The organism is Aeromonas enterica (assembly GCF_054052465.1).
In genome coordinates this window covers 56365-100548 of sequence record NZ_JBSTYL010000020.1, presented here as the reverse complement: position 1 = coordinate 100548, position 44184 = coordinate 56365, and the positions used below count along the sequence as shown (strand labels likewise).

Genomic DNA, 44184 nt, shown 5'->3' with positions numbered 1-44184 from the left:
GGTTTTTATGGGGGGTGGGCGGGGCCCCCCCCGGGGGGGGGGGGGCAAGCCGCGGTGGCATCAGCGGGTCTTGACCGCCTGCAACAGGACTGACACGCCCGGCCCGAACTGGCGGGTGCGAATGGCCTCGCGGATGTCGCTTTCGCCATAGCGGCTGGCCGGATAGACCAGCACGCAGGACGTATCGCCCGGTTTGAGAAAATGAGTCTCGCCAAAATGGGTATAACGGGTGGCCCCTATGCTGATGAGTGCATGGGACGGGTGTCCAGCCTGAGCCAGCAACCCCTGGATATGCTCCGCCGGGCCCTCATCCTGCTGATGGTTGAACTTGTCGATGGCCCAGTCCAGCAGCTGTTGATGAAAATAGCTGTAATCGACGGCGGTGCTGTCTACCCCGTAAGCATGCAGCTCGCCGTCGCGCTCCAGATAGCAGGCGATGCGATAGTCATCGAGCTCGCAGCCGGCTGCGAAATGGGAAAGTGGCAGCAGATTGGCCGCCAGCCCCTTGCTCTCTTCGCCCCAGTTTTTCTTCTCGCTGATCTTCTTGGCATTGGGACGACGGATGGAGCAGTCGTTGTAGGCCCCAAAGGCGCGGGGATGGATGGCCACCACCTGGGTGCCTGCGTATTCCAGCTCGCACCAGAGCGCGACTTCCGGCTCGATCTGCACCTTCTCGTCACCGCTGACCGCCGCTTCTGGCAGAAAGATGGCCTTCTCGCTCAGGGGGAAGACACCGAGCTGGCCCGGATGACCCGGAACATAGAAGGGGAACAGCGCCTTGGGCGCACTGGTGTCACGCACCACCACAGCCACGAAATCCGAGGCCTCTCCCGCCTGCTCCAGATGACCGGCGAAGTTGCCCGCCACCCCGAGTCCGATAAATTTGCTCTCTGCTGTCACTTGCATCTGATCACCTGCATCTTGCCAAAGCGGGGCAGCCGACCCACCAAACGGGATCCACTACCGCAAAAGTGGCAAGGATTAAACCACAGGGACTTGCCCTCGCCCAGCCCAGGCGCCCCATCCTGTGCGCCAGCCCGAACTTTTCGACATCCGCCGGCATGTCTCTGGGCAGAGGTTCACAGCCAGTTGACAGCCCCCTTGCTTCACGCAGACCAGGGTCATGGATCAAGCATGAAGGCACCCTGCTGATCAACTTGGGACGCAGGGAGACAGTTCGCTGGGAAAAGCGTGCGGCGAGAAACAGATCGTTTCCACACACTGTACGGCTGCCCCTTGGGCCTGCCGGTCAACTTTGCTAGGCTGGCCGCCATCCATTGTCACAGAGAAGATGAGCCTCCATGTCACAGCCACATTTCCAGGGCCGGTTTGAGGTCGAATTCAAGTACCGGCTGCCGGATCCTGCCGCCTTCGGCTCGGCCCTCAAGGCGCTGGATCCCGAGGTGATGCTGGAAGACAACCAGGAGCAGGACAGCTACTTCGACACGCCAGAACATAACCTGGCCGCAGAGGGCAAGAGCCTGGTGATCCGCACCATGCAGCCTGCCTGCATCCAACTCTGGATAGTGAAGGGACCCGAAGCCGATCGCTGCGAGGCCGTCAACATCACGGATGCCGACAAGGCGGCCAGCATGTTGCGCACTCTGGGCTACCGGCAGGTGCTGGCCATCAGCAAGCGGCGCAGCATTTACTTTGTCGGCCCCTTCCATGTCACCCGGGATCATCTCGAGGGGATCGGCGATTTTGCCGAGCTGGCCATCATGACTGACGACGAGGCCTTGTTGCCCAGCTATCGCCAGCAGTTGCAGGATTTAGCCACACGGCTCGGCCTCTCCTCAACGCAACTCGAAACCCGCTCCTATCGCACCCTGTGCGAGCAAAACCTCACCCTCAACTCAGAGAGAGTGCCCTCATGATCGACAAACTCGCCTGGCTGACTTTCAAGGATCGGCAACTGCTCTGCGCCCGCTCCCACGGCAAGGCCATCTACTACATTCCCGGCGGCAAACGCGAGGCGGGAGAGAGCGATGAAGCGGCGCTGGTGCGGGAAATCGAGGAGGAGCTAAGCGTGACCCTGCAAACCGACACTTTGCGCCTTGCCTGCGAATTCAGCGCTCAGGCCGATGGCAAGCCTGAAGGCGTGCAGGTCCGCTTGCGCTGTTACACCGGCGAGGCCAACGGTACGCCTGTCGCCTCGGCCGAGATCGCCGAGCTGCGCTGGCTGGACAGCCGCCATCTGGCCGAGATCTCCCCCGTCTCCCGCCTGCTGTTTGCCTGGCTGGCAGAGCAGCGTCTCATCCGCTGAGGCATAGCGCAGCGGTGCAAGCGTGATCCGGCGCAACCAACGGGGGCCTTCGGCTTGAAATCGGCGCCAGAAACGGCGAGGCTAACCCGTCATGCGGCAAAACACGGATTCCTTATCTCTGTTTGCCGCACAGCGGCGCAGCCCGCTGTTGTGACCACGTTTGACGAGGACTCTCGATGGACATAGTTGAGGTTGATACCACCCTGGGCATCAAGCCTGCGCTCATCACCCTGCTGCAAGACAGCGTGGCCAGCGGCGCCTCCGTGGGATTTTTGCCGCCGCTGACGGAAGAGCAGGGGCTAGGATACTGGCAAGGGATAGAGACGGAGCTGGCGGCAAGCAACCGTCGGCTCTGGGTCGCCTTCGAGCAGCATCAGCTGGTCGGCGCCCTGCAACTGGCACTCTGTACCAAGGCCAACGGCCGCCACCGGGCCGAGGTGGAGAAGCTGATGGTACACAGTCACGCCCGTGGCAAGGGGGTCGGCCGCGCCCTGATGGCGGCCATGGAGCAGGGGGCCAGTGACGCCGGGCGTACCCTGCTGGTGCTCGATACCCGGGTCGGCGACGTGGCATCCAGCCTCTATCGCCAGCTGGGCTATCAGGAGGCTGGCCAGATCCCGGACTTTGCCCGCAGTGCCGACGGCACCCTGACGGCGACCCTCTTCTTCTACAAGCAGCTCTAAGCTGCGCCTCGCAAAGATGACTTTGCGCCCTGCTCCCTGAGCGGGCGCATACTGGCCATCGGCACCTCGCCGCCTGCATCTCTTTGCCCCAAACAAACCATCCAACAGGCACTTTGATTAATTTAATCGAAGGGGTGAACCCACTCTCCCTTCACCTGATGAAGGACGAAGCGTATGGTGTGGCAGGAAGACCCGTTTGCATACTAATCGGGTGCCACTCACTGCCTTGAGGAATCCTGCATGCCTATCCTGCCTCGTACCGTCACCTCCCCCAAAAAGTTCATCATCGGCCACGACCTTCTTCCCCAACTCCATGATCATGTGAAAGATTTTGGCGATAACGCCCTGCTCGTCAGCGACGAGTTCATTCTGGAACGGGTGCGGGAAGAGGCACTGGCCGGCCTGCTGCAAGCGGGCCTGAAGGGGGGGGTCGAGAAGTTCAACTACGAGTGTACCGACATCGAGATCCACCGCCTCGTGAACCTCGCCGAACAGCAAGGCGCCAACGTGATCGTCGGGATCGGCGGTGGCAAGACTCTGGACGTGGCCAAGGCGGTCGCCTTCTACCTGCGCCGCCCCGTGGTGCTGTTCCCCACCATAGCCTCTACCGATGCCCCCTGTACCGCGCTGGCGGTCATTTACAATCAGGCGGGCGAGTTCGAGCGCTATCTGTTCCTGCCCCAGAACCCGGACGTGGTGATCGCCGACACCGCCATCATAGCCGCCGCCCCTGTCCGCTTCTTCGCCGCCGGCGTGGGGGATGCGCTGGCCACCTATTTCGAGGCCCGCGCCTGCTATCGGGCCGATGGCATCAATCTGGTGGGCAAGCGCCCCTCCCGCACCGGGCTTGGCCTGGCCCGGCTCTGCTATGAGCTGCTGGGGGAGAACATCGACATGGCGATGGACGCGGTGCGCCATCACGTCACCACACCGGCGCTGGAGCAGATCATCGAGGCCACCATCTACCTGAGCGGGGTCGGCGCAGAGGCCGGTGGTCTGGCGGCGGCCCATGCGGTCAACAACGGCATGTCGGTGGTGCCCGACCTGCACCGTGCCCAGCACGGAGAGAAGGTGGTCTTCGGGCTGCTGACCCAGCTGGTGCTGGAGCGCGCCCCCCAGGCCGAGCTCGACGAGGTGATGCGCATCATCCATGTCGCCGGTCTGCCCATGACGCTGCAGGAGATGGGGCTGACCCGCTTTGTCGAAAGCGAGTGGCGCAAGGTGGCAGCGCTTGCCTGCGATCCCCTCGACACCATGGGCAACATGCCCATGGCCGTGAACGAGCAGGATGTCTACGGCGCCATGATCGCGGCCAACGCCATGGCAGAGCGCTATCGGGCCCGCCACCCCCACCATTGATCAATGAATAAAACGCACCCTTGATCAGCAACGACAAGGCCAGCCGTGCGGCTGGCCTTGTCTATTGCGTCCCGAACTGCTGGAATGCCCCTTCCCCTCTCAGGACAAGGAGTCACCATGATATTGGAAGTCGCTCATTTGCAGGTCATCCCGGGTCAGGCAGCCGCCTTCGAGCAGGCCTTTGGCCAAGCCCAGGCCATCATCAGTGCCATGCCGGGTTATGCCGGGCACCAGTTGCAACACTCGCTGACCGATCCCCACCGCTATCTGCTGCTGGTCAACTGGCAGCGGCTCGAAGATCACACCCAGGGCTTTCGCGGCTCGATCCAGTACCAGCAGTGGAAGGCGCTGCTGCATCACTTCTACGACCCCTTCCCCACGGTGGAACACTATCAGGCGGTGGCGCAGTGCCAGGGGACCGGACCAAGACAGGGCGCCGGGATCGCATAGCGAACAGCCAAGGCCCGCGAGTCACGCATTCATCACCCGCAGGGCCTGGTATTGATATGGCCTGCAGGCTCTGAGGGGATCACCAGCTGGAACATTCTGATGATCACGCAGCCCTGTTCGCACAGGGAAGCCGCATCAGGCCAGCCGCTCGGCACGCGCGCTGATCACGGGCTCGGCAAATGCCGCCTGCGCCGTGATCAGCTGCAACTCGTAAGCCTGCACCTGCCAGGTGTGCAGCAGCACAGTGTCCACAGCCGCATTGGTGCGTTCAAACGCCGTCACGGCATCAAAGCCCGCCAGCAGATTGGCCAGCATCAGGGCACTGATGAGATCCCCCACCCCCACCGGCTGACGGGAAAATTCATAGAGCGGACGGGCGATCAGGTAATCCCCATCCCGGGTAGCCAGCAGCATCTCGAAGCGACCCGGCTCGCGAGCGGCGCGGCCCAGATGCTTGACCAGCACCATTTTCACTCCCCGATCCAGCAACTGATGCGCCGCAGCGCGCGTCTGGACCAGATCCGCCAGGTGCGTGTCACACAGGGTCTCCAGCTCCAGCAGATTGGGGGCCATGATGTCGGCTACCGGCAGCGCCTTCTCAGTCAGGAAGCGGGTCACGCCGGGGGCAACGATGCATCCCTTCTCCGGGTGGCCCATGACGGGATCGCAGAAATAGATGGCGTCGGGATTGGCCGCCTTGACCGCAGCTACCACGTTCAGGATCTCGTCCCCCTGCTCGGCCGAGCCCAAATAGCCGCTCAGCACGGCGTCGCACAGGCCCAGTACCTCTATATCCCCCAGCCCCTTGCACAGGGCGCTGATGTGACCGGCGGGCATCGCCATCCCCTGCCAACCTGCCGCGTACTGGGTGTGGTTGGAGAACTGCACCGTGTTGACGGGCCACACCTCCATGCCGAGACGGCGCATGGGAAACACGGCGGCACTGTTACCGGCACAGCCAAATACCACGTGGGACTGGATAGAGAGAATGCGTTTCATCGACATCACCGCAGAGAAGAGTCAGGGGAAAGGGGCAATATATCGGATGAAGATATTGAACTTCCACTTTTGTGCAGCACAAACCCGTATTTGGCCTTAAAAACTGCCGACATAAGGTCCATTTGCCAGACCGGCCTCTTTAGCCACCATCGCCCCTACTTTCCTGCCTTGCCAGTTGCTGATCAGATGAGGGATTGCGGATCATGCTTCATGAGGTGGTTTCAGCTTTCTTGTTTGATGGCATATGAGCGTAATAAATCAGCACATGGCGAGGCCGGTGCTGAAGGGGAAGAAAATGGAATCCCGGTGGGCAATCAGTCGATATCAGCGCCCGCCAGCAAGGCGTGGCGGGTGCAGAGCAAGAAGAGGGCAAGATCCACTGGAACCATCAGATCCGCCTTCTGCTCAAGGGCGCGCGAAGTGGTAGACCCAACCTTCATCCAGTGCCATGTCGGCAGGCGGCTGTACCAGGGTTGGCAGCAAGGAGACACCCCCTTTGGCGGCGTATTGCAATGCCATCAGGGCGCAGATGGCGGCATCGTAGCGATCGGTGCCCGCCGTCACATCGGCCGGCAGATGGGGTTGCAGCTCGGCCCTGACCGTAGACGCCTTGCCACCCACCTTGGCCAGAGCGGGATAGACCTCCAGCACGGCCCGTTCGGCCTCTGGCTGCACCCTGGGTACCAGTTGCAGATCCGCCAACCTGGGCAGCATGGCAAGCGCAAGGGTGGCGTTGTTGCCGAGCCGGTCGAAGGTGGCCGAGAGCGGCTTCTTGCCATATTGCTGGTGCAGCCAGCGCTCGCAGTCGCGATAGGCATAAGGGTTGTCTATCTCCCGCTGGGGCACGGCGCACTCGGTCACCCTCCCCGCCAGCAGCTCGCCAAGGGCGCGTGGAAACGCAAGCGGTGCATCGATGCCCAGCGCCAGGTGCGGACAAGCCAACACCTGCATCAGGTTAATCTCGTCTTGCAACGCCGGGCGCAGCAGGGCATCCAGATCCGGCGCCACTCGCGAACTCAACCGGAACAGGGGCGACACCCCAAACCAGTGCAGGCGCCGTTCCTGTGCCAGCCAACCCACCACGGCCACCGCCTGGGCGTTGCCCTGCCAGCCTCTCACATCCCACCCGATACCGATGGCGTCCATGTGTTCCATTGTCATGCCCGTGTCACCTCTGCGCGCTATCAATGCAGCACAGGGTAATGGCTGCATCCCCTAAAGCAAGGCCGGGAGCGTGCCTTAGAAGGATTTCTTGAAATTGATCAGCGGCAGTATGGGGAAAATGCCGTTCTCGGCGTAGTTGGCAAGGCCTATCTGCAACCCGTCCAGACGCTTGGTGGCATTGATGAAACCCAGCTGGAAAGTGGTGCGCTCGGCATAGTTGACGAAGCCCACGTTGGCCAGGGCATTGCCCTTGGCAATGTTGACGGCTCCCCAGTTCAGGCCCTGCACATTGTTGGTCAAGTTGACGAAACCAAGGTTGACCCCCTTGTCCTGTCCTTCGTGCCAATTCACAACGTTGATAGCCACCCCGTTGAACTGGTGACGCACTCGTCCGGCGCCAAGGAAAATGCCAAGTTGAAGACCACTGAACTGATCCACGTCGGAGAGCGCCAGGATGGGCAGATCGATTCCCTTCACCTGACCGGTGCGGCCATAGAGAAAGGAGGCTCTGGCGCCTTCGACTTGATGGGATGAGGGCAGATTGGCACCTGGCAGCGATACCTGGATGGGTGTACTGGCATGAGCGGCACCAGCCAAGGCAAGGGAACCACAGGCAAGCAGCAGGTAAACAGGTTTCATCGGGCTTTCCTTAACAATCAGCGAGGGGAGGCCAGCCTATCAGCACTCGCGTACAGGAACGAGGCCAGGCAGGCACTGCTGCGTCATCCCCCGTCTGAATTCACTCGCACAAACTGGACAGACCAGAATCAAAATTTAAGCAAAAATTAACATTTATATTATTTACATCAAGCCTCATTTGGTAACACAATGCTTAAACGTACGTTTGAACAGAGCAAACGACACGTAACGACTTAAGGATGTAGTCGAACGGATGTAACCGAAGACTGGGCCATCGGCCTTTTGCAATACCCTGCTGCCAACCACGGAGACACGCGATGAATATGGACGTAATCAAAACCTTTACCGAGCAGATGCAAGGCTTTGCTGCCCCCCTCACCCGCTATAACCAGCTGCTGGCCAGCAACATCGAACAGCTGACCCGGTTGCAGCTGGCCTCCGCCAATGCCTATGCCGAACTGGGATTAAGCCAGTTGCAGGCCGCCGGCAAGGTGCAGGATGCCCAGAGCCTGGCGGCCCTTGGCACAGTGCAGCTGGAAACCGCCAGCCAGCTCTCCCGCCAGATGCTGGATGACATCCAGAAGCTCAATGCGCTGGGTCTGCAGTTCAAGGAAGAGCTGGATACCCTGGCGGCCGACGGCATCAAAAAGAGCACGGGCAAGGCCTGATATTCCCCTGGCTGCCCGGTGCGGGCAGCCACATCTCCCCATGACCCGACATGACAGGCTCGCCCTGTCACGGGTGTGGGTGAAGGAGAGCACATGAGCCAACCATCTTATGGCCCGCTGTTCGAGGCCCTGGCCCACTACAATGACAAGCTGCTGGCCATGGCAAAGGCACAGACCGAGCACACGGCACAGGCGCTGCTGCAGACCAATCTGGACGATCTGGGCCAGGTGCTGGAGCAAGGCAGCCAGCAGCCCTGGCAACTGATCAACGCCCAGATGAACTGGTGGCAGGATCAGCTCAAGCTGATGCAGCACACCCTGCTCAAAAGCGCAGGTCAGGAGAGCGAGCCGGTGATCACGCCGGAGCGCAGCGATCGCCGCTTCAAGGACGACGCCTGGCGCGATCAGCCCCTTTATGACTACCTCAAACAATCTTATCTGCTGACCGCCAGGCACCTGCTGGCCTCGGTGGATGCGCTGGAAGGGGTACCCCAGAAGAGCCGGGAACGGCTGCGATTTTTCACCCGCCAATACCTCAACGCCATGGCGCCCAGCAATTTTCTGGCCACCAACCCCGAACTGCTCAGGCTCACCCTGGAATCCGACGGCCAGAATCTGGTGCGCGGACTGGCCCTGCTGGCCGAGGATCTGGAACGCAGCGCCGATCAGCTCAACATCCGCCTGACCGACGAGTCCGCCTTCGAACTGGGGCGGGATCTGGCGCTGACGCCGGGCAGAGTGGTGCAGCGCACCGAACTCTACGAGCTGATCCAGTACAGTCCAACCACGGAAACCGTGGCCAGGACGCCGGTGCTGATCGTGCCGCCCTTCATCAACAAGTACTACATCATGGACATGCGGCCCCAGAACTCCCTGGTGGCCTGGCTGGTCGCCCAGGGCCAGACGGTCTTCATGATTTCCTGGCGCAACCCGGGTGTGGAGCAGGCAGATATCGATCTCGACGACTACGTGGTCGATGGCGTCATCGCCGCGCTGGATGGCGTGGAGGCGGCCACCGGCGAGCGGGAAGTGCACGGCATCGGTTACTGCATCGGCGGTACCGCCCTCTCCTTGGCCATGGGCTGGCTGGCGGCACGGCGCCAGAAACAGCGGGTGCGCTCCGCCACCCTGTTCACCACACTGCTCGATTTCTCCCAGCCGGGGGAGCTTGGCATCTTCATCCACGAGCCCATCATAGCGGCGCTGGAGGCCCAGAATGAGGCCAAGGGCATCATGGATGGACGCCAGCTGGCGGTCTCCTTTAGCCTGCTGCGGGAAAACAGCCTCTACTGGAATTACTACATCGACAGCTACCTCAAGGGCCAGAGCCCGGTGGCGTTCGATCTGCTGCACTGGAACAGCGACAGCACCAATGTGGCGGGCAAGACCCACAACAGTCTGCTGCGCCGTCTCTATCTGGAGAACCAGCTGGTGAGGGGGGAGCTCAAGATCCGCCACACCCGCATCGATCTCGCCAAGGTGAAGACCCCTGTGCTGCTGGTCTCGGCCATGGACGATCACATCGCCCTCTGGCAGGGCACCTGGCTGGGCATGAAGCTGTTTGGCGGCGAGCAGCGCTTCATCCTGGCTGAATCGGGCCACATTGCCGGCATCATCAATCCGCCGGACGCCAACAAGTACGGCTTCTGGCAGAACGATGCCGAGGCCGCCAGCCCCGAGGCGTGGCTCGCCGGCGCAAGCCACACCCCAGGCTCATGGTGGCCGCAAATGGCGACCTTTATCCAGAGCCGGGAAGAGGATCCCGCCCCCATCCCTGCCCGCATCCCGAGCGAAGGGCTGGAAGCGGCGCCCGGCGGTTACGTCAAGGTGCGGCTCAACCCTGTCTTTGCCAAGACCCCGGAGAAGGAGCCCGCATGAGCACACTCACCTTTGAGATTGGGCAAAAGGCCAGCCTGACCAAGCGGTTCGGCGCGGCCGAGGTCGAGGCCTTCGCCGGCTTGTCGGAGGATTTCAATCCACTGCATCTGGACCCGGCCTTTGCCGCCACCACGCCATTCGAGCGGCCCATCGTGCACGGAATGTTGCTGGCCAGCCTCTTCTCGGGGCTGTTGGGCCAGCAGTTGCCTGGCAAGGGCACCGTCTACCTGGGGCAGAGCCTCTCCTTCAAGCAGCCGGTGTTCGTGGAGGATGAGGTGACGGCCGAGGTGGAGATCATCGCTCTGCGGGCCGACAAGCCCATCATCACCCTGGCCACCCGCATCGTAACTACGGCCGGGGCCTTCGCCGTGACAGGCGAGGCGGTGGTGAAGGTTGGCTAAACGCTGCTCACCGACCCCTTCTTCAGCCCGGCCCCGCCGGGCTGACTTTTATGGTGCAACCTCATGTTCCACCGCGATGACGGCTGCGGTTGCTGGCCTTGAGCCCTGCCTGCACGTCCAGAAAGAGGTCCAAACGCTCAGTTGCGACCACAATTGCCCGCAGACAGGCTCCCTTGCCCTTTCATTGACGGCCCGAACTGCCTAGAATAACCGCCCTGCTGTTTCAGCCATTCATCCATCTAGAGGATTTCCCATGGAGACGTTTCTGCTCGAAGGCCACCCCTTCGTTGCCTTGTGTGACCTTATCAAGCATCAGGGTTGGGCCGATTGTGGCGGCGCGGCCAAGGCGCTCGTCGCCGACGGGCTGGTGGAAGTGGACGGCCAGATTGAGACCCGCAAGCGCTGCAAGATAGTGGCCGAGCAAGTGGTCAACTTCAATGGCATGAAAGTCGTGGTGAAAGCGGGCGTGAGCCCCGAGATCCTCTGATCTCTGCTTGAATAAGGGCGCCGACGCGCCCTCTCGCATTCAGCTGGCCTTGATCGACAGGGTCAGCACGAAGCGCGCCATCGCCTCATCCCCGTTCAATGACGGACAGGTGGCCACCACCTGGATGGGGCGGTTGATGCGCTGACCGCTCGCCAGCGACTCGTCTATCATGGCGTCGATCTCCTCCCCGGCCGCGCAGTCAAACTGCACATCCCCCTCGGGCCGCTTCAGAAACTCGCCCTGTACATCCTTGAAGGCGAAGTGCACTTTCTTGCGCCTCGTCCGTCCCTTCTCCATCACCAGCAGACCGCCCACCAGATCGGCACCAGTCGCCAGTGCGCCAAAATACATGCTGCCCAGGTGGTTGCGGGTGCGCCAGCCAAGGGGGATGCGAATACGCAACGCCTTGGCGTTCATCTCTTCAATGACAGGGGCACAAAAGCCGATGACGGGAATATAACGCCAGGCAAATAGCCGCAGCGCCAGATTGGCTTTGAAACGTTGCAAGTCCATATGCGAACTGATCCGATGAGTTGATGTAAACAACATGTTGCCTGCATCTGTGTCATTCGACAAGCACAGGGATCACGGTTACGACCATTTGACCGGCACAAAAAAAAAGAGGGAACCGCACCGGTTCCCTCTTTTCGTCCATGTCACAGGTTCACAGCTGATGCTCCGATCAGGCCCGCTTCTCTTCCAGCCAGGCACCCTGGATCTGCATCTCGAACAGCTGGGCGTAGTGTCCTCCCTGCGCCATCAGCTCGCCATGGGTGCCCCGCTCGTTTACCTTGCCACGAGAGAGCAACAGGATCTCGTCGGCATCGACTATGGTCGAGAGCCGGTGGGCGATGGCGATGGTGGTGCGGCCACGGCGGGCCGCCGAGAGCGCCTGGGAGAGAGCAAGCTCGGTCTGGGAGTCCACGCTGGCGGTGGCCTCATCCAGAATGAGGATGCGCGGATCCCCTACCAGAGCGCGGGCAAAGGAGAGCAGCTGCCGCTGACCAGCGGAAAGGTTCTTGCCCCCCTCCTCCATCAAGGTGTTCAGGCCATCCGGCAGACTCAGCACGAAATCGGCCAGCTGTACCTCGGTCAGCGCCTGCCAGAGGCGCGCCTCGTCGATGCCGTCACGGCCGAGCCGCAGGTTTTCCGCCAAAGTCCCAACGAAGATAAAGGGATCCTGCTGCACCAGCCCGATACTGCGGCGCACCGCCGCCAGCGACAAGCTAGCCATGGGGTGATCATCGAAACGAATGGTGCCCTGATCCAGCGGGTAGAAGCCCATCAGCAGGCTGATGATGGTGGACTTGCCACTGCCGGTGTGGCCCACCAGCGCCAGCATCTGGCCGGGACTGGCGGCAAAGCTCACCTCGCGCAGCACCTGTTGCTCGCCATCGTAGGAGAAGCTCACCTTGTCAAAGCTGACTCGCCCCTGCAGGGACTGGGTCTCACCCTCCGTGCTCTCGCGGGGCTCGTCGAGCAGGGCAAATACCCGTTCCCCGGCCACCATGGCCTGTTGCAACTGGTTGAGCTGGTTGGTCATCTCGATCAGCGGCTCAATCATGCGCCCCAGATAGCTGATGAAGGCGTAGAGCACCCCCACCTGGATGGCGCCACCCGCACTCAGGCCCTCGCGGGCAAACAGGGCCAACAGGCCGATCAGCACCATCATGTAGAACAAGTCGATGAGGGGGCGCAGCAGAATGCCGTTGATCTTGAGGCTCTTGAGCCGCGCCGACCAGTGCTGCTGGTTCACCTCGGCAAAGGCATTGGCGAAGTGACGCTCCTGCACCATGGCCTGGATCACCGGCATCCCCTGCAGCGACTCGTTGAGACGGCTGTTGATCTCGGACAGCAGGCTGCGGGTCGCCCGCACCACGGGCACGCTCAGTTTCTGGTAGAGCCACATCACAGCCGCCACTGCCGGCAACAGGCAGGCGCACACCAGCATCAGCCGCACATCCAGCAGCGCCATGGAGATGAGGATGCCGCACAGCAGCACCACCTTTTGCACCAGCAGGCCTATCACCTGCACGTAGAGGTTCATGATCGCCTCGGTGTCGTTGGTGATGCGGGAGATGAGCGAGCCGGAGCGATGCTGGTCAAAGTAGCGGGCCGGCAGCCGGATGGCAGTGGCAAACACCTGTTCGCGCAAGGTCTGCACCACAGCCTGGGCAATGCGGTTGAAACGCAGGGACTGCAGGTAGAACCCCGCCGCCGAGAGCACCTGCAGGCTGAGATACCCGGCCGCGATGGCGGCGATGGCGGGCCACACCAGCTGGCGCGGTGCCAGGTAGTCATCGATGAACAGCTTGATGAGCAGGGGACCGGCCACTTCGGCACCGGTGGCCAGCAGCAGGCAGATCCCCGCCTGAATAAGCCAGCGGGGATAGCGGGCGCAATAAGCGAGCAGGCGTTTAATCGTTGGATTCACAGACTTGCCTCCAGTGCAGCGCTTTTGCTCCCTTCTCCCCGGGAGAAGGGTTGGGGATGAGAGGAACCACTCGTCTAATCATCATGCTCACAGGCCCTCCTCCACGTCTTGTTCCAGCCGCTGATAGCGAACCATGTCTGCATACCAGCCGTTGTGAGCCATCAGGGCGCCGTGACGACCCCGCTCGCTGACGCGCCCCTGCTCCAGCACCAGGATCTCGTCGGCCTGCTCCACCGCCGTCATGCGGTGGCTGACCAGGATAAGCGTCCGTCTATGGGTCTTGAGTGCCTGCAGTATTTGCTGCTCGGTATGGGCATCCACCGCCGACAGGGCGTCGTCCAGCACCAGGATCGGCCCCTCCAGCAGCAGGGCGCGGGCAATGGCGAGCCGCTGCTTCTGGCCGCCGGAGAGGGTCACCCCCTTCTCCCCCACGTCAGTCTCATAGCCCTTGGGGAAGCGGCTGATGTCGTCATGCACACAGGCGATGCGCGCCACCTGCTCTATCTCCTCCAAACTGGCGTCTGGCCGGCCTAGGGCTATGTTGGCAGCTATGGTGGTAGAGAACAAAAACGGCTCCTGGGGCACATAGGCAAACTGGCCACGCAACTCGCCAAGGGCCAGCTGCGCGATGGGCACGGCGCCCATGGTGAGCTCGCCGGCAGTGGGGTTGGCGAGGCGCATCAGCAACTTGAGCAAGGAGCTTTTGCCCGCTCCGGTGCGACCAACCACCCCCAGCATGCCGCCGCTGTGCAGGGTGAAATCGATATTGCGCAGCAGGGTGCGCTGCTCCAGCTGGTAGCTCACCCCCTTGGCCTGGAGCGGGAAGGCAGAGACACATACCGCCGGCTCAGTCGGCTCTTCGATGTCGCTGCGCTCGGCCAGCAGGCTCTCGATGCGCGAGTAGGCGGCGCTGCCCCGCTCTATGATGTTGAACAGCCAGGCGATGGCAAACATGGGCCAGATGAGCTGACCCAGATACATGGTGAAACTGGTGAGCTCTCCCAGAGTCAGCTCGTCACGCACTACCAGCACGCTACCACCGGCAACGGCGAGAAAGTAGGAGCAGCCGATACAGAGGTAGATGACGGGGTCAAACTTGGCATCGATGCGGGCCACCGCCATGTTGCACGCCCCAGCCTGCCGGGTCAGCTCGGCAAAGCCCTTGTCCTCCAGGGATTCAACCGCATAGGACTTGAGCACCCGCACGCCGGAGAGCGCCTCCTGGGTCTTGTTGTTGAGACGGGAGAAGGCCCCCTGCGCCGCCTTGAACTCCTTGTAAATCTGGGTGCCAAAGCGGTTCATGAAGAACGCCATCACCGGCAGGGGCAGCAGGGAGAGCAAGGTCAGCTGCCAGGAGTACTGGCTGCACATGATGGAGAGCACCAGCACCCCGACTATGATGGAGTCCACCAGGGTCAACACCCCTTCCCCGGCCGTCATCTCCACCGCCTGGATGTCGTTGGTGGCGTGAGCCATCAGATCGCCGGTGCGGTGACGCTGGTAAAAATCGGGGCTCATGCGGGTGAAGTGGCTGAACAGGCGATTGCGCAGCACATAGGCCAGTCGGTAAGAGGCGCCAAACAGCATGACCCGCCACACATAGCGCAGCAAATAGATGAGCAGACCCAGCACAAACAGCCCCGCCAGATAGCGTATCAAGGTGTCGTTGTCGAGAAAGCCCTTGGCGATGCCATCCACTACCCAGCCAACAACCTTGGGGGGGATCACGGTCAACAGGGCCACCATCATCAACAAGGAGATGGCGACCAGATAGCGCCGCCACTGCTCCTTGAAGAACCAGCCCAGCCTTGCGAATACACTCACGTAGATATCCTTTGTCGCGGCCAGCCAGAGGCTGCCGCCCGTCACGGGGAAACCCAATGCAATCGCCCCCAGAAGGGGGCGATACGAGAGGGCCATGATAGCCTGAAGTGGCTGGCTTGAGAATAATTGCTATTTATCCCGTTACAATAAGCGATCATCTCGCTGTGCAAAGGAGCTGTATGGTGTTTCCTGCTGCTCACCGGTCAACAAGAAGTGGGACACCTCCTCCCGGGTCAGGCTGAACACCTGCTGCAATTGCTCCAAATCCTGCTCGGTCAGCTCTTCCTGCTGACGCAACCGCCACTCCAGCTCACCGGCCATGATCTGCAGGCGGGAGGCGGAGATATTGGCAGAAACCCCCCTCAAGGTATGCAGCAGGCGACAGGCGATATCAGGCTGCTGACGACGCAGGGCGGAACGGATCTCCCACAAGTCGTCCTTGTGCTCGGACATGAACAGCTTGAACAGGATCTGCAGCGCCTCCTTGTCCTGTTCCAGCCGCCTGAGCGCATCCTCCAGATCCAGCACCCCCATCAGATCCGGCGGCTTCACCTCCAGCGGTACCCGGCATTCGCCGCTAGCGCTCTTCACCCACTGCAGCAAATTGTTGTAGAGATCCAGCTTGCTGACCGGTTTGGTGACATAGCCGTTCATACCGACCCCGAGACAACGTTCCCTGTCACCGGGCATGGCGCTGGCGGTGAGCGCTATGATGGGAACGTCGTGCTTGTCCACCATTTTGCGGATCTGGCGGGTCGCATCCAGGCCGTCGAGCACCGGCATCTGCAAGTCCATCAGGATCACGTCGAATGGCTGCTCGGAGACTCGCTCGACCGCCTCGCGACCGTTGCCGACCACTGTCACCACGGCATCCACCCGACGCAGGTATTCGATGATGAGCTGCTGATTGACCCGGTTGTCCTCTGCCAGCAAGACCCGGACACCTTGCAACAGATCACGAAAATGTTGCTGATCCCCCTGGGCTTCGGCCTGACGGATCTGTTGATCGTGTGAGCTGCCGTTGAGCAGCTCATCCACCTTGGCCAGCAGGGCATTTTCGGTCATCGGCTTGGGCAGGAAGTGAGTCAGCCCCATGCTCTCCATCCGGCCATACAATCCCTCCTTGGCCCAGGCACTGGTCATCAGGACAGGCAGACGGCGCCACTGGCTGTGCTGATACATCTCGAGCGCCAGATCCAGACCATCTTCCTGCCCCATGCGCCAGTCCAGAATGGCCAGCCGTATGCTCTGGCCCTCCTCGCGCAACACCTGACGGGCCCGGGAAAGACTGTTGACCGCCATGACTCTGGCACCGGCGCGACCCAGAATATCCTTGGCCAGATCCAGCACCAGTTCATTGTCATCCATCACCAACACCAGCGGCTGATGCTCAAAGAATACCCGTCGTCCCGATACACCGTATACCGCCTTGGTCATGGGGATCTCGAACTGGAACACAGATCCCGTCCCTGGTTTGCTCTGCACAGTGATCCGCCCTCCCATCAGCTCGACCAGACGCTGGGATATGTTGAGACCAAGGCCGGACCCACCGTATTTACGGGTGTTGCCCGCCTCCAGTTGAGTAAAAGGCTGGAACAGCTGAGCCTGCTTCTCCTCGGCGATGCCGATCCCGGTATCCCGCACGCTGAAACGCACCCGCATGGGGTGCGGGTTGACCAGGGTGATAGCCACCTCCACCTCTCCCCGCTCGGTAAACTTGATGGCGTTGTTGACCAGATTGACCAGCACCTGACCGAGTCGCAGCGGATCACCTCGCAGGAAATCGGGCACGGCCGGTGACTTGTTGATGATGACTTCAACCTGCTTGCGCTCGGCCAGATCGGCAAACATGCCGGCCAGCGAATCTATCTGCTCGCTCAGATCAAAATCGATCTCTTCCAGTGTCAGCTTGCCGGATTCGACCTTGGTCAGGTCCAGAATGTCGTTGATGAGCAGCAGCAGGGTATCCGACGAAGATTTGATCTTGCTGAGGTAATCCCGTTGCTGCTGATCCAGCTCGGTCTGCAGTGCCAGCGAGCTGAACCCTATGATGGCGTTCATGGGGGTGCGGATCTCGTGGCTCATGTTGGCCAGAAAATCGCTTTTCGCCTGGGCCAGCAAGCCGGTCTGACGCGACAGCTCGCTCAGCTTCTGGTTGCGACGCCACAGGGTGACCGCCACCAGCGAGAAACAGAGCAACGCCCCCCCCAGTACCATCAGATAGAAACGGCTCTTGAGGGAAGATGCCTGATCCATCTTGCTCTGTTTCCACACCGACAGGCCATCAAGCTCGTGCATGTCGATGACCTGATTACGCAGCACGTGGTACTCCACCACCTGGTGGCTGACATCCTCACTTAACTGGGCAAGCCCAGTGACCTCCGGGTTGGAAGGATAGGCCGTTTTGAGGCGTCGCTGCAGCTTTTGCAACCGCAGTTGCTCCCCCTTGTCCCAACTGCGCTTGAGATAGTGGCTGAGTTGTGCCAGCTCGGTCAGATCGACGGCCAGAGGAGAATCCGCAGGCAAGGTTGCCAGCAAGGCATCCAGCTGCTTTTGAAACGGCTGCTCTATGTACTCGATGGCCATCTCCATGGAGTAAAGCTTGGCCAGATCCAGCAGGTAGCTGTCGATGTCGTGCAACAGGGATTGGGAGCGGGGATTGTCGGCAGAATCGGGATCGTTACGCACCTGGCGCACAAAACTGTCGAGATTGCTCGACAGCTGGTTGAGACGCTGTTGCACATTGCCATCATTGGCCTTCTCACGCCCCAGCAGATAGACGGTATCCGTGTTGACCCGGTTGAGGATCAACTCTGCAGCAACGCTGAGTTCGGAAGCCTTCTGCTGCTGACTGAGCAATTGCCAGCAGTAGCCGGAGAACGCCAGCAGCGATACGATGATCAGGCTCAGGACAACACGATTGACCCGTGTCACATTATTCATCCCGTCTCGATTCTCATGTCATGGCCATGTACCCGCCGACAGAACGCCGAAACCGGATCACTGGCTGTGAAAGATAACTGACTGCTATGTTACCGTTACTCGCCCCTGTCAGTGCAATAAAGATGTTGCAGGGCTTATGTATACAGGAATCAATTATGTCATTTATCACTACCCATTGTAGCCATTGCTTCACCAGGAACCGCCTGCCTGACGAAAAAGTGGATTCAAACGCGCAGTGTGGCCGTTGCAAGGCACCACTGTTTGGTATCACGCCCGTCGCGGGTCGCGAGGAACAATTCGATACTCTGATCCAGTCGGACATCCCGGTGGTGGTCGATTTCTGGGCTAGCTGGTGCGGACCATGCCTACAATTTTCGCCAATTTTTCAACAAGTTGCCAGTGAACTTGAACCAAACATTCGCTTTGTAAAAGTCGATACCGAGCAACAGCCGGCGATTGCGGCCCGCTACGCCATTCGCAGCATTCCCACCCTGATGGTGTTCAAGCAGGGCAAGATGGTGGCACAACGCAGCGGATCCCTGCCCAAGAGTCTGTTCAAGGAATGGCTGGCCACCTTCATTTCCCCTGCAAAATGATACGCAAATGTTTAGTTTATGTTTATTTAATGTTTTTATTCACCTTGACTCTGTGAGTCCCGGCATGCTTTGACGACTTCCCCCTGTTTCAAACAGGGGGATAAATGTAACCTCGGCAACACAACAACAACCATAAATTAACCGAGAGAACACTATGCACACATCTGCTGTACCCTCTACTCCCCCGTCTCGCTGGCTCGACATCAAATCCGGGATCGTCATCCTGGACGTGCTGCTGCTCTGCGCCATGCTGGCTTGGCTACCGTTTGAACCCATGGTCAACAAGGGGCTGGGCATTCTGGTTTTCATCGCCATTCTCTGGCTGACCGAAGCCCTGCACGTGACCATTACGGCCCTGCTGGTGCCTCTGCTGGCGACCGTGCTCGGGGTGTTTGACATGAGCAAGTCCCTCACCGATTTTGCCAACCCCATCCTGTTCCTGTTCTTCGGGGGATTCGCCCTCGCGGCCGCCCTCTCCAAACAGGGGCTGGATACTCTGATGGCCGGCAAGGTGATGCACCTGGCCAACGGCCACCTGGGTTGGGGCGTCATACTGCTGTTTACCATCACAGCCGCCATGTCCATGTGGATCAGCAATACGGCTACCACCGCCATGATGCTGCCACTGGCCATCGGCATGCTGACACGGCTCGATAGCAAGAAAAATCGCGCCACCTTCGTGTTCGTACTGCTGGGGATAGCTTACAGCGCCAGCATAGGCGGTATCGGTACTCTGGTCGGCAGTCCGCCCAACGCCATTGCGGCCGCCCAGATGGGGATTGGTTTCACCGACTGGATGAAATTCGGCATCCCCGTTGTGTTGATCCTGATGCCCTGCGGCATTGCCCTCCTCTATCTGGTCACCCGTCCGCAGCTCAACCACAGGGTCGAGATCCAGGATGTCACCATCAACTGGACCCGTGAGCGCAAGGTCACGCTGGCCATCTTCCTGACCACAGTGGTGCTCTGGATCGGCTCACAGCCCATCTCCAACGCCTTCGGCGGCATCCCTCAACTCGATACTCTGATCGCCATGGGAGCCATTGTCGCCATCGTGGTCAGCCGCGTCGCCAGCTGGGACGACGTCAACCAGAACACTGACTGGGGCGTGCTGATGTTGTTTGGCGGCGGCCTGACGCTGAGCGCCATCCTCAAGGCCACCGGTACCAGCGCCTTTTTGGCCAGCCACCTGTCGGCCGTACTCTCCCACGCCGATATCTTCATCGTGTTGTTGATGCTGGCTGCCTTCGTGGTGTTCCTGACCGAGCTGGTATCCAATACCGCCACCGCCGCCCTGCTGATCCCGCTGTTTGCCGGGGTGGCCGAGGCACTGGGCGTCTCCCCCATCGTCATGGCGGTGCTGATCGCCATCGGTGCCTCCTGCGCCTTCATGCTGCCGGTGGCCACCCCACCCAACGCCATCGTCTTCGCCAGCGGCCATATCCGCCAAAAAGAGATGATGAAGGCCGGGATGGCATTGAACGTCGTGTTCACCGTGCTGCTGGCAGGGCTTGCCTACTTTGTCGGAGACATTCTCTGATTCACTGACTCGCCCCCAGCAAAAAGCCCTCGCAATGCGAGGGCTTTTTCATATCCAGAGCGGGTATCAACCCGTGATGTTGCAGCTCTTGAGGTTCCAGATCCGATCCACGTAGTCCTGGATGGAACGGTCGGAGTTGAACTTGCCCATGGTGGCCGAGTTGATGATGGCCTTCTTGGCCCAGAGCGCCGGGTCCCGATACCAGGTATCGATCAGCTTGTGCGCTTCCGAATAGGAGGCAAAATCGGCCAGGGTCAGGTAGGGATCGCCCCCTTCCAGCAAGGAGCGCTTGATGGAGGAGAGTTCGCCCGGACGACCCGGCGTGAAGTAGTCGGTATCGAACCAGTCCAGCACGGCCTTGAGCTCGGAGTTGGCATAGTAGAAGTCATACGGGTTGTAGCCGCGCCCCTTCAATGCCTTCACCTCGTCCACGTTCAGACCGAAGATGGCGCAGTTTTCGGCCCCCGCCTCTTCCGCGATCTCGATGTTGGCCCCATCCAGTGTCCCTATGGTGATGGCGCCGTTCAGTGCCATCTTCATGTTGCCGGTACCGGAGGCTTCGTAACCGGCGGTGGAGATCTGCTCGGAGACATCGGCGGCCGGGATCAGCTTCTCGGCTAGGCTGACGCGGTAGTTCGGCATGAACACCACCTTCAGCTTGCCCTGGATGCGGGCATCGTTGTTGACCCGATCCGCCAGCTTGTTGATGGCGTAGATGATATCTTTGGCCAGCTTGTAACCGGGCGCAGCCTTGGAGCCGAAGATGAACACGCGCGGGTGCATGTCATAGTCGGGGTTCGCCAGCAGGCGACGGTAGAGCGCCATGATGTGGATGAGGTTCAGCTGTTGGCGCTTGTACTCGTGCAGACGCTTGATCTGGACGTCAAAGATCGCCTCGGCGCTCACATCGATACCGGTTTCGGCCTTGATGACCTTGACCAGCTTCTCCTTGTTATGACGTTTGATGGTCATGAACTGCTGCTGGAACGCCTTGTCGTCGGCAAACTTGGTCACGCTGCGCAGCTTGTCGAGCTGCAACGGCCACTCTTTGCCCACCACTTCATTGTACAGCTCGGCCAACTCGGGGTTGCAAGCCAGCAGCCAGCGACGGGGAGTCACGCCGTTGGTAACGTTGCACATCTTCTCAGGCCACAGCTCGGCATACTCGGGGAAGAGATCCTCTTTCACCAGCTTGGAGTGGATCTCGGCCACGCCGTTCACCTTGGACGAACCGATCACACACAGGTTGCCCATACGTACCTTGCGCACGTCCCCCTCTTCGATGATGGAAAGCTTGGCCTTGATGGCATCGTTGCCTGGCCACTTGGGTTCGACCAGTTCGCTCAGGAAGCGGGCGTTGATCTCATAGATAACCTCGAGGTGACGGGGCAGCACCTTCTCGAACAGGCTGACGGACCACTTCTCCAGCGCTTCCGGCAGCAGGGTGTGGTTGGTGTAGGAGAAGACCCGATAGCAGATGGCCCAGGCGGCATCCCAGTTCAAGTCTTCCTCGTCCACCAGCACCCGCATCAGCTCGGGGATGGCCACGGTCGGGTGGGTATCGTTGAGCTGAATGGCTATCTGGGCGGCAAAGTTGCTGAAATCAGCGCCATGCACCCGCTTGTAGCGGCGCATGATGTCCTTGATTGAGCAGGCACAGAAGAAGTACTGCTGGATCAGGCGCAGCTCCTTGCCCGCATCGGTCTCATCGTTCGGGTAGAGCACCTTGGAAATGGTTTCGGCCTGGGCTTTCTCGGCCTGGGAGTCGATGTAACCACCGGCATTGAACACGTCCCAGTCAAAAAACTCGGAGGCACGGGATTCCCACAGACGCAGTATGTTGACGGTATGGCCACCAAAACCCACCACAGGGATATCCCAAGGCACCCCTTTGATCTTGCGCCCGGCGTGCCATACCTTCTTCAGGCCGCCGTTGTCACCGAATACGGTCTCCACATAGCCGTAGAGCGGTATCTCCTGCACGGATTCCGGACGGCAGATCTCCCAGGGGTTGCCATATTCGCGCCAGGAGTCCGGACGCTCTATCTGACGACCATCCTGGATCTCCTGACGAAACAGGCCGTGCTCGTAATGGATGCCGTAACCGACGGCCGGGTAGTTCAGAGTCGCCAGCGAATCGATGAAGCAGGCGGCCAGGCGGCCAAGGCCACCGTTGCCGAGCGCCATGTCCGGCTCTTGTTCACACAAGTCGGTCAGTTCCAGACCGAGTTCACCCAACGCCTCTTCACACACGTTGTACAAGGAGAGGTTGTGCAGGTTGTTGGAGGTCAGACGCCCCATCAGGAATTCAGCAGAGAGATAGTGAATCGCACGAGTATCTTTCTTGAAATGAGTCTGCTGAGTGCGAGTCAGGCGCTCGTACACCTGTTCGTTGACGGCGGCTGCGGTCGCTTTCCACCACGCTTCTGGCGAGGCTTTTTGTTCGCTTGTACCCAAGGTAGAACGCAGGTGACGCACGATACTCGCCTTGAGCTGATCTTTATCCAGTTGGAGATCCTGGTCTGTCTTCTTCTTGGTAGCCATAAACCATTTCCTTCGTTACAGAATAATAAAATTGTTATCCCATCAGGGACCGGTGCTGTTGTTATCTCAGAATATGTTCCGGCGTGGGCATACTAGCTAAAGCCGATGGTTGAAAAGTTAACGCAAGTCACACTTTAACGCATAAAAATGACAGTTCAAGCTTGAAAACCCTTTCCTGAAACTTATTAAGCAATAACAATTATTTCATTTAAAATCAGACACTTAATAAACCAATGAAAATATAAATTCGTGAATAGGTTTTCAATCATTGCCAAGTACTAAAAATCCATGAAAATAACTGAAAATACAGCGCACATTGAAAACGATTTCAATGTGCGCTGTTCATGGAACCAAGCTGACGACGCTCTGTGATGGCAATCTCCCCCTTTAACCGTGTGCCTTGAACTGATTGCTCATGGGGTCGTAGTGATAGCCTATCTGCAATAAACGGGTCGCGAGCTGATCTTCCGTCATGTCGTAATAGGCCAATAACTCCTCCAGACCATCACACTCCAGCCGCAGCTTTTCATTGATGATCCCGAGCAGGATATTGGCATCCAGTCGTTGCAAGGTGCTGACGTCCATCCTCATCTCTCCTCTTCACAAACCGACTGTATAACCATGGGCGCCTGTTCCCGCTTTGTCCATAGTCTAGAAAACACCCACAGTCGGCGATAAATAAATATCCTTTAAAATCAATTACATGAATACATCCCCTGTCTACTTGATCACATTTTTGACCATAAATGGCTTGTCACTGGTGTGAGTTACAACTACTGTACACCCATACAGCATGGTTATTCATACAGGACAAACATATGAGCCAGCCCATGAGTCATCCCCCTTTCGCCGCCTCTGTCAGCATGAGCAATCCTTGGCCCACCCGGCATCAAGGCAAGGGGGAAGATAAGCGTCTCACCGCATCTGCCAGCCAGGAACCGCCGCTGCTCGACGAACTGGTGAGACTGAGCCGCGGCGACACGGGCTGGATCCTGCTGATTGCCCCACCGAGCCTGCCGGTAGCCAAACAGCTGCAGGCACAGGGGATCAATCCTGATCGCGTGCTGGTGGTACACAGCCCCAAGATCAAGAACTGGCAACGCATGCTGGAGCAGAGTCTGGGCAATGGCCACTGCGCGGCCGTCCTGACCTGGCTACCCGAGCAGGTTTCGCTGGATCGCGCCAAGCTGAGCAAGCTGGGACAACGTTTCGGGGTGCTGACTCGCTTCTTCGAGCCGACAGGGACCGCCCTCCCCGTTCACAACGGCGCATTGGCCTATGGCGGACAGGATATCTATCTCAACCATTGATGCCGGGTCGAACGCGCGAAAGGATGAAACCGTGCAAAGGCTGAGTCGTATGAAGCGTCGTAGGCACAGACCAAGACACCAACAAAGATGACAGGAAGGAAAATGCCCCTGCGAGCAACATTCAGCAGGACAACCCAGCCCATGAAGCGGTCGCCAGTCCGGCCTGTCACCCATAGAAAAAGGCGACCCTGGGGTCGCCTTTTTACGCAGTGCCTATTGTTGAACGCGATCTGCGAGTTGGCCGCTTCACGTTATGGCTGTAAAGCGGCTACCGGCAAGTCGGCGACTCAGGAGAGCTTGCCATCGAGCTCGGCAATCTTGGCAGACCAGTAGGCCGGGCCTGTCTCGTGTATGTTGTTGCCCTGAGAGTCCACCGCTACTGTCACCGGCATGTCTTCCACTTCAAACTCATAGATGGCTTCCATGCCCAGATCGGCAAAGGCCACCACACGCGCCTTCTTGATCGCCTTGGCCACCAGATAGGCGGCGCCACCGACGGCCATCAGATAGACGGCCTGGTGCTGCTTGATGCTCTCGACCGTCTTGGGGCCACGCTCGGATTTGCCTATCATGCCGATGAGGCCGGTTTCACCCAGCATCATGTCGGTGAACTTGTCCATCCGGGTGGAGGTAGTGGGACCGGCCGGGCCGACCACTTCGTCACGCACCGCATCGACCGGGCCGACGTAATAGATGAAGCGGTTGGTGAAATTGACCCCTTCCGGCAGGCCTTCCCCCTTCTTGAGCATGTCGGCGATGCGCTTGTGGGCGGCGTCGCGACCGGTGAGGATCTTGCCGGAGAGCAGTACAGTATCGCCGCTCTTCCAGCTGGCAAGCTCGGCCTTGGTGATACCGTCGACATTGACGCGACGCACGTTGGCCCCCGCTTCGCGGGTGATCTCCGGCCAATCAGCCAGTTTTGGCGGGGTCAACTCGGCCGGGCCCGAACCATCCAGTTCGAAGTGGACATGGCGGGTGGCTGCGCAGTTGGGGATCATCACCACCGGTTTGGAGGCGGCATGAGTCGGCGCGGATTTGACCTTCACATCCAGCACAGTGGTGAGGCCGCCCAGACCCTGGGCACCAATCCCGAGCTTGTTGACCTTGTCATAAAGCTCGACCCGCAGCTTCTCTTCGGTGGTCTCGGGACCACGAGCGATCAGCTCCTGAATGTCGATATGCTCCATCAGAGCTTCCTTGGCCAGCACGGCCGCTTTCTCGGCGGTGCCGCCGATGCCGATCCCCAGCATGCCGGGCGGACACCAGCCGGCGCCCATGGTCGGCACGGTTTTCAGCACCCACTCGACCACATCATCGGAAGGGTTGAGCATCACCATCTTGGATTTGTTCTCGGAGCCGCCTCCCTTGGCCGCTATGCTCACTTCCACCTTGCTGCCGGGGATCATGTCGATATGCACGACCGCAGGGGCATTATCCTTTGTGTTCTTGCGGCTGCCGGCCGGGTCGGCCAGCACCGAGGCGCGCAGCGGGTTGTCCGGATTGGTGTAAGCGCGGCGGGTGCCCTCGTCCACCATCTCCTGCACCGTCATGTCGCTGTCCCACTGCACCTGCATGCCGATCTTGACGAAACAGGTGACGATACCCGTATCCTGACACAGGGGGCGATGGCCTTCGGCGGACATGCGGGAGTTGATCAGGATCTGGGCCAGGGCATCCTTGGCGGCCGGGTTGATCTCGCGGTCATAGGCAGCCTTGGCGGCATGGACGAAATCAAGGGGGTGATAGTAGGAGATGTACTGCAGGGCGTCGGCGACGGAATCGATAAAATCCTGTTTTTTAATGATGCTCATATCATCCTCACTGGTCCTTGTCTTCGCCGTACGGCAGAGCAAGGGCTTCCATATGAGCCGTGCTTCGGTGTGGTGGTGCCAGGCTAGGTGCCTGTCGGTCCGATAGACAACGGCGTGTTTTTTCTAAAAATTCCGGCGCCTATGATACGCTTGCCCCCCCGTACCGGCTAGGGAGCAGGGTGCAAACTGTTGCCTGTGTAACAAAAAATGAAACCAACTCTTCATATACACCATTTTGATCACCAGACGGCGCTGCATGCGCTGTTTGCCCGTCTGCAACATCAGCCCTGGGCTATGTTGCTGGAGTCTGCCGGCCCTCAAGGAGCAGACAACCGTTTTGACATCATCACCGCCGACCCGCTGGCGACCCTGCAGACCGAGGGGCACTTGACCTGGATAGTCCAGGGTGAACAGCGCCAGTCGTTTGATGCAGACCCCCTGACCCTGCTGGCACAACGGCAACGCGAACTGCTGGGTGAAATGGCGCCACACAGCGACGCTCTGCCTTTTATAGGCGGCGCCCTCGGGTTGTTTGGCTATGATCTGGGTCGCCGTTTCGAACGGCTGCCGGTGCAGGCTGAGCGGGATGTGTCCGTGCCAGACATGGCGGTGGGCATTTACGACTGGGCGCTGCTGCGAGATGTGGCGAGTGGCGCCTGGCAGCTGGTGCACTGGGGTGACGAGGCTGGCCTCAATCGCCGGCTGCAGTGGCTGGCCGTGCAGCACAAGATGCCAGCGCCGCCATTTGCCCTGCTGGGGGAGTGGCGCAGCAACATGAGCCGCGCCGAATATGGCGAGAAATTTGCGCGAGTACAGGCTTACCTGAGTGCCGGTGACTGTTACCAGATCAACCTGACCCAGCGCTTCAGTGCCGCCTATCGCGGTGATGAATGGCAGGCTTATCAGGCGTTGTCTCGCGCCAACCGGGCCCCCTTCTCGGCCTTTATCCGGCTGCCCCAGAGCGCCATCCTGAGCCTCTCCCCCGAACGGTTTCTGCTGCTCGATGATCGCCATATCGAAACCAAGCCCATCAAGGGCACTCGTCCACGGCTTGCCGATCCGGGGCAAGATCAGGCCAGCGCCCTCGAACTGGCTGGTGCCGACAAGGACAGATCGGAAAATCTGATGATAGTGGACCTGCTGCGCAACGATATCGGCAGGGTGAGCCGACCCGGCTCCGTCAGCGTGCCCAGCCTGTTTGCGGTAGAGTCCTTTCCGGCGGTGCATCATCTGGTTTCCACCATCCACGGCGAGCTGGACGCGCGCTGGCAGGCGGTGGATCTGCTGCGTGCCTGTTTCCCCGGCGGTTCCATCACGGGCGCCCCCAAGATCAGGGCGATGGAGATCATCGAAGAGCTGGAGCCCCAGCGGCGCAATGCCTACTGCGGCAGCATCGGCTACCTGAGTCAGCATGGCCGGATGGACACCAGCATCTGCATCCGCACCCTGATAGCGGCGGATGGCCAGCTGCACTGCTGGGCCGGTGGCGGCATCATTGCCGACTCCGACGTGGACGACGAATATCAGGAAACCTATGACAAGGTGGCCCGCATCCTGCCACTGCTGGATGCGCTGCGCTGAGCGCCTGACGAATGGACAGCAGGATCGCCACGCGAGAGACTCAAAGACAGATCCAAGAGAAAAGTTGAGAGACATAGCCGACATGGACCGCACCGAACTGCTGACCCGCTTCTTGCTGCAACGCCCCGCCCCGGCCCATCGGCTGACGGTGGCAGGGCTCAAGCCCGCCGCCGTCTTGCTGCTGCTGGTCGAGCGGGCCGACGGCCTGCAACTGCTGCTGACCCGTCGCAGCCCGCACCTGCGCCATCATGCGGGCCAGATAAGCTTCCCCGGCGGCAGGCAGGATCCCGACGACCGGGATCTGATCCACACGGCGTTGCGGGAAACCCAGGAAGAGCTCGGTATCACGCCAGCCCAGATCGAGGTCATAGGCACCCTCAGCCCCCTCAATACCGTCTCCCAATACGAAGTGCTGCCGGTGCTGGGAGTGGTTGCCGCCGATTATCAGCTCACCCTGAGCCAAGATGAGGTGGCGCAGGCCTTCGAAGTGCCGCTCAATCACCTGCTGGATCCGCACCACCACATAGCGCTGACCATTCCCAGAGCCGATCACTTCCACACCATCTACTGGATTCCCTGGCAGGACCACTTTATCTGGGGGGCGACCGCCAGCATGATCCGCCAACTGTCCCGCCAGATTTCGATATAACATTTTATCAACATATTGCCGTGCAACATTTGCTCATTAACACTAAAATAACCCAGCACTTTATAAAAAATAATTGATTAATTCTTCCTTCGATCACATTTCCACAAAAGAGTGCGGGTTTCATCCTCATTAAGGTGAATTTGATCAACATTTTTGATTAAAAAAACCGTATCCTTGCGCCGACTAATTAAAACCACACATTCGGGGTGAGACACATGTCTAATACTGTCATCGGCGCACAGGACGTTGCGACCTCACAGGAGCAAGGAACCCGCTCCATCCAATCTCGTGGTTGGACCAAACAAGACACCAGCTGGGTGATCAGCCTGTTCGGCACCGCCGTCGGCGCAGGCATCCTGTTCCTGCCCATCAACGCCGGCATGGGTGGCTTCTGGCCACTGGTGGTGATGGCGCTGCTGGTCGGCCCCATGACCTACCTGGCCCACCGCGGCCTGGCCCGGTTCGTACTCTCCTCCAGCAAGCCCAATGCCGACATCACCGAAGTGGTGGAGGAACACTTCGGCGTGGGTGCCGGAAAATTAATCACCCTGCTCTACTTTTTTGCCATCTATCCCATAGTGCTGATCTACGGTGTCGGTATCACCAACACGGTCGAAAGCTTCATGGTCAATCAGTTGCAGATGACGGCACCACCGCGCTGGATCCTCTCCATCGTACTGATCATGGGCATGATGTCGGTGATGCTGGCGGGTGAAAAGCTGATGCTCAAGGTCACCGAGTTCCTGGTCTACCCGCTCATCGCCATCCTGGTGGGGATCTCTTTCTACCTGATCCCGGACTGGACCGGCGCAGCCCTCTCCCAGGTGCCGTCTGCCAAGGATTTCGCCACCACCCTGTGGCTGACCATCCCGGTACTGGTGTTCTCCTTTAACCACAGCCCGGCCATCTCCAGCTTCTCCCTGGCCCAACGCCGCGATCACGGCGAGCATGCAGTCGAGAGATCCGACGCCATTCTCAAGCGCACCGCCACCATCTTGCTGGGCTTCGTGATGTTCTTCGTCTTCTCCTGCGTCATGAGCCTGACCCCGGCCCAACTGGCTGAAGCCAAGTCCCAGAATATCGCCGTGCTCTCCTACCTGGCGAACCAGCATGCCAGCCCCATCATCTCCTACTTCGGCCCGCTGGTTGCGTTCGTGGCCATTGTCTCCTCCTTCTTCGGTCACTACCTGGGGGCCCGTGAAGGTCTGAAGGGCATGATAGTCCAGAACCTGCGCAAGTCCGGCAAGGAGCCGAACCACAAGAAGGTCGAGATCTTCATCATCGCCTTCTTTATCCTGACCCTGTGGGGCACTGCGGTGGCCAACCCCTCCATCCTCGGCATGATTGAATCTCTGGGTGGTCCCATCATAGCCACCATCCTCTTCATCATGCCGATGTACGCCATCAAGCGCGTGCCGGCCATGGCGAAATACCAGGGGCACATCAGCAACGCCTTCGTCGCCCTGATGGGCACGATCGCCATCTCCGCCATCCTCTACCAGATGGTCGGCTAATCGCCAGAAGCTGACGACAAGGTTGATGCCCGCCCATGATGGCGGGCATTTTTTATGGCGCCATCCCGCCCAATCCCGTGAAATGACCTTGACCGCAGGCTGACCGTCCCAATACCCGACTGGCGTGTGATTGATGGCCCCAGACCCAGTCTCGGCAAGGCGGGGCGACGACATGCCCCTCATCTCCCCATGGTTTGCCTGCCCCCGGATAAAACTCATACCACCTGAATGCTCATTGCTATGAGCCCTTGCCATATAGTTCTCACACTCTTGCAAACCACTAATGGGGCTGGCGGCACGGGCCTGACGTTGCGGCCTTGCAAATAGACAAGCCGCCGCCATGGCTGGCCTTACTTGCACACGGCTCTCCTGTATTCGGCTGTGGCAAACCGGCATAAAAAACGCCCTCCGAAGAGGGCGTTGTCCATGGTGCCATGAAGCGGGCTATCAGGCTTCGCGGCTTGGCAGCGGCGTGGCATCCAGCAGCGTTTCATCTTCGGCCATGCAGGCCGCAGCGGTAAACAGCACGTCGGTGGAGCTGTTGAGGGCCGTTTCGGCAGAATCCTGCAACACACCGATGATGAAGCCCACGGCCACCACCTGCATGGCAATGTCGTTGCCGATACCAAACAGGCTGCACGCCAGCGGGATCAGCAGCAGTGAACCGCCGGCCACGCCGGAGGCGCCGCAGGCACTGATGGTAGCCACCACGGAGAGCAGAATGGCAGTGGCCAGATCCACTTCCATGCCCAACGTGTGTACCGCCGCCATGGAGAGTACAGTAATGGTGATGGCGGCACCGGCCATGTTGATGGTGGCACCCAGGGGGATGGAGACCGCATAGGTATCTTCCGGCAGGCGCAGTTTTTCACACAGCGCCATGTTGACTGGAATGTTGGCAGCGGAGCTGCGGGTGAAGAAAGCGGTCACGCCACTCTCTTTCAGGCAGGTCAACACCAGCGGATAAGGGTTGCGTCGGATCTTCCAGAACACGATCAGCGGGTTCACTACGAAGGCGATGAACAGCATGCAGCCAATCAGCACCACCAGCAGTTGGGCGTAACCGAGCAGGGCATCGAAGCCGGTTTCAGCCAGGGTGGAGGCCACCAGCCCCAGAATGCCGATCGGCGCGCAGCGGATCACCGCCTTGACGATGGTTGAGACGCCGTGGGAGAGATCGGTGATCAGCGCCTTGGTGCTGTCATTGGCGTGGCGCATGGCGATGCCAAGACCGATGGCCCAAGCCAGGATGCCGATGTAGTTCGCATCCATCAGCGCCTTGACCGGGTTGGTCACCACGTTGAACAACAGGGTCTGCAGCACCTCTGTGATGCCGCCCGGCGGCGTGATCTCGGCACTGTTTGCCACCAGATGCAGGTTGGATGGGAACAGGAAGCTGGCGATCACCGCGACCACGGCGGCAGCAAAGGTGCCAAACAGGTAGAGTGCGAGCAGCGGACGAATACTGGTCTTCTGGCCTTGCTTGTGACCGAGGATCGCCGCCATCACCAGCACGAATACCAGCAAGGGAGCAACCGCCTTCAGCGCGCCGACGAACAGGCTGCCAAGCAGACCCGCCGCCTTGGCCCATTCGGGCATGAACATGGCAAGGAGGATACCGAGTACCAGACCGACCAGGATCTGGCTAACCAGACTGGTACTGTTGACCAGTCTTACGAGGGGGTGTTGTTGTGTCATCAAATAGTCCCTGAGCACCGAAGTGCGTGAATCATTAGTCCTGTTGGCAACCACTACGCCAGGCGACACCCATGTCACAGGCTGGCGTCATCTGCCCCGGCAAGCCTTCTATTGAGCCTGTCCGAAAACACACGGGATTGCGGACAAGGAATATCCCATCTGCAATCGCTTTTTTCCACATAATCACTGAAAAATATCCGGTTAACCTCACAAAAAATCTACAACAAAGCGATAACACCATATCAACAGCGCCCAAATTGGGCGCCGTTTTCCTCCGGTTAGCCATCCAGACACTCCCAGGCGGTGGTATCATGCCGGTTTTGCACTGGAGTCCTGCCATGATCACGTCCCTGTTGACCTGCCACTTCGGCTTTGACCAGTTAAGGCCCGGTCAGGAGGCGGTGATCAGCCGGTTGCTGGCAGGCCAGAGCGCCGCCGCCATCTTCCCCACCGGCTCCGGCAAGTCTCTCTGTTACCAGCTACCCGCCCTTGCCTTGCCCCACCTGACCCTGGTGATCTCCCCGCTGATCGCGCTGATGCACGATCAGCTCGCCTTCTTGCACAGCAAGGGGATAGCCGCCGCGACCCTGGATTCGAGCCAGACGCCGGAGGAGAGTCGACGCGTGATGCAGCAGGCCAGCGATGGTCAGCTCAAGATCCTGATGATCTCGGTGGAGCGGCTCAAGAACGAGCGCTTTCGCCGTTTCATCCAGCAGGTGCCGCTGTCGATGCTGGTGGTGGATGAGGCGCACTGCATCTCGGAGTGGGGTCACAACTTTCGACCCGACTACCTCAAGCTGCCGGCTTACCGCCGCGAGCTGAAGATCCCCCAGGTATTGCTGCTGACTGCAACCGCAACGCCGGCGGTCATGGCCGACATGCAGACCAAGTTCGATATCGAGGATGAGGGGCTGATCGTCACCGGTTTTTATCGCGCCAACCTGGATCTGGCCGTTGTGCCCCTGCCCGCCGAGGCGCGCGATGGCTGGTTGCAAGCGGAAGTGCGACGAGAACCCGGCGCCCCCACCATCGTCTATGTCACCTTGCAGCACACGGCGCAGCAATGTGCCGAGCTGCTGCAACGGGTGGGGATCAGGGCGCGTGCCTATCACGCCGGGCTAGATTCGGCCCTGCGCAGCCAGATCCAGCATGACTTCATGGCAAGCAAGGTGGATTGCATCGTGGCCACCATCGCTTTTGGCATGGGGATCGACAAGGCAGATATTCGCCGGGTCATTCACTACGATCTGCCCAAATCCATCGAGAACTACAGTCAGGAGATCGGCCGTGCCGGGCGGGATGGGCTCTCTTCACGTTGCATAGTGCTGGCCAATCGCACCCAGCTCCCCGTGCTGGAGAATTTCGTGTACGGAGATACGCCCGATCGCGCCGCCATAGTGACGCTGCTCGAGATCCTGCAGCAAAGTGGCAGCGAGTGGGAGTTTGGTCTGCTGCACCTCTCCAACGACACCAACATACGTCAGTTGCCGCTCAAGACACTGCTGGTCTATCTGGAGATGGCGGGCATCATAGCGCCAGCCTACAGCTATTTTGCCGAGTATCGCTTCAAGTTCGTGCTGGACAAGGCCGAGATCCTGGCCCGTTTCAATCCGGATCGACGCCAGTTTCTGGAACAACTGTTTGCCTGCGCCCCGCAGGCCCGCAGCTGGTGCACCATGGACTTTGATGCACTCTGGCAAGGCTATCAGGGTGAGCGGCAGCGAGCAGCGGCGGCACTGGATTATCTGCAACAGCAGGGCTGGATAGAGCTGGAAAGCAAGCAGATGACCGATGTCTATCGGATCCTGCGCCAGGGGGTGGACATCGATGTGCTGGCCGATGAGCTGTATGCCCTGTTCGAGAAGAAGGAGTTGAGTGAACTGGCCCGGTTGCAGGCCTTGCTGGCTTTCTTTACATCGACTCGCTGCCTGAGCCATGAACTGGCACGCTACTTTGCCGATGAGCAGGCACCAAGCCAGTGCGGGCACTGCTCCGTCTGTCGTGGTGAGGTCGCCATCCTGCCACCACTGCCTACCCTCACCCTGCCCAATGAAAACGGGTTGCGTGCCTGGTGCGACCCCTTGATAGCCTTGTGCCACACCCGCCATCCTCGCATTCTGACCCGTTTTCTGTGCGGCATCGCCACGCCACTGACTACCCGGGTCAAGGCAAAAAGCCTGGCGGGCTTTGGCCAGCTGGCCGCGCATCCATTTGCCGACGTGCTGGCGGCTGTATCACGGCTCTACCCCGCCCATAACGACTGATCATCTCTGTGCAGGTTCACACAACGCTCAAAAAATAAGACCCTCGCTTTTGCGAGGGTCAAGCCAACGGAAACGTGCTTAAACAGAGCTTTGTATCAGCAGCCAACCACTCTCTTGCTAAAGCACTGACTGCCTGACACAGGGCCAATCTAGAGCAGTCGCAATGTAGCGTCAATGTAAAAATTAGAGCTAAAGCACCAAACAGAGAGCATTACGCTAACGTAAGCGTAATGTAATTTCCTATTCCCATTCCCCCTCCCCTTGCCCCATCTAGGCTGTAGCCAGATGACCCGATAAATTCGATCTTCTTTCCATTTTCTGGCAAACATTTATTTTTTATGTCTTTGACATTTACCTCACTATCGTGGCAAAAATAATTTAACAGTCAGTAACATAGGTGTGTCACTGATTGCGCCTTCCCGCATCAGGATCGGGAAGTACCCTTGCAAATTTAAACCAATAGATGGTGATGGATTACTGAGGGCTGTTGACTAGGCTTAATGAGGTAAACAGAACAAAAGTAGTGATCCACTCTTTTCAGGGTAAGCGACTATAACGAGGGCAAAGTTATGGGCATCTTCGAGCATTATCAACAGCGATACGAGAAAGCCAGGGAAGAGGAGTACAGCATCCAGGAGTTTCTGGATATGTGTAAGCAGGACAAGTCCTGTTATGCCTCCGCAGCCGAGCGCTTGCTGGTCGCCATCGGCGAGCCGGAAATGATCGACACCTCGGTCAATCCCAGACTCAGTCGCCTTTTTTCCAACCGCGTCGTCGCACGCTATCCCGCCTTCAAAGATTTCTACGGCATGGAAGAGGCCATCGAACAGATCGTCTCCTACCTCAAGCACTCGGCTCAAGGGCTGGAGGAGAAGAAACAGATTCTTTATCTGCTGGGCCCGGTTGGCGGCGGTAAATCCTCTCTGGCTGAAAAACTCAAGTCTCTGATGCAGAAGGTGCCCGTGTATCGCATCAAGGGCTCACCGGTTAACGATCACCCCTTTTGCCTGTTCGACATCGAAGAAGATGGCGAAATCCTGGAGAAAGAGTACGGCATCCCGCGCCGCTATCTGCGTCCCATCATGTCGCCCTGGGTGGCCAAACGATTGCACGAGTTCGGTGGTGATATCACCAAGTTCAAGGTGGAGAAGGTCAATCCTTCCATCCTCGACCAAATTGCCATTGCCAAGACAGAACCAGGTGATGACAACAACCAGGATATCTCCTCTCTGGTCGGCAAGGTCGACATCCGCATGCTGGAGCACTTCGCTCAGGATGATGCCGATGCTTACTCCTACTCGGGAGCACTGTGCAAGGCGAACCAGGGGATCATGGAGTTCGTCGAGATGTTCAAGGCGCCGATCAAGGTGCTGCACCCGCTGCTGACCGCCACCCAGGAGGGCAACTACAACGGTACCGAGGGACTCTCCGCCCTGCCCTTCGACGGCATCCTGCTTGCCCACTCCAACGAATCCGAGTGGCAGCAGTTCCGCAACAACAAGAACAACGAGGCCTTCCTCGACCGGGTCTACATCGTCAAGGTGCCTTACTGCCTGCGTGTGTCGGAGGAGGTGAAAATCTACGAGAAGCTGCTGGTCAACAGCGAGCTGACCGATGCCAAGTGCGCCCCGGGAACGCTTGAACTGCTGGGCCAGTTCTCCGTGCTGTCGCGCCTCAAGGAGCCGGAAAACTCGAGCCTCTACTCCAAGATGCGGGTCTACGATGGCGAGAGCCTCAAAGACACGGATCCCAAGGCGAAGAGCTATCAGGAGTATCGTGACTACGCAGGAGTAGACGAGGGTATGAATGGCCTGTCGACCCGCTTCGCGTTCAAGATCCTCTCCCGAGTGTTCAACTTCGACCACGCGGAAGTGGCAGCCAACCCGGTACACCTCTTCTATGTACTGGAGCAACAGATCGAGCGCGAACAGTTCCCGCAAGAACTGCATGATCGCTACCTCGAGTTCATCAAGGGCTATCTGACCCCACGCTATGTGGAGTTCATCGGCAAAGAGATCCAGACCGCCTACCTCGAATCCTACTCCGAGTATGGGCAGAACATCTTCGATCGCTACGTCACCTACGCCGACTTCTGGATCCAGGATCAGGAGTACCGTGACCCGGAAACCGGCCAGTTGTTTGACCGCGCGTCACTCAACAGTGAGCTGGAGAAAATTGAAAAACCAGCCGGGATCAGCAACCCGAAGGATTTTCGCAATGAAATCGTCAACTTCGTGCTGCGGGCCCGGGCCAACAATGCAGGCCGTAACCCCAACTGGACCAGTTACGAGAAGCTGCGCACCGTGATCGAGAAGAAGATGTTCTCCAACACGGAAGAGCTGCTGCCGGTTATCTCCTTCAACAGCAAAACCTCGGCCGAGGAGCAGAAGAAGCACGATAACTTTGTCGAACGGATGATGGAGAAAGGCTACACCCGCAAACAGGTGCGACTGCTCTCCGAATGGTATCTCAGGGTACGCAAGTCATCCTGACCCTGCCGTGTTCAAGGGGGAGTTATGGCGCATTTTATCGACCGCAGGCTCAACGGCAAAAACAAAAGCGCTGTCAATCGGCAGCGCTTCATCCGCCGCTACAAGAAGCAGATAAAACAAGCGGTCTCGGATGCTGTCTCCAAGCGCAGCATTCAGGACGTAGACAAGGGCGAAAGCATCAGCATTCCGACCAAGGATATCGGCGAACCCCATTTCCATCAGGGGCAAGGCGGTAAACGGGAGATGGTGCACCCCGGCAATGACCAGTTTGTCTCCGGCGACAAGATTGACCGCCCCAAGGGAGGAGGTGGCGGTCAAGGCTCTGGCGAAGGCCAGGCATCCAATCAGGGGGAAGGTGCTGACGATTTCGTGTTCCAGATCTCCAAGGATGAGTATCTGGACCTGCTGTTTGAAGATCTGGAGCTGCCACGCCTGCAGAAAACCCAACTCAACCAGCTGATGGAAGTGAAAACCTACCGGGCGGGCTACACCTCCAACGGGGTGCCCGCCAACATCAACGTGGTGCGTTCGCTGCAAAACTCATTGGCACGGCGCATGGCGCTGCAATCGGGCAAAAAACGCCAGTTGCATGAGCTGGAAGAGCGGCTGGCCCTGCTGGCGACCGATCCCAACGAACACTTTGCCGAAATAGCCCTGCTTGAGAAGGAGATCAGAGAGCTTAAACGGCGGATCGCAGCCGTGCCCTTCATCGACACCTTCGATCTCAAGTTCAACAACTTCGTCAAACGGCCCGTGCCTTCCAGCCAGGCAGTAATGTTCTGCCTGATGGACGTGTCGGGCTCCATGGATCAGGCCACCAAGGAGATGGCCAAGCGCTTCTATATCCTGCTCTATCTGTTCCTGAGCCGGACCTACAAGAACGTGGAAGTGGTTTACATTCGCCATCACACCCAGGCCAAGGAAGTGGACGAACATGAGTTTTTCTACTCCCAGGAGACCGGTGGCACCATCGTCTCCAGTGCGCTCAAGATGATGAATGACATCATCAACGAGCGTTACCCCGCCCATCAATGGAACATCTATGCGGCGCAAGCCTCGGATGGTGACAACTGGGCCGATGATTCACCGCAATGCAGGGAGATCCTGACGCGGGATATCATGCCGCGGGTGCGGTACTACTCCTACATCGAGATCACCACCCGCGCTCACCAGACCCTGTGGCACGAGTATGAGTCGGTGGCTAGCCAGTTCCCCCACTTCGCGATGGAACACATTCGCAAGGTCGAGGATATTTATCCGGTATTCCGGGAGCTGTTCAAGAAGCAAGCGGCGTGAGGGAGGTCATATGGTAGAAACCGCAAGAAAAGTACCGCCACTGGACGATGGCCCGGACTGGAACTTCGATCTGCTGGAAACTTATCATCAGGAGATCGCCCGGGTCGCCAGGTTCTATCGACTGGATACCTACCCCAACCAGATCGAAGTGATCACGGCAGAACAGATGATGGATGCCTACTCCAGTGTTGGCATGCCTATCGGCTACCAGCACTGGTCATTTGGCAAACGCTTCATCCACACCGAGCGCAACTACAAGCGCGGCCAGATGGGGCTGGCCTATGAAATCGTCATCAACTCGGATCCCTGCATCGCCTACCTGATGGAGGAGAACACAATGCCGATGCAGGCGCTGGTGATGGCGCACGCCTGCTATGGCCACAATTCCTTCTTCAAGAACAACTATCTGTTCAAGACCTGGACCGATGCCTCCTCCATCATCGACTACCTGCTGTTTGCCAAGAACTACATCACCGAATGCGAAGAGAAACACGGCATCGATGCGGTGGAGAAGCTGCTCGACTCCTGCCATGCGCTGATGAACTTCGGTGTAGATCGTTACAAGCGGCCACAGAAGATCTCGCTGGCGGAAGAGAAACGTCGCCAGAAGGCGCGGGAAGACTACCTGCAGACCCAAGTCAACGAACTGTGGCGCACCCTGCCCAAACAGCACAAGGCCTTGGGGGTTGAAGACAGACGCTATCCGGCCGAGCCGCAGGAAAACATCCTCTACTTCATCGAGAAGAATGCCCCCCTGCTTGAGCCCTGGCAGCGCGAGATAGTGCGCATAGTGCGCAAGATCAGCCAGTACTTCTACCCGCAAAAACAGACTCAGGTGATGAACGAAGGCTGGGCCACCTTCTGGCACTACACCATCCTCAACCACCTGTATGACGAGGGCAAGATCAGCGATCGCTTCATGATAGAGGTGCTGCACAGCCACACCAACGTGGTGTACCAGCCCCCTTACAACAGCCGCTACTACTCGGGGATCAACCCCTACGCGCTTGGTTTCGCCATGTTCACCGATCTGCGCCGCATCTGCGAGAACCCGACCGAGGAGGACAGATACTGGTTCCCCGATTACGCCGGCACCAACTGGGTGGATACTCTGCATTTCGCCATGCAGAACTTCAAGGACGAGAGCTTCATCAGTCAGTTCCTGAGTCCCAAGGTGATGCGGGAGATGAAGCTGTTCGCCATCGACGATGATGATCTGAAGAACTACCTCAAGGTCTCTGCCATCCACAATGAGGAGGGTTATCGACTGGTGCGCAATACCCTGTCGGCCCAGTACAACTTGAGCAATCTGGAGCCCAACATTCAGGTCTACAACGTGGCGGTGAAGGGCGATCGGTCACTGACCCTGCGCTATGTGCCACACAACCGGATCCCGCTGGGGGACTCCCGCCACGAGGTGCTCAGGCATCTGCATCAGCTATGGGGTTTCGATGTGGTGCTGGAGCAGGATAACGGTGACTTGCCCGCCGACATCATAGGCCGCTGCCCGGAGAAGAAACCGGTCTGAGGCCACTTTCAGCCATAAAAAACGCGCCAGAAGGCGCGTTTTTTACATGCAGGCATGGTTCGTACACAACATCCCCAACCCCTAGATAATCAATCAAGGGATGCCGCGCAAAGCCTTACTATAACTGGCTTTCAACAACAACCCTTGCTCTAGGGTAGATAGCTCTCACAAGCTTTCATTCACCCTCTCACATAGTCAGGTGTGGTCATTGATGTGGACACTCCGCCGTTAACCTCCTCCCCCCTTCAATGGATTGAACCGGACTGCATCTTGTAGATAATCCGGGGCAAAGTGGGCATAGGTCATTGTCTGCTGGATAGTGGCATGTCCCAGGATCCGCTGAAGTACCAGGATGTTGCCGCCGTTTGCCATAAAATGAGTAGCAAACGTGTGCCGTAGCACATGCACTGCTTGTCCCTTTGGCATGTCCGGATTCACCGCCTTGAGCGTATCCCGCACCTGCAGATAGTTTGCCGACGGGAACAACAACCCACGCCGATTCACGACCCACTCTTGCTCCACCTCCGCACTGATCGGCACAGTGCGACTCTTGCCGTTCTTGGTTGCCACAAAGGTGACCAGACGATTCACGACATGCTCTGCCCTCAGCTCGATGGCCTCGCGCCAGCGAGCTCCAGTGCTCAGGCACAATATCGCCACCCCGCGATCATCCCCTTCCAGCCGCGCCAGCAGTTGCTCGACATCGGGCGGGGAAAGGTAGCTCATGGCCCTAGGGGCCACTTTCAGCTTTTTCAACACCTGCACCGGATTCACGCTATGGTAGAAACCGCCCTCAATGAGGAAGGAAAACATACCGCTTAACTCCACCACCAAGCGATTCACGCTGTTGGGAGTGATGTTTGCGGCCAGCATGCGCGACCGCAGTAGGGTCAGACTAAGGTTGTCTAGCTGATTGACCCGCAGCGCCCCCAAGTAGCGATCCGCTCGCTGAAGAGTATTCAGCGCCTTTATCCCCCATCTCTGGTGTTGCCCTTTGTGTGCCCACCAGATCTCAATGAGCTCGGCCAGCGTCCGAGCATCGGTTGGTTTGCACTTCCAGGGTTTGTCGTGCTGTGTCGCTAGCACATGCCGTTCGAAGGCAACGGCCTCGTGCTTCTTAGCAAATTTGCGCCGGATCCGCTTTCCATTGCGACCCGTCGGTCTTACGTCCACTTGGTATTGACCGTCATCGAGCTTCTGAATAGACATTAGAGAAGCTCCCCGAACGATTGTATGACCTGATTACACAGGCTCATTGCATCAATGGCGTCGAGAAACGCCAAGTGCAGGACTAGCCAGTTTTCTTGCCTGAGGCTGAACAGCCTGTTTCGTCTTGCCCAGAGTGTGCGAGAACCGGTGCTATCTGCCCGGCTTCTGGTGAGACTTCATCAAACATGAACCAACTGTGATATTTCCTGAACCGTGGCAGGCTGAATATTTTCTGGATTGCGATAAAACCGATCTCTTTTCCTCGAGTCTCGTAACCAGTGAGTGTGCCGTAAGGAATATCTGTTAATTCTGCAAACTCCTTTCTGTTCATCCTCTCTGATTCTCGCATGAGCTTCAATTTCTCAGACGTTTCTATTGACACAAGTACTCCTTGAGCGTTAGCTTGCCCTTTGACAAATAATTTGCCGAACGGCAAATAGCTAAATCAGTATCCAGAAGCCCCTGAAAGCTCTCTACAGCAAGCAGGGGGCAACCGGAGAGGGTAACAGATATGAGTAGTGCAACCAAAATCCCATATGACGAGACCGAGGTTCCGGCCAAGTTTGCCATCGGCCTGACACCAGCCCTGGTCCATACCGATGCCGTCACTGCAGATGCTTTCGGCAAGGCCATCGGTAAAACCCGCAAGGCAATCGTAGAGATGATCAAGATGGGAAAACTACCGGGTATTGAAATGAAAGTACCTGGGAACCCTAACGCTAAAGGCGATTACTACGTTTATCTCCCAGCCTGGAACGCGGGGCTAAAGCTGGCATTCGAAAGTCGCCCAAAAGAGATCCGAGACGGTTGGATGGCATGGTTAGGACTGAGCATATGATCCCCAGCGACGATTTCCCGGCCCTTCTAAGGGCTCAACTCCTACAAAGCAAATCCCAAGTCCCACGCTACTGGCGCGAAGCCAACCAGAAACAGCGCGAAGCCATCTGTTACACCGCACAACTGCCGGCAACCTTTGCCGGGCCGCTATTTCCCATCGGCAAAGGCGACCGAGAGTCGATCCGTCAGGCCATCATTGCGCTTGAGTGGCAATCGCTGTTCCACAGCGCCATGTCGTATTACGAGTGGCACTCAGGCTGTGTGCCCGAGCTGCAATCAGAAGAGAAACCAAGAGAGGAAACAGGGCCGGCCGAACGGCTGGCGAAGAGCAAGGGCTTGTTGATGACACTGGTCAACAACCCACAAACCGCAAATTACGGGCAAGAAAAAACCCCGATCACAGGTGCAGCAAACACCTAACGGGGCTCTTTATCAATGTTCGGACTAAGGAAAATTGACGTGACAACTCTAGCAATCCCCTGCGCACTGCGCAACCGCAAGATCCAAACCCGCCGCCTGGCTGGCCCATATGCTACCCGCTATTCGAAGCATGACCTGACGATCCTGACACAGCGCGCCAACGCGCTGGTTTGGGCTTCCCTGTTCGGTCACATCAATCGCCTCAGTGCCCATCAAGGAGCCTAACCATGTCAAACGCCATCCCCCTGAACGACCAAGCCCGCAAACGCCTGCGCCAATTGCGTGAAGCCCTAGCTCTTAGCCGTCCCAAGTTTGCTGCCCTGCTGGATATCCCACCGACCACCCTCAAAAACTACGAGCTGGGATACCGCGAGATTGGCGGTGGCCTGTTCCTGCTCATTGCTCACCACGCCGAACTACAAGCGCATACCACCTGGCTGTTGACCGGCAACGATGCACGCACACCGATGGAACCCGATGCATCATGAACACGCTGTTTCATCCGATCCAGATGGCCGTTGCCATCGCTGATGTAGCCGCGCTGGAGGCGCGGCTTATCCAGAGTGCCGTCACTGTCAGCCGGGGACAAGAGGGGTCTGTGAGGCAAGCCCGCGCCAGTGAATCCCTACACTGGCTCACGTTCTTTTCCCTGCTGAATAGGAGAACCACGCAATGGCGCAAGCATTCATAAACGTGGGCAACGTGCCCCCCAGCATTGAAGCCAGGGCCGCCGAGATCTTGGCCTGCGCACGCCCAAGGAAACTGAAATATATCGCCGGCGAAGTGATCGAGGTGGGCCGGCGATACCGGCTCTTTCGCTCCTGCAGAGCAACCTGCTTTTCGCTCATGACGCATGAGCGCTACAGCAGCCTGACCGCCAAGAAAAAGCGCAGAGGATGATATGAGCACTGCAATTCAGATTGCCCGCCAGGCTCCCAAGCTGATCGAGGGACTGTTGGTAGATATGTTCGCGGCCAAGGCCGACGATAACCGAATCTGCCTGGGCAGCGTCATTGCCGGCCAGCAGTACATCCAGATCCAGCTGGTTGTCACCAGTAACCCGGCCACGCTGATGGATAATGGCGATCATGATGATGATCTCGACATGGGGCCCATACTCGAGGCACAACAAGGGGCACTGGCCGCTACCTGGCTAAGGGCAAGAGCGGACTTTATCAAAGCGGCCTGCGATCCCGAAACACCCAGGATGTCACCTGCCGAATACATGGCCTTGGGAGCCATCAGCGCCCTCTATTGGCTGGCCCTAAGCCAATCCGATACCACTTTGGCCCGTGAAATTGGCAACTGGTGGCGTGATACCCACGGACACCACGACCTGGGGCGGGTGATCATATGACTGCTCCCCAACCAAACACCCCTGATTTCTATGAACGGGAAGCCGAGCTGGTGGCCGAAATCGCGGCATGGTCTGCTCTTGCACAAACAGAGCTGGCTGAGCTGGGCCGCACTCGCGAGCTACTCAAGAAGGTGATAGCACTTTTGCCTCGTCGGTGTGAAATTAGCCGTTCGGTTGCTTCCAGTTGCCGCTCGTTTCGCCGCATGCATAGACTATCGGTCGGTGTTATTACTCGCCTGGAATTTCAGCTCGCCCACCTGCGCTGTGACGAACCCTTGCCGTTCTGATGCGGGACTACTACGCTGAGCTGTTCGACGCCAAGCCCATCCCACCCAGGCAGCACGCTGCCTGGAAATTAGCCGCAGCCGTCAAAGCCCTGGCGCGAAACATCATGGGAGCCCGGCGCGTGTCGTTGTGCTCCCTAAACCATTCACGCCTCCCACCGGCTCGCCGTCCAGCTGCCGCGCTGGATCTCGATAGCCAAATTACCGCCATCCGTTCCTATTTCGTCGAGATCCAGGGGGCCTACGATCTGGACTGGGCACTTGATCTGCTTGAACGCCCCATCCCCCGCGCCAGCGGCGGGCCGGGGGTACAACTACCCAAAGACCGGATCGCCGAGTTGTTCGTGGGCTACTGCGTCCGCCGCGCGTCTGATGTACTCAAGGGCGTAGCCATCTGCAAGGAGGCCAACCGCTGGCTATCAAGCCGCATCACCACTCTGCGCCAGGTGCAAAACGTCATCCCCGAACCCCTCGAGCAGCTGCGTACCAAGGAGAACCGCGAGTGCCTGGCCGTCAACTATGCCGAACGGGTTATTCGGCTACTCAATGCCACCACCAATTTCGGCGAAGAAAAAGTGCCGCCGATCCGTTTGTGGAACATGTGCAAACAACCGATCGACGCCTGGGGCATGCTGCCCCGCCTGCCCAAGTTCAGAACAGCCGCGAGCCGAGACGATTTTATCGCCCACCACCTTGAACGCTGGCGCGACCCCAAGTGGTGGGCCAGGCGCCTGCGCAAGATCTGGGACCAGTACAACGAGCATTGCGCCATCCTGCTCGGCAAGGTGCGCAAGGGGGTCTCGGCCTATGTATCAAGTCAGGGCTTGCAAGCCTTTATCGAACGCCAACGGATGGCCGCCGCTTGGCTCAAGGACATGGAAGCCTATAACGCCCAGGATGACATCATCATCAGCCTGGAGGATGCAGTAAAAGCCTCGATTGCCAACCCCACGAACCGCCGCCATGAACTGGTGGTGCGGGCCCGGGGATTTTCTGATGTGGCTGACGAAATGGGTTATGTGGGCCTGTTCTTCACCTGGACAGCGCCGAGCCGCTTTC

Annotated in this window: 42 protein-coding genes (1 of these 42 only partly in view); 28 read left to right on the top strand and 14 right to left on the bottom strand. The window is 58.8% G+C overall.

Features of this window, described 5'->3' with window-relative positions:
- Positions 1–60: 60 nt before the first annotated feature.
- Positions 61–906: a DUF5718 family protein gene (locus tag ACW5XD_RS18215; RefSeq protein ID WP_456496084.1), complete on the bottom strand. Its 846-nt coding sequence runs from the start codon at positions 904–906 to the stop codon at positions 61–63.
- Between the two features lie 395 nt (positions 907–1301).
- On the opposite strand from ACW5XD_RS18215, the gene cyaB reads away from it, so the two are divergent.
- The 5 genes from cyaB to ACW5XD_RS18190 all read left to right on the top strand — a co-directional run bounded on the left by cyaB (position 1302) and on the right by ACW5XD_RS18190 (position 4758).
- A complete protein-coding gene (cyaB, locus tag ACW5XD_RS18210) occupies positions 1302–1877 on the top strand; it encodes a class IV adenylate cyclase (protein ID WP_456496083.1) in 576 nt (191 codons plus the stop codon).
- Positions 1874–2266, top strand: a complete 393-nt coding sequence (locus ACW5XD_RS18205) for an NUDIX hydrolase (protein ID WP_456496082.1) — start codon at positions 1874–1876, stop codon at positions 2264–2266. The genes cyaB and ACW5XD_RS18205 overlap by 4 nt, the downstream gene beginning before the upstream one ends.
- A gap of 176 nt (positions 2267–2442) precedes the next feature.
- Positions 2443–2949 (top strand): N-acetyltransferase family protein, encoded by a 507-nt coding sequence (locus ACW5XD_RS18200; RefSeq protein WP_456496081.1) that lies wholly within the window; start codon positions 2443–2445, stop codon positions 2947–2949.
- A gap of 240 nt (positions 2950–3189) precedes the next feature.
- Positions 3190–4308, top strand: coding sequence for a glycerol dehydrogenase (locus ACW5XD_RS18195; protein WP_456496080.1), 1119 nt, complete (start codon positions 3190–3192; stop codon positions 4306–4308).
- Between the two features lie 117 nt (positions 4309–4425).
- Complete coding sequence (locus ACW5XD_RS18190) at positions 4426–4758, top strand: antibiotic biosynthesis monooxygenase family protein (protein WP_456496079.1); 333 nt, start codon at positions 4426–4428, stop codon at positions 4756–4758.
- Positions 4759–4893: 135 nt separating this feature from the next.
- Here ACW5XD_RS18190 and pdxY read toward each other — a convergent pair whose 3' ends face one another.
- From pdxY to ACW5XD_RS18175, 3 genes are all read right to left on the bottom strand, one after another.
- Entirely contained in the window at positions 4894–5757 is an 864-nt protein-coding gene (gene pdxY, locus ACW5XD_RS18185; RefSeq protein ID WP_456496078.1) for a pyridoxal kinase PdxY, read from the bottom strand.
- A gap of 405 nt (positions 5758–6162) precedes the next feature.
- Positions 6163–6918, bottom strand: a complete 756-nt coding sequence (locus ACW5XD_RS18180; protein ID WP_456496077.1) for a DUF429 domain-containing protein — start codon at positions 6916–6918, stop codon at positions 6163–6165.
- 78 nt (positions 6919–6996) lie between these two features.
- Positions 6997–7560 carry a VC2662 family protein gene (locus ACW5XD_RS18175; RefSeq protein ID WP_456496076.1) on the bottom strand — a complete coding sequence of 188 codons (564 nt, stop codon included), beginning with the start codon at positions 7558–7560 and terminating at the stop codon, positions 6997–6999.
- A 317-nt stretch (positions 7561–7877) separates the two neighbouring features.
- Here ACW5XD_RS18175 and ACW5XD_RS18170 point away from each other — a divergent pair, with 317 nt between their 5' ends.
- The 4 genes from ACW5XD_RS18170 (at position 7878) to ybcJ (ending at position 10994) form a co-directional block, all read left to right on the top strand.
- Positions 7878–8228, top strand: a complete 351-nt coding sequence (locus ACW5XD_RS18170) for a phasin family protein (protein ID WP_043139134.1) — start codon at positions 7878–7880, stop codon at positions 8226–8228.
- 93 nt (positions 8229–8321) lie between these two features.
- Positions 8322–10106 (top strand): class I poly(R)-hydroxyalkanoic acid synthase, encoded by a 1785-nt coding sequence (locus tag ACW5XD_RS18165; RefSeq protein ID WP_456496075.1) that lies wholly within the window; start codon positions 8322–8324, stop codon positions 10104–10106.
- Entirely contained in the window at positions 10103–10507 is a 405-nt protein-coding gene (locus ACW5XD_RS18160) for a MaoC family dehydratase (RefSeq protein WP_456496074.1), read from the top strand. The genes ACW5XD_RS18165 and ACW5XD_RS18160 overlap by 4 nt, the downstream gene beginning before the upstream one ends.
- A 253-nt stretch (positions 10508–10760) precedes the next feature.
- Positions 10761–10994: a ribosome-associated protein YbcJ gene (ybcJ, locus tag ACW5XD_RS18155; protein WP_042034860.1), complete on the top strand. Its 234-nt coding sequence runs from the start codon at positions 10761–10763 to the stop codon at positions 10992–10994.
- Positions 10995–11033: 39 nt separating this feature from the next.
- On the opposite strand, the gene ACW5XD_RS18150 is transcribed toward ybcJ, so the two are convergent.
- The 4 genes from ACW5XD_RS18150 to ACW5XD_RS18135 all read right to left on the bottom strand — a co-directional run bounded on the left by ACW5XD_RS18150 (position 11034) and on the right by ACW5XD_RS18135 (position 18195).
- On the bottom strand, positions 11034–11507 hold the full coding sequence (locus ACW5XD_RS18150) for a DUF4442 domain-containing protein (protein ID WP_456496073.1): 474 nt from the start codon (positions 11505–11507) through the stop codon (positions 11034–11036).
- A 169-nt stretch (positions 11508–11676) separates the two neighbouring features.
- On the bottom strand, positions 11677–13428 hold the full coding sequence (locus ACW5XD_RS18145) for an ABC transporter transmembrane domain-containing protein (RefSeq protein ID WP_456496072.1): 1752 nt from the start codon (positions 13426–13428) through the stop codon (positions 11677–11679).
- An 87-nt stretch (positions 13429–13515) separates the two neighbouring features.
- Positions 13516–15252, bottom strand: a complete 1737-nt coding sequence (locus ACW5XD_RS18140) for an ABC transporter transmembrane domain-containing protein (protein WP_456496071.1) — start codon at positions 15250–15252, stop codon at positions 13516–13518.
- A gap of 141 nt (positions 15253–15393) precedes the next feature.
- Positions 15394–18195: a response regulator gene (locus tag ACW5XD_RS18135; RefSeq protein WP_456496070.1), complete on the bottom strand. Its 2802-nt coding sequence runs from the start codon at positions 18193–18195 to the stop codon at positions 15394–15396.
- Positions 18196–18350: 155 nt separating this feature from the next.
- On the opposite strand from ACW5XD_RS18135, the gene trxC reads away from it, so the two are divergent.
- Positions 18351–18791 carry a thioredoxin TrxC gene (gene trxC, locus ACW5XD_RS18130; RefSeq protein WP_456496069.1) on the top strand — a complete coding sequence of 147 codons (441 nt, stop codon included), beginning with the start codon at positions 18351–18353 and terminating at the stop codon, positions 18789–18791.
- Between the two features lie 154 nt (positions 18792–18945).
- The gene (locus ACW5XD_RS18125) at positions 18946–20331 is read left to right on the top strand and encodes an SLC13 family permease (protein ID WP_456496068.1); all 1386 of its coding nucleotides are present in this window, start codon (positions 18946–18948) and stop codon (positions 20329–20331) included.
- A 66-nt stretch (positions 20332–20397) separates the two neighbouring features.
- On the opposite strand, the gene ACW5XD_RS18120 is transcribed toward ACW5XD_RS18125, so the two are convergent.
- On the bottom strand, positions 20398–22875 hold the full coding sequence (locus tag ACW5XD_RS18120) for a glycogen/starch/alpha-glucan phosphorylase (protein ID WP_456496067.1): 2478 nt from the start codon (positions 22873–22875) through the stop codon (positions 20398–20400).
- A 387-nt stretch (positions 22876–23262) separates the two neighbouring features.
- Complete coding sequence (locus ACW5XD_RS18115) at positions 23263–23460, bottom strand: DUF4250 domain-containing protein (protein ID WP_005300391.1); 198 nt, start codon at positions 23458–23460, stop codon at positions 23263–23265.
- Positions 23461–23693: 233 nt separating this feature from the next.
- Between ACW5XD_RS18115 and ACW5XD_RS18110 the strand changes: the two genes are divergently transcribed.
- The gene (locus tag ACW5XD_RS18110) at positions 23694–24185 is read left to right on the top strand and encodes a cell division inhibitor SulA (RefSeq protein WP_456496066.1); all 492 of its coding nucleotides are present in this window, start codon (positions 23694–23696) and stop codon (positions 24183–24185) included.
- A 287-nt stretch (positions 24186–24472) separates the two neighbouring features.
- On the opposite strand, the gene ACW5XD_RS18105 is transcribed toward ACW5XD_RS18110, so the two are convergent.
- The gene (locus ACW5XD_RS18105; RefSeq protein WP_456496065.1) at positions 24473–25996 is read right to left on the bottom strand and encodes a fumarate hydratase; all 1524 of its coding nucleotides are present in this window, start codon (positions 25994–25996) and stop codon (positions 24473–24475) included.
- A 294-nt stretch (positions 25997–26290) separates the two neighbouring features.
- Between ACW5XD_RS18105 and pabB the strand changes: the two genes are divergently transcribed.
- The 3 genes from pabB to ACW5XD_RS18090 all read left to right on the top strand — a co-directional run bounded on the left by pabB (position 26291) and on the right by ACW5XD_RS18090 (position 29740).
- Positions 26291–27577 carry an aminodeoxychorismate synthase component I gene (gene pabB, locus ACW5XD_RS18100; RefSeq protein ID WP_456496088.1) on the top strand — a complete coding sequence of 429 codons (1287 nt, stop codon included), beginning with the start codon at positions 26291–26293 and terminating at the stop codon, positions 27575–27577.
- Positions 27578–27659: 82 nt separating this feature from the next.
- The gene (locus tag ACW5XD_RS18095; protein WP_456496087.1) at positions 27660–28226 is read left to right on the top strand and encodes a CoA pyrophosphatase; all 567 of its coding nucleotides are present in this window, start codon (positions 27660–27662) and stop codon (positions 28224–28226) included.
- 215 nt (positions 28227–28441) lie between these two features.
- Complete coding sequence (locus ACW5XD_RS18090) at positions 28442–29740, top strand: serine/threonine transporter (protein ID WP_456496064.1); 1299 nt, start codon at positions 28442–28444, stop codon at positions 29738–29740.
- Positions 29741–30187: 447 nt separating this feature from the next.
- Here the strand turns inward: ACW5XD_RS18090 and sstT are convergent, their stop codons facing one another.
- Positions 30188–31438, bottom strand: a complete 1251-nt coding sequence (gene sstT / locus ACW5XD_RS18085; RefSeq protein WP_456496063.1) for a serine/threonine transporter SstT — start codon at positions 31436–31438, stop codon at positions 30188–30190.
- A gap of 338 nt (positions 31439–31776) precedes the next feature.
- On the opposite strand from sstT, the gene ACW5XD_RS18080 reads away from it, so the two are divergent.
- From ACW5XD_RS18080 to ACW5XD_RS18065, 4 genes are all read left to right on the top strand, one after another.
- Positions 31777–33702: a RecQ family ATP-dependent DNA helicase gene (locus ACW5XD_RS18080; protein WP_456496062.1), complete on the top strand. Its 1926-nt coding sequence runs from the start codon at positions 31777–31779 to the stop codon at positions 33700–33702.
- 569 nt (positions 33703–34271) lie between these two features.
- Complete coding sequence (locus tag ACW5XD_RS18075; protein WP_456496061.1) at positions 34272–36194, top strand: PrkA family serine protein kinase; 1923 nt, start codon at positions 34272–34274, stop codon at positions 36192–36194.
- Between the two features lie 24 nt (positions 36195–36218).
- Positions 36219–37490, top strand: coding sequence for a YeaH/YhbH family protein (locus ACW5XD_RS18070; protein WP_456496060.1), 1272 nt, complete (start codon positions 36219–36221; stop codon positions 37488–37490).
- 10 nt (positions 37491–37500) lie between these two features.
- Complete coding sequence (locus ACW5XD_RS18065; RefSeq protein WP_456496059.1) at positions 37501–39018, top strand: SpoVR family protein; 1518 nt, start codon at positions 37501–37503, stop codon at positions 39016–39018.
- Between the two features lie 228 nt (positions 39019–39246).
- Here the strand turns inward: ACW5XD_RS18065 and ACW5XD_RS18060 are convergent, their stop codons facing one another.
- Together ACW5XD_RS18060 and ACW5XD_RS18055 are read right to left on the bottom strand one after the other, a co-directional pair.
- Positions 39247–40227, bottom strand: coding sequence for a phage integrase (locus tag ACW5XD_RS18060; RefSeq protein ID WP_456496058.1), 981 nt, complete (start codon positions 40225–40227; stop codon positions 39247–39249).
- An 82-nt stretch (positions 40228–40309) separates the two neighbouring features.
- Entirely contained in the window at positions 40310–40609 is a 300-nt protein-coding gene (locus tag ACW5XD_RS18055; protein WP_456496057.1) for a helix-turn-helix domain-containing protein, read from the bottom strand.
- A 129-nt stretch (positions 40610–40738) separates the two neighbouring features.
- Between ACW5XD_RS18055 and ACW5XD_RS18050 the strand changes: the two genes are divergently transcribed.
- The 9 genes from ACW5XD_RS18050 to ACW5XD_RS18010 all read left to right on the top strand — a co-directional run.
- The gene (locus ACW5XD_RS18050) at positions 40739–41065 is read left to right on the top strand and encodes a Cox family DNA-binding protein (protein WP_456496056.1); all 327 of its coding nucleotides are present in this window, start codon (positions 40739–40741) and stop codon (positions 41063–41065) included.
- Positions 41062–41484 (top strand): hypothetical protein, encoded by a 423-nt coding sequence (locus ACW5XD_RS18045; protein ID WP_456496055.1) that lies wholly within the window; start codon positions 41062–41064, stop codon positions 41482–41484. Before ACW5XD_RS18050 ends, ACW5XD_RS18045 begins: the two co-directional genes overlap by 4 nt.
- Positions 41485–41523: 39 nt before the next feature.
- Complete coding sequence (locus ACW5XD_RS18040; protein ID WP_456496054.1) at positions 41524–41709, top strand: hypothetical protein; 186 nt, start codon at positions 41524–41526, stop codon at positions 41707–41709.
- Between the two features lie 2 nt (positions 41710–41711).
- Positions 41712–41972 (top strand): helix-turn-helix domain-containing protein, encoded by a 261-nt coding sequence (locus ACW5XD_RS18035; RefSeq protein WP_456496053.1) that lies wholly within the window; start codon positions 41712–41714, stop codon positions 41970–41972.
- On the top strand, positions 41969–42175 hold the full coding sequence (locus ACW5XD_RS18030) for a hypothetical protein (protein ID WP_456496052.1): 207 nt from the start codon (positions 41969–41971) through the stop codon (positions 42173–42175). The genes ACW5XD_RS18035 and ACW5XD_RS18030 overlap by 4 nt, the downstream gene beginning before the upstream one ends.
- Positions 42157–42384 carry a ParE family toxin-like protein gene (locus ACW5XD_RS18025; protein WP_456496051.1) on the top strand — a complete coding sequence of 76 codons (228 nt, stop codon included), beginning with the start codon at positions 42157–42159 and terminating at the stop codon, positions 42382–42384. Before ACW5XD_RS18030 ends, ACW5XD_RS18025 begins: the two co-directional genes overlap by 19 nt.
- A 1-nt stretch (position 42385) precedes the next feature.
- On the top strand, positions 42386–42841 hold the full coding sequence (locus tag ACW5XD_RS18020) for a hypothetical protein (RefSeq protein ID WP_456496050.1): 456 nt from the start codon (positions 42386–42388) through the stop codon (positions 42839–42841).
- A complete protein-coding gene (locus ACW5XD_RS18015) occupies positions 42838–43128 on the top strand; it encodes a hypothetical protein (protein ID WP_456496049.1) in 291 nt (96 codons plus the stop codon). The genes ACW5XD_RS18020 and ACW5XD_RS18015 overlap by 4 nt, the downstream gene beginning before the upstream one ends.
- A gap of 119 nt (positions 43129–43247) precedes the next feature.
- Positions 43248–44184, top strand: partial view of a replication endonuclease gene (locus ACW5XD_RS18010; protein WP_456496048.1) — the 5' end (the start) only. 1511 nt of this gene lie beyond the right edge of the window; only the first 937 of its 2448 coding nucleotides appear in the window; its start codon is at positions 43248–43250; its stop codon lies beyond the right edge, outside the window.

Bases quoted from the DNA above. Each gene is read 5' to 3' on its own strand.
- ACW5XD_RS18110 (WP_456496066.1), top strand. From the start codon at position 23,694: ATGAGCCAGCCCATGAGTCATCCCCCTTTCGCCGCCTCTGTCAGCATG.
- ACW5XD_RS18030 (WP_456496052.1), top strand. From the start codon at position 41,969: ATGAACACGCTGTTTCATCCGATCCAGATGGCCGTTGCCATCGCTGAT.
- ACW5XD_RS18065 (WP_456496059.1), top strand. From the start codon at position 37,501: ATGGTAGAAACCGCAAGAAAAGTACCGCCACTGGACGATGGCCCGGAC.
- ACW5XD_RS18095 (WP_456496087.1), top strand. From the start codon at position 27,660: ATGGACCGCACCGAACTGCTGACCCGCTTCTTGCTGCAACGCCCCGCC.
- ACW5XD_RS18165 (WP_456496075.1), top strand. From the start codon at position 8,322: ATGAGCCAACCATCTTATGGCCCGCTGTTCGAGGCCCTGGCCCACTAC.
- ACW5XD_RS18115 (WP_005300391.1), bottom strand. From the start codon at position 23,460: ATGGACGTCAGCACCTTGCAACGACTGGATGCCAATATCCTGCTCGGG.
- ACW5XD_RS18015 (WP_456496049.1), top strand. From the start codon at position 42,838: ATGACTGCTCCCCAACCAAACACCCCTGATTTCTATGAACGGGAAGCC.
- cyaB (WP_456496083.1), top strand. From the start codon at position 1,302: ATGTCACAGCCACATTTCCAGGGCCGGTTTGAGGTCGAATTCAAGTAC.
- ACW5XD_RS18170 (WP_043139134.1), top strand. From the start codon at position 7,878: ATGAATATGGACGTAATCAAAACCTTTACCGAGCAGATGCAAGGCTTT.
- ACW5XD_RS18200 (WP_456496081.1), top strand. From the start codon at position 2,443: ATGGACATAGTTGAGGTTGATACCACCCTGGGCATCAAGCCTGCGCTC.
- ACW5XD_RS18050 (WP_456496056.1), top strand. From the start codon at position 40,739: ATGAGTAGTGCAACCAAAATCCCATATGACGAGACCGAGGTTCCGGCC.
- ACW5XD_RS18020 (WP_456496050.1), top strand. From the start codon at position 42,386: ATGAGCACTGCAATTCAGATTGCCCGCCAGGCTCCCAAGCTGATCGAG.
- ACW5XD_RS18025 (WP_456496051.1), top strand. From the start codon at position 42,157: ATGGCGCAAGCATTCATAAACGTGGGCAACGTGCCCCCCAGCATTGAA.
- ACW5XD_RS18175 (WP_456496076.1), bottom strand. From the start codon at position 7,560: ATGAAACCTGTTTACCTGCTGCTTGCCTGTGGTTCCCTTGCCTTGGCT.
- ACW5XD_RS18180 (WP_456496077.1), bottom strand. From the start codon at position 6,918: ATGACAATGGAACACATGGACGCCATCGGTATCGGGTGGGATGTGAGA.
- ACW5XD_RS18080 (WP_456496062.1), top strand. From the start codon at position 31,777: ATGATCACGTCCCTGTTGACCTGCCACTTCGGCTTTGACCAGTTAAGG.
- ACW5XD_RS18090 (WP_456496064.1), top strand. From the start codon at position 28,442: ATGTCTAATACTGTCATCGGCGCACAGGACGTTGCGACCTCACAGGAG.
- pabB (WP_456496088.1), top strand. From the start codon at position 26,291: ATGTTGCTGGAGTCTGCCGGCCCTCAAGGAGCAGACAACCGTTTTGAC.
- ACW5XD_RS18215 (WP_456496084.1), bottom strand. From the start codon at position 906: ATGCAAGTGACAGCAGAGAGCAAATTTATCGGACTCGGGGTGGCGGGC.
- ACW5XD_RS18195 (WP_456496080.1), top strand. From the start codon at position 3,190: ATGCCTATCCTGCCTCGTACCGTCACCTCCCCCAAAAAGTTCATCATC.
- ACW5XD_RS18135 (WP_456496070.1), bottom strand. From the start codon at position 18,195: ATGAATAATGTGACACGGGTCAATCGTGTTGTCCTGAGCCTGATCATC.
- ACW5XD_RS18125 (WP_456496068.1), top strand. From the start codon at position 18,946: ATGCACACATCTGCTGTACCCTCTACTCCCCCGTCTCGCTGGCTCGAC.
- ACW5XD_RS18060 (WP_456496058.1), bottom strand. From the start codon at position 40,227: ATGTCTATTCAGAAGCTCGATGACGGTCAATACCAAGTGGACGTAAGA.
- ACW5XD_RS18035 (WP_456496053.1), top strand. From the start codon at position 41,712: ATGTCAAACGCCATCCCCCTGAACGACCAAGCCCGCAAACGCCTGCGC.
- ACW5XD_RS18190 (WP_456496079.1), top strand. From the start codon at position 4,426: ATGATATTGGAAGTCGCTCATTTGCAGGTCATCCCGGGTCAGGCAGCC.
- ACW5XD_RS18070 (WP_456496060.1), top strand. From the start codon at position 36,219: ATGGCGCATTTTATCGACCGCAGGCTCAACGGCAAAAACAAAAGCGCT.
- sstT (WP_456496063.1), bottom strand. From the start codon at position 31,438: ATGACACAACAACACCCCCTCGTAAGACTGGTCAACAGTACCAGTCTG.
- ACW5XD_RS18105 (WP_456496065.1), bottom strand. From the start codon at position 25,996: ATGAGCATCATTAAAAAACAGGATTTTATCGATTCCGTCGCCGACGCC.
- ACW5XD_RS18075 (WP_456496061.1), top strand. From the start codon at position 34,272: ATGGGCATCTTCGAGCATTATCAACAGCGATACGAGAAAGCCAGGGAA.
- ybcJ (WP_042034860.1), top strand. From the start codon at position 10,761: ATGGAGACGTTTCTGCTCGAAGGCCACCCCTTCGTTGCCTTGTGTGAC.
- ACW5XD_RS18045 (WP_456496055.1), top strand. From the start codon at position 41,062: ATGATCCCCAGCGACGATTTCCCGGCCCTTCTAAGGGCTCAACTCCTA.
- ACW5XD_RS18205 (WP_456496082.1), top strand. From the start codon at position 1,874: ATGATCGACAAACTCGCCTGGCTGACTTTCAAGGATCGGCAACTGCTC.
- trxC (WP_456496069.1), top strand. From the start codon at position 18,351: ATGTCATTTATCACTACCCATTGTAGCCATTGCTTCACCAGGAACCGC.
- ACW5XD_RS18150 (WP_456496073.1), bottom strand. From the start codon at position 11,507: ATGGACTTGCAACGTTTCAAAGCCAATCTGGCGCTGCGGCTATTTGCC.
- ACW5XD_RS18120 (WP_456496067.1), bottom strand. From the start codon at position 22,875: ATGGCTACCAAGAAGAAGACAGACCAGGATCTCCAACTGGATAAAGAT.
- ACW5XD_RS18160 (WP_456496074.1), top strand. From the start codon at position 10,103: ATGAGCACACTCACCTTTGAGATTGGGCAAAAGGCCAGCCTGACCAAG.
- pdxY (WP_456496078.1), bottom strand. From the start codon at position 5,757: ATGAAACGCATTCTCTCTATCCAGTCCCACGTGGTATTTGGCTGTGCC.